General features: G+C 41.2%; 58 protein-coding genes (2 of these 58 only partly in view). 35 read left to right on the top strand and 23 right to left on the bottom strand.

All coding sequences use genetic code 11. The annotated features are described in order from the left end of the window. On the bottom strand, positions 1–43 hold the 5' end (the start) of the coding sequence (locus tag B1202_RS08200; protein WP_078190071.1) for a TonB-dependent receptor. 2,669 nt of this gene lie to the left of the window's left edge; only the first 43 of its 2,712 coding nucleotides appear in the window; its start codon is at positions 41–43; the stop codon falls past the left edge of the window. Between the two features lie 773 nt (positions 44–816). On the opposite strand from B1202_RS08200, the gene B1202_RS08195 reads away from it, so the two are divergent. The 6 genes from B1202_RS08195 (at position 817) to B1202_RS08170 (ending at position 10,263) form a co-directional block, all read left to right on the top strand. Next, positions 817–2,544, top strand: a complete 1,728-nt coding sequence (locus tag B1202_RS08195) for an ABC transporter substrate-binding protein (protein ID WP_078190070.1) — start codon at positions 817–819, stop codon at positions 2,542–2,544. Between the two features lie 67 nt (positions 2,545–2,611). Next, a complete protein-coding gene (locus B1202_RS08190; protein WP_416202515.1) occupies positions 2,612–4,375 on the top strand; it encodes an ABC transporter substrate-binding protein in 1,764 nt (587 codons plus the stop codon). A gap of 23 nt (positions 4,376–4,398) precedes the next feature. After that, complete coding sequence (locus B1202_RS08185) at positions 4,399–6,414, top strand: M3 family metallopeptidase (RefSeq protein ID WP_078190068.1); 2,016 nt, start codon at positions 4,399–4,401, stop codon at positions 6,412–6,414. A gap of 10 nt (positions 6,415–6,424) precedes the next feature. Continuing rightward, positions 6,425–7,363, top strand: a complete 939-nt coding sequence (locus tag B1202_RS08180; RefSeq protein ID WP_078190067.1) for an ABC transporter permease — start codon at positions 6,425–6,427, stop codon at positions 7,361–7,363. A 7-nt stretch (positions 7,364–7,370) separates the two neighbouring features. Next, a complete protein-coding gene (locus B1202_RS08175) occupies positions 7,371–8,510 on the top strand; it encodes an ABC transporter permease (RefSeq protein WP_078190066.1) in 1,140 nt (379 codons plus the stop codon). A gap of 13 nt (positions 8,511–8,523) precedes the next feature. Further along, entirely contained in the window at positions 8,524–10,263 is a 1,740-nt protein-coding gene (locus B1202_RS08170; RefSeq protein WP_078190065.1) for an ABC transporter ATP-binding protein, read from the top strand. A 51-nt stretch (positions 10,264–10,314) separates the two neighbouring features. On the opposite strand, the gene rluB is transcribed toward B1202_RS08170, so the two are convergent. The 3 genes from rluB to B1202_RS08155 are packed head-to-tail and all read right to left on the bottom strand — an operon-like array spanning position 10,315 to position 12,862. Beyond that, a complete protein-coding gene (rluB, locus tag B1202_RS08165; protein WP_078190064.1) occupies positions 10,315–11,433 on the bottom strand; it encodes a 23S rRNA pseudouridine(2605) synthase RluB in 1,119 nt (372 codons plus the stop codon). Between the two features lie 41 nt (positions 11,434–11,474). Then, positions 11,475–12,071 (bottom strand): SMC-Scp complex subunit ScpB, encoded by a 597-nt coding sequence (gene scpB, locus B1202_RS08160; RefSeq protein WP_078190063.1) that lies wholly within the window; start codon positions 12,069–12,071, stop codon positions 11,475–11,477. Beyond that, positions 12,068–12,862, bottom strand: a complete 795-nt coding sequence (locus tag B1202_RS08155; protein WP_078190062.1) for a segregation and condensation protein A — start codon at positions 12,860–12,862, stop codon at positions 12,068–12,070. Before B1202_RS08155 ends, scpB begins: the two co-directional genes overlap by 4 nt. A gap of 340 nt (positions 12,863–13,202) precedes the next feature. On the opposite strand from B1202_RS08155, the gene B1202_RS08150 reads away from it, so the two are divergent. Together B1202_RS08150 and B1202_RS08145 are read left to right on the top strand one after the other, a co-directional pair. Further along, entirely contained in the window at positions 13,203–13,919 is a 717-nt protein-coding gene (locus B1202_RS08150) for a GNAT family N-acetyltransferase (RefSeq protein ID WP_078190061.1), read from the top strand. A gap of 162 nt (positions 13,920–14,081) precedes the next feature. Beyond that, the gene (locus B1202_RS08145; protein ID WP_078190060.1) at positions 14,082–14,888 is read left to right on the top strand and encodes a DUF695 domain-containing protein; all 807 of its coding nucleotides are present in this window, start codon (positions 14,082–14,084) and stop codon (positions 14,886–14,888) included. Positions 14,889–14,916: 28 nt separating this feature from the next. On the opposite strand, the gene B1202_RS08140 is transcribed toward B1202_RS08145, so the two are convergent. Both B1202_RS08140 and B1202_RS08135 read right to left on the bottom strand, forming a co-directional pair. Next, a complete protein-coding gene (locus tag B1202_RS08140) occupies positions 14,917–15,534 on the bottom strand; it encodes an L-threonylcarbamoyladenylate synthase (RefSeq protein ID WP_078190059.1) in 618 nt (205 codons plus the stop codon). 89 nt (positions 15,535–15,623) lie between these two features. Further along, a complete protein-coding gene (locus tag B1202_RS08135; RefSeq protein WP_078190058.1) occupies positions 15,624–16,286 on the bottom strand; it encodes an elongation factor P hydroxylase in 663 nt (220 codons plus the stop codon). A 97-nt stretch (positions 16,287–16,383) separates the two neighbouring features. On the opposite strand from B1202_RS08135, the gene B1202_RS08130 reads away from it, so the two are divergent. From B1202_RS08130 to lysM, 6 genes are all read left to right on the top strand, one after another. Then, entirely contained in the window at positions 16,384–16,941 is a 558-nt protein-coding gene (locus B1202_RS08130; protein ID WP_078190057.1) for a YceD family protein, read from the top strand. A gap of 77 nt (positions 16,942–17,018) precedes the next feature. Continuing rightward, positions 17,019–17,201 carry a 50S ribosomal protein L32 gene (gene rpmF, locus B1202_RS08125; RefSeq protein WP_004279227.1) on the top strand — a complete coding sequence of 61 codons (183 nt, stop codon included), beginning with the start codon at positions 17,019–17,021 and terminating at the stop codon, positions 17,199–17,201. A 205-nt stretch (positions 17,202–17,406) separates the two neighbouring features. Beyond that, complete coding sequence (gene fabD / locus B1202_RS08120; protein ID WP_078190056.1) at positions 17,407–18,387, top strand: ACP S-malonyltransferase; 981 nt, start codon at positions 17,407–17,409, stop codon at positions 18,385–18,387. After that, the gene (fabG, locus tag B1202_RS08115; protein WP_078190055.1) at positions 18,384–19,118 is read left to right on the top strand and encodes a 3-oxoacyl-ACP reductase FabG; all 735 of its coding nucleotides are present in this window, start codon (positions 18,384–18,386) and stop codon (positions 19,116–19,118) included. Before fabD ends, fabG begins: the two co-directional genes overlap by 4 nt. Positions 19,119–19,203: 85 nt before the next feature. After that, positions 19,204–19,440, top strand: a complete 237-nt coding sequence (acpP, locus tag B1202_RS08110; RefSeq protein ID WP_078190054.1) for an acyl carrier protein — start codon at positions 19,204–19,206, stop codon at positions 19,438–19,440. 191 nt (positions 19,441–19,631) lie between these two features. After that, positions 19,632–20,105 (top strand): peptidoglycan-binding protein LysM, encoded by a 474-nt coding sequence (gene lysM / locus B1202_RS08105; protein ID WP_078190053.1) that lies wholly within the window; start codon positions 19,632–19,634, stop codon positions 20,103–20,105. A 312-nt stretch (positions 20,106–20,417) separates the two neighbouring features. Here the strand turns inward: lysM and B1202_RS16695 are convergent, their stop codons facing one another. Both B1202_RS16695 and B1202_RS16690 read right to left on the bottom strand, forming a co-directional pair. Beyond that, positions 20,418–20,666, bottom strand: a complete 249-nt coding sequence (locus tag B1202_RS16695; RefSeq protein ID WP_265733745.1) for a sporulation protein — start codon at positions 20,664–20,666, stop codon at positions 20,418–20,420. Beyond that, a complete protein-coding gene (locus B1202_RS16690; protein ID WP_265733744.1) occupies positions 20,645–20,884 on the bottom strand; it encodes a sporulation protein in 240 nt (79 codons plus the stop codon). Before B1202_RS16690 ends, B1202_RS16695 begins: the two co-directional genes overlap by 22 nt. Before the next feature lie 197 nt (positions 20,885–21,081). On the opposite strand from B1202_RS16690, the gene B1202_RS08095 reads away from it, so the two are divergent. Continuing rightward, positions 21,082–21,453, top strand: a complete 372-nt coding sequence (locus B1202_RS08095; RefSeq protein ID WP_078190052.1) for a lysozyme inhibitor LprI family protein — start codon at positions 21,082–21,084, stop codon at positions 21,451–21,453. 55 nt (positions 21,454–21,508) lie between these two features. Here the strand turns inward: B1202_RS08095 and hemJ are convergent, their stop codons facing one another. Together hemJ and B1202_RS08085 are read right to left on the bottom strand one after the other, a co-directional pair. Then, positions 21,509–21,961, bottom strand: a complete 453-nt coding sequence (gene hemJ, locus B1202_RS08090) for a protoporphyrinogen oxidase HemJ (protein ID WP_078190051.1) — start codon at positions 21,959–21,961, stop codon at positions 21,509–21,511. A 68-nt stretch (positions 21,962–22,029) separates the two neighbouring features. Continuing rightward, the gene (locus B1202_RS08085) at positions 22,030–23,259 is read right to left on the bottom strand and encodes a beta-ketoacyl synthase N-terminal-like domain-containing protein (RefSeq protein WP_078190050.1); all 1,230 of its coding nucleotides are present in this window, start codon (positions 23,257–23,259) and stop codon (positions 22,030–22,032) included. Between the two features lie 273 nt (positions 23,260–23,532). Between B1202_RS08085 and B1202_RS08080 the strand changes: the two genes are divergently transcribed. The 7 genes from B1202_RS08080 to rimI all read left to right on the top strand — a co-directional run bounded on the left by B1202_RS08080 (position 23,533) and on the right by rimI (position 31,396). Continuing rightward, positions 23,533–24,993: an EcsC family protein gene (locus B1202_RS08080; protein ID WP_078190049.1), complete on the top strand. Its 1,461-nt coding sequence runs from the start codon at positions 23,533–23,535 to the stop codon at positions 24,991–24,993. 155 nt (positions 24,994–25,148) lie between these two features. Beyond that, complete coding sequence (gene rpsL, locus B1202_RS08075) at positions 25,149–25,523, top strand: 30S ribosomal protein S12 (protein ID WP_000246374.1); 375 nt, start codon at positions 25,149–25,151, stop codon at positions 25,521–25,523. A 178-nt stretch (positions 25,524–25,701) separates the two neighbouring features. Then, positions 25,702–26,172, top strand: a complete 471-nt coding sequence (gene rpsG / locus B1202_RS08070) for a 30S ribosomal protein S7 (protein WP_005011815.1) — start codon at positions 25,702–25,704, stop codon at positions 26,170–26,172. Between the two features lie 130 nt (positions 26,173–26,302). After that, positions 26,303–28,438, top strand: a complete 2,136-nt coding sequence (gene fusA, locus B1202_RS08065) for an elongation factor G (RefSeq protein ID WP_078190048.1) — start codon at positions 26,303–26,305, stop codon at positions 28,436–28,438. Between the two features lie 93 nt (positions 28,439–28,531). Continuing rightward, on the top strand, positions 28,532–29,722 hold the full coding sequence (tuf, locus tag B1202_RS08060; RefSeq protein WP_078190047.1) for an elongation factor Tu: 1,191 nt from the start codon (positions 28,532–28,534) through the stop codon (positions 29,720–29,722). A gap of 216 nt (positions 29,723–29,938) precedes the next feature. Then, positions 29,939–30,820, top strand: coding sequence for a metal-dependent hydrolase (locus B1202_RS08055; RefSeq protein WP_078190046.1), 882 nt, complete (start codon positions 29,939–29,941; stop codon positions 30,818–30,820). 117 nt (positions 30,821–30,937) lie between these two features. Beyond that, a complete protein-coding gene (gene rimI / locus B1202_RS08050) occupies positions 30,938–31,396 on the top strand; it encodes a ribosomal protein S18-alanine N-acetyltransferase (protein ID WP_078190045.1) in 459 nt (152 codons plus the stop codon). 85 nt (positions 31,397–31,481) lie between these two features. Here rimI and B1202_RS08045 read toward each other — a convergent pair whose 3' ends face one another. The 3 genes from B1202_RS08045 to trxB all read right to left on the bottom strand — a co-directional run bounded on the left by B1202_RS08045 (position 31,482) and on the right by trxB (position 34,114). Next, complete coding sequence (locus B1202_RS08045; RefSeq protein ID WP_078190044.1) at positions 31,482–32,297, bottom strand: arginyltransferase; 816 nt, start codon at positions 32,295–32,297, stop codon at positions 31,482–31,484. 21 nt (positions 32,298–32,318) lie between these two features. Then, on the bottom strand, positions 32,319–33,050 hold the full coding sequence (gene aat / locus B1202_RS08040) for a leucyl/phenylalanyl-tRNA--protein transferase (protein WP_078190043.1): 732 nt from the start codon (positions 33,048–33,050) through the stop codon (positions 32,319–32,321). A gap of 110 nt (positions 33,051–33,160) precedes the next feature. After that, on the bottom strand, positions 33,161–34,114 hold the full coding sequence (gene trxB / locus B1202_RS08035; RefSeq protein WP_078190042.1) for a thioredoxin-disulfide reductase: 954 nt from the start codon (positions 34,112–34,114) through the stop codon (positions 33,161–33,163). 252 nt (positions 34,115–34,366) lie between these two features. Here trxB and B1202_RS08030 point away from each other — a divergent pair, with 252 nt between their 5' ends. Next, positions 34,367–37,477, top strand: coding sequence for a DNA translocase FtsK (locus B1202_RS08030; protein WP_078190041.1), 3,111 nt, complete (start codon positions 34,367–34,369; stop codon positions 37,475–37,477). 42 nt (positions 37,478–37,519) lie between these two features. On the opposite strand, the gene B1202_RS08025 is transcribed toward B1202_RS08030, so the two are convergent. Further along, the gene (locus B1202_RS08025) at positions 37,520–38,416 is read right to left on the bottom strand and encodes a LysR family transcriptional regulator (protein ID WP_078190138.1); all 897 of its coding nucleotides are present in this window, start codon (positions 38,414–38,416) and stop codon (positions 37,520–37,522) included. Positions 38,417–38,520: 104 nt separating this feature from the next. Between B1202_RS08025 and B1202_RS08020 the strand changes: the two genes are divergently transcribed. Further along, positions 38,521–39,423, top strand: a complete 903-nt coding sequence (locus tag B1202_RS08020) for an AEC family transporter (protein ID WP_078190040.1) — start codon at positions 38,521–38,523, stop codon at positions 39,421–39,423. Positions 39,424–39,503: 80 nt separating this feature from the next. Here the strand turns inward: B1202_RS08020 and B1202_RS08015 are convergent, their stop codons facing one another. The 6 genes from B1202_RS08015 to B1202_RS07990 all read right to left on the bottom strand — a co-directional run bounded on the left by B1202_RS08015 (position 39,504) and on the right by B1202_RS07990 (position 43,981). Beyond that, on the bottom strand, positions 39,504–39,791 hold the full coding sequence (locus B1202_RS08015) for a PA4642 family protein (protein WP_067766167.1): 288 nt from the start codon (positions 39,789–39,791) through the stop codon (positions 39,504–39,506). Between the two features lie 188 nt (positions 39,792–39,979). Then, a complete protein-coding gene (gene minE / locus B1202_RS08010; protein ID WP_078190039.1) occupies positions 39,980–40,252 on the bottom strand; it encodes a cell division topological specificity factor MinE in 273 nt (90 codons plus the stop codon). A gap of 2 nt (positions 40,253–40,254) precedes the next feature. After that, on the bottom strand, positions 40,255–41,067 hold the full coding sequence (gene minD / locus B1202_RS08005; protein ID WP_067670152.1) for a septum site-determining protein MinD: 813 nt from the start codon (positions 41,065–41,067) through the stop codon (positions 40,255–40,257). Between the two features lie 65 nt (positions 41,068–41,132). Then, complete coding sequence (minC, locus tag B1202_RS08000; RefSeq protein WP_078190038.1) at positions 41,133–41,852, bottom strand: septum site-determining protein MinC; 720 nt, start codon at positions 41,850–41,852, stop codon at positions 41,133–41,135. Positions 41,853–41,977: 125 nt separating this feature from the next. Beyond that, complete coding sequence (locus tag B1202_RS07995; protein ID WP_409558047.1) at positions 41,978–43,042, bottom strand: preprotein translocase subunit SecA; 1,065 nt, start codon at positions 43,040–43,042, stop codon at positions 41,978–41,980. 15 nt (positions 43,043–43,057) lie between these two features. Further along, the gene (locus B1202_RS07990) at positions 43,058–43,981 is read right to left on the bottom strand and encodes an acyltransferase (RefSeq protein WP_078190037.1); all 924 of its coding nucleotides are present in this window, start codon (positions 43,979–43,981) and stop codon (positions 43,058–43,060) included. Positions 43,982–44,228: 247 nt separating this feature from the next. Here B1202_RS07990 and B1202_RS07985 point away from each other — a divergent pair, with 247 nt between their 5' ends. From B1202_RS07985 to B1202_RS07945, 9 genes are all read left to right on the top strand, one after another. Next, complete coding sequence (locus B1202_RS07985) at positions 44,229–44,861, top strand: OmpA family protein (RefSeq protein ID WP_078190036.1); 633 nt, start codon at positions 44,229–44,231, stop codon at positions 44,859–44,861. Between the two features lie 137 nt (positions 44,862–44,998). Further along, complete coding sequence (locus B1202_RS07980) at positions 44,999–47,038, top strand: UvrD-helicase domain-containing protein (protein ID WP_067766191.1); 2,040 nt, start codon at positions 44,999–45,001, stop codon at positions 47,036–47,038. Positions 47,039–47,102: 64 nt separating this feature from the next. Beyond that, the gene (dut, locus tag B1202_RS07975; protein ID WP_078190035.1) at positions 47,103–47,555 is read left to right on the top strand and encodes a dUTP diphosphatase; all 453 of its coding nucleotides are present in this window, start codon (positions 47,103–47,105) and stop codon (positions 47,553–47,555) included. A gap of 592 nt (positions 47,556–48,147) precedes the next feature. After that, the gene (locus B1202_RS07970; protein WP_078190034.1) at positions 48,148–49,572 is read left to right on the top strand and encodes a phosphomannomutase/phosphoglucomutase; all 1,425 of its coding nucleotides are present in this window, start codon (positions 48,148–48,150) and stop codon (positions 49,570–49,572) included. A 10-nt stretch (positions 49,573–49,582) separates the two neighbouring features. Then, the gene (gene argB, locus B1202_RS07965; protein ID WP_078190033.1) at positions 49,583–50,491 is read left to right on the top strand and encodes an acetylglutamate kinase; all 909 of its coding nucleotides are present in this window, start codon (positions 49,583–49,585) and stop codon (positions 50,489–50,491) included. Between the two features lie 209 nt (positions 50,492–50,700). Then, positions 50,701–51,549, top strand: coding sequence for a class II glutamine amidotransferase (locus B1202_RS07960; RefSeq protein WP_078190136.1), 849 nt, complete (start codon positions 50,701–50,703; stop codon positions 51,547–51,549). Between the two features lie 263 nt (positions 51,550–51,812). Beyond that, a complete protein-coding gene (locus B1202_RS07955) occupies positions 51,813–52,268 on the top strand; it encodes a bacteriohemerythrin (RefSeq protein ID WP_078190032.1) in 456 nt (151 codons plus the stop codon). Positions 52,269–52,409: 141 nt separating this feature from the next. Then, the gene (locus B1202_RS07950; protein WP_078190031.1) at positions 52,410–53,492 is read left to right on the top strand and encodes a hypothetical protein; all 1,083 of its coding nucleotides are present in this window, start codon (positions 52,410–52,412) and stop codon (positions 53,490–53,492) included. Next, entirely contained in the window at positions 53,492–53,818 is a 327-nt protein-coding gene (locus B1202_RS07945; RefSeq protein ID WP_078190030.1) for an RnfH family protein, read from the top strand. Before B1202_RS07950 ends, B1202_RS07945 begins: the two co-directional genes overlap by 1 nt. Positions 53,819–53,861: 43 nt before the next feature. Here the strand turns inward: B1202_RS07945 and B1202_RS07940 are convergent, their stop codons facing one another. Continuing rightward, on the bottom strand, positions 53,862–54,260 hold the full coding sequence (locus B1202_RS07940) for an outer membrane protein assembly factor BamE (protein ID WP_078190029.1): 399 nt from the start codon (positions 54,258–54,260) through the stop codon (positions 53,862–53,864). A gap of 112 nt (positions 54,261–54,372) precedes the next feature. On the opposite strand from B1202_RS07940, the gene fur reads away from it, so the two are divergent. Continuing rightward, positions 54,373–54,810, top strand: a complete 438-nt coding sequence (gene fur, locus B1202_RS07935) for a ferric iron uptake transcriptional regulator (RefSeq protein ID WP_078190028.1) — start codon at positions 54,373–54,375, stop codon at positions 54,808–54,810. A gap of 76 nt (positions 54,811–54,886) precedes the next feature. Here fur and B1202_RS07930 read toward each other — a convergent pair whose 3' ends face one another. Together B1202_RS07930 and B1202_RS07925 are read right to left on the bottom strand one after the other, a co-directional pair. Further along, a complete protein-coding gene (locus tag B1202_RS07930) occupies positions 54,887–56,008 on the bottom strand; it encodes a PilT/PilU family type 4a pilus ATPase (protein WP_078190027.1) in 1,122 nt (373 codons plus the stop codon). A 27-nt stretch (positions 56,009–56,035) separates the two neighbouring features. Beyond that, a complete protein-coding gene (locus B1202_RS07925; RefSeq protein ID WP_078190026.1) occupies positions 56,036–57,073 on the bottom strand; it encodes a type IV pilus twitching motility protein PilT in 1,038 nt (345 codons plus the stop codon). Positions 57,074–57,198: 125 nt separating this feature from the next. Here B1202_RS07925 and B1202_RS07920 point away from each other — a divergent pair, with 125 nt between their 5' ends. Beyond that, positions 57,199–57,671, top strand: partial view of a YggS family pyridoxal phosphate-dependent enzyme gene (locus B1202_RS07920; protein ID WP_078190025.1) — the 5' portion only. 217 nt of this gene lie beyond the right edge of the window; the window shows 473 of its 690 coding nt (coding positions 1–473); its start codon is at positions 57,199–57,201; its stop codon lies off the right edge, out of view.

The raw sequence follows: 57,671 nt of genomic DNA, 5'->3' as shown, positions 1-57,671 counted from the left end.
ATGGTGTGCCCCCCACAGATTTAGCATTTTTTTTCTCTTTCATAGTAAAAGTATTCCTTTTTGTTGTAGTTAGCGATATTGCTTGATTCTTTTTAAGCAATTCAAGTGCCAAATTTATATTTAAATTTTATTTTCAAATATAAAATACTGATAAATATCTACATTATTGGTTTTAAAGTGGAGAACTTTAAGATGAACGGTAAGTATATTTTTTTAAAGTTATCCTTTTAATTAGGTTTTATCAGGAATTTAACTTTTGATCAAAAAAATTTTTAAAAACATGAATCGATGCAAATTAAACCCCAAAAAGTGTGATTTAATTCATATTTATATGTTTGATTTATAAGGCTAATAAGATAAATAAATAAAAAATAAAAACTATAAATTCAGTCGCTTAGTTGCCTGTCGTCTGTCATTTCATCTGAACATGATCCATTATGAATCAGGAATGTATTATATTTGTGCAGGATGTGCATGGATGAGTACACATCCAAGAGTTGAATTTTTGATAAAAACGAGCTTTACTCGGAAAGTCGCTATTAGTATAAATTTATCTTAAAAAATGAATTTAAAAGGATATTTAATTCAGATAACTTTCAACCAAGGAGTGGTGGCATGAATTTCGCTTTATATTAATGAGTGTATTAAGTTCTACGTTTAAAACTTAATTTAAACTGGTTCGTTTTATTTTAGTGAGGGTGGCTTTATTTAAAGTCTGCTTGCGGATTTGTATTATTAAAAAATCATCAGAAAGGAAAAGGTTTGGAAACTAGAAAATTTAAAATAGCGCTCCTTGCATTATTAATTTCAACAGGGATGATGGCCGAGGTTCAAGCTTCTGCACAATCGGATAAAGTTTTAAATATTGCATTTGAAGCACCGGATGATGGTTTTGATATGGTCAAAACCTATAATTATTATAGTGGCAATATTGCGGAAGCGATTTTTGAACCCTTATTGAAATATGACTATCTAGCACGTCCTGTTGTTCTTGTTCCAAATACTATTGAAGCGATGCCAAAGATTGAACAAGAAGGAAAAGTCTATACCTTCAAAATCAAACGAGGCATCCATTTTTCAGATGATCCAGCCTTTAAGGGAAAAAAACGCGAGCTAGTTGCGCAAGATTACATTTACGCGATTCAACGAATTTTAGATCCAGCTAACCGTTCTCCGACCTATTCATTTATTGATGGCAAGATCTTAGGGGGTGATGCGGTCGTTGCGGATGCAAAGAAGTCAGGAAAATTTAATTACAATGCAGCAATTGCAGGCCTAAAAGCGATAGATCCTTATACTTTGCAAATTACTTTGACGCGCCCTGACTATAATTTCCAATATATTTTGGCCTATGTTACGTTTGGTGCAGTTTCAAAAGAAGTTGTTGAATTTTATGGTAATAAAATTGCACAACATCCTGTAGGAACGGGGCCGTATCAGCTCAGTAAATATGTGCCACGTAGCAAGATCGAATTGGTTGCAAACCCGAATTATCGTGGTTTTGTCTGGAGTTTTAAATCGACAGGCACAGCTTGGGACAATCAATTAGTCAAAGAAATGAACGGGAAGAAAATGCCACAAATCGGCAAGGTTTCCGTCAGTATTATTGAAGAAGAACAGTCACGGTGGTTAGCATTTAAAACAGGGCAGCTGAATTTTGATAAATTGACCTCAAATGCAGTACCGCAAGCCTTAGATTCGCAAAATAAACTTAAGCCGGATATACAAAAGCTCGGCATTAAGCATTATCCAAATAAAGATGCTGAAATCACCTACAGCATGTTCAATATGCAAGACCCGCTTGTCGGTGGTCAAAGCCTTGAAAAGATTGCGTTACGCCGTGCTATCAGCATGTCATACAATCAAGCTGAAGCGATTAAACAGTTATATCAAGGGCAGGCCGTAAAGGCTGAAATGTTTTTGCCAGAAGGTGTGAGTGGCTTTAATCCAAAATATCGCAGCAGTTTGGGATATAACCCATTGCTGGCCAATAAATTACTGGATCGATTTGGTTATAAGAAAGGTGCTGATGGTTATCGAACCTTGCCCGATGGTAAAGCGTTGACCTTAAAAATAAATACTGAAAATAGCTCTAAATCGGTGATTCAATCTGAGTTGTGGAAAAAAAATCTCGATGCCATTGGGATACGGGTACAGTTTAAGGTCAGTAACTTTGCTGACAATTTAAAAGAAGCAATGCAATGTAAATATATGATGTGGTCTGGAGCGTGGATTGCAGATTATCCTGAAGGGGAGAACTTTGCTCAATTACTATATGGGCCAAACTCAGGACAAGGGAATTTAAGTTGTTATCAATCTAAAGCTTATGACGCATTATATAAACAAGCAATTGTGTTGAAACCTAAAGATCGTGAACCTTTTTATGAAAAAATGAACCGTCAAATTGAAGCGGATAACCCTTGGATTATCCATTCTACACGGATTCGTAATTGGTTAATTCACCCTGAAATTCAGGGGTATAAAACACATCCAATGATGAACACCAGTTGGCAATATCTCGATATTCAGCCTAGTAAAAAATAATTGAGTCAGGATTACAATGAAGCGAAATTCGAATTTTACGCTAACCAAATTTGCTACAGCGTGTTTGATGGGGGGAGTGTTGTTCAGTGCGATGCCAACATTAGCATTGGCAAAGAATCCAGCAGATCCAAATAAAGTTTTACGTCATATTTTCCCTGTCGCAGAAACAGGTTTTGACCCAGTTGGCGTACATGATCTGTATTCTGCACATGTGAATACCTCAATCTTTGAAACCTTATATACCTATGATTATTTAGCATCGCCGGCAAAGTTGGTTCCTAAAACGGCGGCTGCGATGCCAGAAATCAGCGCTGATGGTTTGACTTATACCATTCGCCTGCAAAAAGGCATTTATTTTGCTGATGATCCTGTATTTAAGGGCAAGAAAAGAGAGTTGAGCTCGGCTGATTATGCATATACCTTTAGACGGTTAGTCGATCCACAACTTCGCTCACCAAACAGTTGGCTACTCGATGGCCGCATTTTAGGCATGGAGAAGGTTTTAGAAAAGGCGAAAAAAACAGGTAAGTTTGATTATGATGCGCCCATTGAAGGCATACAAACCCCTGATCGTTATACCCTTGTCATTCGTTTAAATTCTCCAGATCAAAACTTTCCAATGTTATTGGCTCATCAACCTGCCTCGGCTATGGCACGTGAAGTGGTCGAAAAATATCGAGACAAAGCGGGTTTTGTGATGGGTAAACCGGTGGGCACAGGGCCATATATTTTGACGCGCTGGACACCTGGCTCACGAATTATTTTAAAGGCCAATCCCAACTTTCGTGGCTTTGTTTGGGACTTTAAAGCATCAGATGCCAAAGATGAAAAGATCGTAAAAGCCATGCAAGGCAAAAAAATGCCGCAAATTGGCGTGATTGATATTCAGGTGATGGAAGAATCACAATCACGTTGGTTGACCTTTGCAAAAAATGAAGCGGATTTGTTGGTACTCGATGGAGATTTGTCGGTACAAGCCTTAAAAGATGGAGAGCTAAAGCCTGAGTTGGCTAAAAAAGGCATCCAAATGTCGCGCATTTCTGACCCCTCTATCGACTATCACTATTGGAATATGCAAAACCCTGTGGTTGGTGGTTTTAGTAAAGAAAAAATTGCATTACGTCGTGCAATGGCGATGGCTTATTCAGCAGATAATCAAATCAAAATTTTGATGAATGGTGATGCACAAAAATTACAAAGCCCAATTCCACTCGGCGTTGTCGGCTATGACCCGAATTATAAATCGAGTATTCCATACTCAGTTAAAGCGGCAAATTTATTGCTCGATCGTTATAACTATAAAGTCGGCGCAGATGGCTGGCGTACGCAACCGAATGGTAAACCGCTAACGATTGAAATGACGATAGCGGGCAATAGTAGCCGTAGTCAGCAGTCGGGCGAATTTTGGAAGAAAACTTTAGATAGCATCAAAATTAAAATGACAACAAAATCGATGCCATTTGCAGAAGCTTTAAAAGCCGAAAAACAGTGTAAAACCATGTTTAAAGCATCTGCATGGATCGCAGACTATCCAGATGCAGACAATTTTATGCAATTGTTCTATGGCAAAAATATCAATGTCACCAACAACGGCTGTTCAAAAATACCTGAATACGACCGTTTATATGAACAGACACAGCGTATGAAGCCGGGACCGGAGCGTGATGCAATCTATCGGAAAATGTCACGCATATTAGAAGTGTACATGCCTGTCCAAATTAATTATGCACGTTACCGTAGTGTGTTGTCACAACCACGCGTGATTGGTTATAAAAAGCATCCAATTTTGGCAACAGAATGGATGTACATCGATATTGACCCGAAAAAATAAAATGGAACAAAACTGGAGAAATTATGAAAAATAAAGCTTTGAAACTCACCACACTCAGTATGTTGATGATCGGCGCTAGCCAATTCGTTCAAGCCGAAGATTCAATACGGAGTACTTTGCCAAAGTTCCAAGCCAAAGAAATACCTGCGCTGTGTGATGCCAAAATTCAGCAAGTGAAAACAGATTTAGCGGCATTTGAGCAAAAAAAGATAAAAAATAATGCAAAAGCAGCACCTGTTTTGGCGGAGTGGGATCAAATTTTTGCCAAATTTGAAGATTTTTATGGACCAATCGGACTATATAGCAACGTCGATCCTGATGAGGCTTTACGTAAGGCTGCGGAAGATTGTGAAATTAAAATTATGGAGTTTCAAACTTCGGTTTATCAAAATCCAAAACTTTATGAGCAAATTAAAAAACTCAAAACCAATGACGAAATTGATAAAAAAATGCGTCAAGACATCTTGGATGGTTTTGAAAATACAGGGGTGCAATTTACACCTGAAAAACGTGCTCGTTTGAAAGCTATCTTTGATGAATTAGCAAAAATTGAACAAGAATATGCGCGTAATGTACGAGACAATAAAGAAAAATTGGAGTTTACACCGGCTGAATTGAAAGGCTTGCCAGACAGTTATATTTCGGGCTTAAAGAAAAATGAAAAGGGCAATTATTTGCTTGGTTTTGAGTACCCAGAATACCGTCCATTTATGGAACTTGCAGAAAGCGATGATGCGCGTAAGCGTTACCAAACTGCATTCACGCGTCGTGGTACTGAGAAAAACTTAGTATTGTTAAAGCAAGCAATGGATTTACGTTATGAAATTGCGCAGCTCTTTGGTAAAAAAAGCTATGCTGAATGGGTGTTGCAACACCGTATGGCAAAAGACCCTGAAACAGTAAATAAGTTCTTAGCTGATGTTCATCAAACGGTGGCACCTTTAGAGAAAAAAGAAGTTGAGACTTTACGTGAGTTCAAAGCGAAAAGCCTGAAAATTCCACTCGAAAAAGCCGAAATAAATCGCTGGAGTGAGAGTTACTGGAGTGAAAAACTTCGCAAAGAAAAGTATCAAATCGATCAAGAAAAATTGCGTGACTATTTCCCAACCCAAGCATCTCAAGAATGGATTTTTGCCATTTCATCTGACCTTTATGGCATTGAATTTAAGCCTGCGAAAGTCGATGTTTGGCAGTCAGAAGTTGAATATTATGATGTAAAAGATAAAAAGACCGGTGAGCTGCTTGGTGGTTTATATATCGATAAATACCCACGTGAAGGGAAGTATGGTCATGCAGCTGTTTGGGGCGTAAAAGGTGGTAGTACCTTGACTAAGCGTAAACCGATTTCTGCTTTGGTGACCAACTTTAACCGTAAAGGTTTAAATAGTGATGAACTTGAAACCTTTGTTCATGAGTTTGGTCATGCTTTACACGGTATTTTGTCGAATACCCGTTATGCATCCCAATCGGGGACTTCAGTAGAGCGCGACTTTGTAGAAGCACCTTCACAAATGTATGAAGAATGGGCGCGTCGTAAAGAAACTTTATCTACACTCGCAAATTACTGTAATCCAGCGTGTCCACCTGTAGATGATGCCCTGATTAATAAATTAAAAGCAGTTCATAGCTATGGACGTGGTTTACATTATGCACGTCAAGCCTTGTATGCAAAATATGATATGGCACTTCACTCATCAGATGCTTTGAGTGTTAAACCTCTAGATGTTTGGAAGAAAATGGAAGGCGAGACAGCTTTAGGCTATGTCCCAAGTACTGAATTCCCAGGACAATTCAACCATATCATGGGCGGTTACCAGGTTGGCTATTATGGCTATATGTGGTCTGAAGTGATGGCACTCGATATGTTGTCTGCTTTCGGAGATAACCTAAATAACCCTGAAGTGGGACAACGCTACCGCAAAACGATCTTGTCGCAAGGTGGTCAATATGAAGCAGAAAAATTGGTGCATGATTTCTTAGGTCGTAAACCTGATAACAAAGCGTTCTTTGATGAAATTACTGGACAACGAGTGAAGTAAGGACAACTTTATGCTGGCATATATCATACGGCGTATATGGCAGATGATCCCAACGATGTTGGGGGTTGTTCTGCTCATATTCTTCTTATTTAACTGGGTAGGTGGGGACCCTGCTTATATTCTAGCAGGCAAAATGTCGAACCCAGAGCAAATTGAAAACATTCGACAACAGTTGGGGGTTGATCAACCCTACTATGTCCAATTGTGGATTTTCATTAAGCAGATTTTAACTTTTGATTATGGAATGAGTTGGAGTACAGGTGAGTCGGTGTCAGATATTATTTTGACCCGTCTAGGACCATCACTGACGATTTTAATTCCTTTGACCATTTTGCAAACGATCATTTCAATTGGTTTGGCACTTGCTGTGGCTTCAGTTCGTGGCACATTAACCGATCGTATGATTATGATGCTTTGTACGATTGGTATGTCGATCAGTATTTTGGTTTACATTATTGTTTTCCAATACGTATTTGCATATCAGTTGAGTTGGTTTCCGGTTCAAGGGTGGAGTGATCACTTTAGCGAAAACTTATTTAAATACGGTTTACTGCCTATCTTAATTATGTTGGTGGTGAGTATTGCGCCAACTTTGCGCTTATACCGCAGTTTTGTATTGGATGAAGTCAATCAAGACTATGTTCGAACTGCGCGCGCAAAAGGTGTAGGTGAAAGCCGTATTCTAGGTGTACATGTACTGCGTAACGCCTCAATTCCAATTATTACCGATGTCATGTCGAGTCTACCGGCACTGCTGATAGGCGCTTTCCTGATTGAACGATTCTTTGGTATTCCGGGTATTGGTCGTGAAGTCATTATTGCTGTTGAACGCAGTGACTTCCCTGTCATTAAGGCGATTACAGTCTACGTTGCAGCGGCTACAATGATTTTTAACTTAATCGCGGATTTGATTTATAAACTTGTCGATCCTCGCGTTCAGTTGAAGTAGGTGGCCTATGCTAGGAATATTCAATAAGACCAAAGCAACGGCATCAACACCTGCATCGACTGGCTTGTGGAAGTTGGCGATGCGACGCCTAAAGGCCGATAAATTAGCGATGGTGTCGTTGTTCGTTGTACTGTGCTATTTCGTGGTGTTGCTATTGTCGATGACAGGCGTGGTTGCATCCAATTGGAATAAAGAAGTGGCAGTTAGTTATGCACCTCCAAGTTTTATTGGGGCGGAACTCAATGAAACAGCCAAAACCAAAGCATCAGCAGAAGATATGGCATTGCCTGAAAATCCTGTTGATCCTTTAAAAGATGTAATTGCTGAACTGAATGCAGAGATTGCGACTGAGCAAGGTGGTGCCAATGCAATTGACTACTATGGCGTTGTCGATCCACTAGCAGAAGATATGAAGGCGATTGATCAGCAATTGGGTGGTCATTTGTTAGATCAACAAAGTGAGCTAAAACAAACTTTACCGTTTGGTGCGGATAAATGGGGGCAGGATGTCCTGCAAAAAACCATTAAGGGTGCTGAAACATCTATTATTGTTGGCGTGGTAGCTGCATTACTTGCTGTCGTGATTGGGACAATTTTAGGGGCAATTTCTGGCTACTTCGGTGGTTGGGTTGATGATATTTTAAACTGGTTCTATAACATTTTTACCTCGATTCCGTATTTGCTCTTGGTTCTTGCGATTGCTGCTGTACTACAGCAAAAGGGGATCTTATCAATTGTCCTTATTCTGGGACTTACTGGATGGACGGGGGTATATCGTCTGATTCGTGCAGAGTACATGAAACATACTTCGCGTGAATATGTGCTCGCTGCCAAAGCGATAGGGGTGAGTCATTTCCGACGCATCTTTGTGCATATCTTTCCGAACGTCAGTCATATTGCATTGGTGCAAATTTCAATTTTAGTGGTGGCCTTTATTAAGTCAGAAGTGATTTTGAGCTTCTTGGGATTTGGCGTTCCTGTTGGGGTTGTGTCATGGGGAAGTATGCTTAATGAAGCACAAAGTGAATTGATTTTAGGTAAATGGTGGCAACTTATCGCAGCATCTGTAGCGATGGCGGTTTTGGTTACGGCATTTTCGATGTTTACTGATGCACTGCGTGATGCATTAGATCCAAAATTGAAATAAGGAGGAGTAAAGGATGACGGAACAAAATCAAACTGTTAAACCAACGCTCCTCAGTGTTCAAAACCTGAAAGTGAGCTTTAAAGCCGAAGATAAAAGTTATATCGAAACGGTCAAAGGAATATCTTTTGACATTCCTGCCAATACAACTGTGGCGCTTGTGGGAGAATCTGGTAGTGGCAAGTCGGTGACCTCGTTGGCAACCATGGGGCTGTTACCACGTGACCAAAGCCGTATAGATGCAAGCAGTAAAATCATTTTTGAAGGGCAGGATTTACTGAGTCTGTCTCCAAGAGAAATGCGTAATATCTGCGGTAAAGATATTGCGATGATTTTTCAGGAACCGATGTCGTCACTCAATCCTGTCTTTACGGTGGGCGATCAAATTGCCGAAGTATTACGACTTCATCTAGGTATGGGACGGAAGCAGGCAAGAGCACGGACTTTGGAGTTATTGAAGGAAGTGGGTATTCCTTCTCCTGACACGAAAATCGATGCCTATCCCAGCCAAATGTCAGGTGGTCAACAGCAACGTGTCATGATTGCTATGGCAATTGCATGTGAGCCGAAGTTATTGATTGCAGATGAGCCAACCACAGCACTTGATGTGACGATTCAAAAGCAAATTTTAGATTTACTTGAAGCCTTGCAAAAGAAACGTGAGATGTCGATGCTGTTCATTACACATGATTTAGCATTGGTAAGTGAAATTGCCGATCAGGTGATTGTCATGCGTCATGGAGAAATCCGTGAACAAGGCTTGGTCAATGAAGTGCTGGACCATCCTAAAGATATTTACACACGCGCTTTGCTCAAGTGCCGTCCTCAGATGTCTGAGCGTCCTTATAAATTGCCAATGATCAGTGATTTTATGCGTCAAAATGGTGATGAGCTGATTGAGGATGTGCATTTATCTGAGGAAACCCGTAGACAACGAACGCGTGGTCTTACGGGTAACGAACAGATTATCTTAGATGTCAAAGACCTGAAAAAATCGTTTTATAGCCGCAAGGGTTTATTTGGTAAGGATGAGTATCAGGCGGTCAAAGGTGTCTCGTTTCAACTGGCGAAAGGTAAAACGCTAGGATTGGTTGGAGAATCAGGCTCAGGTAAAACCACAATCGGTCTTTTACTGATGCGTCTACAGGAAGCGACAGGTGGTCAGGCGCTGTTTGAAGGTCATGATATTTTGGCGATGAGCGACAAAGAATTTACCCAATATCAGCGCAAAATACAGATTATTTTCCAAAACCCATATGCTTCACTTAATCCACGTTTTACTGTGGGGCAAATTCTAATGGAGCCGATGCAAGTGCATCAGATTGGGAAGGATGATGCAGAACGAGAGCAAATGGCGTTTGATTTACTAGAGCGAGTCAGTTTGCCTGCCCAAGCGTTTTATCGATATCCACATGAGTTTTCTGGTGGTCAGCGTCAACGTATTGCCATTGCACGATGCTTGACCTTAAAGCCAGAAATATTAATCTGTGATGAGTCTGTCTCTGCACTAGATGTTTCTGTTCAAGCCCAAGTTCTGAATTTATTGCAAGATTTACAAGATGAATTTGGTTTGAGCTATATCTTTATTTCACATGATTTATCTGTGGTGAAATATATTTCTGACCAAATCATGGTGATGAACCATGGTGATATCGTTGAAATTGCAAACTCGGATGAGTTGTATCGATCACCTCGGCATGAATATACCAAGCGTTTGCTGAATGCGATTCCACAAACCACTGAACAATTTGTTTAGTGTTGGTATAAAAAAACCGCTCAAATGAGCGGTTTTTTTGTGCTTAAGAAATTAAAATTTCTTAAAGCCTTTGTTGTTTCCGCTAAATGCGCGACTTGGCACAGAGTCATTACGACGCTCACGATTGCCAAAATTGTCGTTACGACGTTCACGGTTACCGAAGTTTTCATTGTTGCGATCATTACGGTTATTGTTGAACCCTTCGTTGCGACGCTCTGAACGGTTAAATCCATTGCCTTGGAAACCACCTTCAGTACGACCAGTACGACGTTCGCCACGGTTGTCTTGATAACCATTGCTTTGTTGGGGCTGGTTTTCGTCACTGTCACGACGTTGTTGGCGTAAGTAACCACCACGACGTGCCGCCATTGGTTTGTCTTGCATACGTTCAGTACGACGTTTCGCCATACCAAACAGGCCAGTACCTTGGCGTGGTTTAAGCTCAACAGACTTGGTTAAGTTGTCGATATCTTGTTTATCTAGTTCGATCCAACGACCAGTACGTAGTTCGCGTGGCAGAATTACTGAACCATAACGTGTACGTAAAAGACGGCTCACTTTTAAGCCTTGAGATTCGAAAATACGACGAACTTCGCGGTTACGACCTTCTTTTACGACCACTTGATACCAACGGTTAATACCGTCACCACCAATTTCAGAGAATGACTCAAATTTTGCAGGGCCATCATCTAAAACAACGCCTTGTAACATGTTGTTTTTTAACTGAGGAGTGACTTCACCCATGACACGAACAGCATATTCACGCTCGATTTCGCTAGAAGGGTGCATTAAACGGTTCGCCAGTTCACCGTCATTCGTGAACAGCAATAGACCTGTAGAGTTGATATCTAGACGACCCACCATCACCCAACGATCACCTGTAATTTGAGGTAATTGTTCAAATACCGTTGGACGGTTTTCAGGGTCATTGCGTGAGCAAATTTCGCCTTCTGGTTTGTAGTAAATCAACACACGGCGACGAATTTCGTCTTCAATTTGGAACTGAACTTTACGACCATCGATGCGAAGCTCATCACCCGGTTCAATACGTTCACCCACTTGGGCAACTTGCCCATTTACGCTTACACGACCAGCGGCAATGACTTCTTCCATATAACGGCGAGAACCCAAACCAACGCGTGCGAGCACCTTTTGCAATTTTTCACTCATGACAGCATAACCTTAGAAATTATCATCAACAGTTCACCTATTTATGACTTCGGTGCATTCGCATCGAGGGCCATAAAAGCTTCCTTGGCATCCTGCAGGGGAGGCAATTGGCCCAAAGAGGTTAGACCAAAAGCATTTAAAAATTGAGGCGTTGTAACTAACAACGCGGGTCGTCCTGGGAGTTCACGAAAACCAGATTCTTTAATCCAGTTCCAGTCAAATAACGTACGTAAAATTTGACTATTGTTGGTCACCCCACGGATTTGCTCAATATCTGCGCGGGTTACCGGTTGATGGTAAGCAATGACAGAAAGAGTTTCGAGCAAGGATGGCGATAAACGAGTTGGTCGTTCAGGCCAGGTCTGTGCAATAATATTACGATATTTTGCACGTACTTGAAAACGGAAACCTTGAGCGGTTTCAACAAGTTCAATTGATCTGCCGTGTTGCAGCATTGAAAGCTGCTGCAAATATTGGCGTAATTCGGTTTTACTGAAACGGTCTTGGAAAGCCTCTTTTAAACGGGCAATACTCACTGCCGCTTCACTGGCAAAAATAATGGCTTCAAGCTGCATCAAAATTTCATGCAGATTATCTTCTGAAGACACCGCAGTCATTTGTTTAAGTTCAGTGTTCATGCACGTGCTCCCTGAATTGCAAGCGGTGCTTCTACACCTGATGCGACAATTTGGACTTTTTGTTGGCGTGTCAGTTCCAACACGGCCATAAATGTCACGACAACACCCATGCGGCCTTGGCTTGGTTTGAGTAAGTCCGCAAAGTCTAATACTTCACCTGACTCTAGCTTAGTTTCAATATAAGCAATACGTTCTTCGAGTAAGACAGGTTCTTGTAGAATTTGGTGGGTAACCGGTTCTGGTCGATTAAAGACACAGAGTATGGCATCACGAAGTAATTGAATGTCATAGCCATCATTGGTTTCGACAATCGTTCCTAAACTGACATTGGTATCGAAAGTATCCCGATCCAATACTGACATTTGACCTAATCTTTCCGCAGCTTGTTTGATGCGCAAATACGTTTCTAAACGGTCAATTAATTCTTGTTTAGGATCTTGTTCATGTGCAGCCGTCGATTTAGGTTTTGGCAATAATAGACGCGATTTTAAATCGGCCAATAGGGCTGCCATCACCATATAGTCTGCAGTTAATTCAATATCTAGAGATTTCATTGCATCCATATAGGACAAATATTGGGATGCAATCGGGGCAATATCGACTTGTAATAAGTCGAAGCCATTTTTTTGAATCAGGTAAATCAGAAAGTCGAGTGGTCCTTCGAAATGCTCTAATAGAATTTCAAATGCAGCGGGTGGAATGTACAAATCTTCTGGAATAGCTTCTTGCCACTCATCCAAAACGCGAATGTGTGGAGCATCTTCCATAGAATTATGGACAGTTTGGTTCATTGCAATTATAGGCCACGCGAATTTTCAAAGGCATGCAGACAGCTTTTCGCTTCGATCTCACATCGAAAGTAAAAGCACAAAAGTTATAGGGAATAGTGTAATGGAAAAATGCGTTTAAAGAAATTACTGAACGGTTGAATTGGGTAAAAAACTTAAAATTTATAGGGAATAGGCTTTATTTATACACATGTAAAATTTTAAAGCTGTGATATCGATCACATCTTGTGTTAATTATAAAAAATACACGCATCAAACCGTGAACACATTTAAGCTGTGATGTCTGGATGATGGGCGTCCATTATGAAATGATTTGAATGAATTGACTAAAAGAATATTAGCTATGCCACAACAATATAATCAATGGGGTCAGTCTGTAGGGATGACGTTGACGCAGTTTGAACCTTGCCAGTTCAGATGTAAAACCGAAGTGGGGCAATCTGTTCGGCTTATTCCGATGTTGCCCGATCAGCTTGATGATAGTCTTTTACAGCGGCTATGGCAGACAGTACAACAAGAACCCGATGAACGTTGTTGGACGTATTTGCCTTATTCTCAAATTCAAAGCATGCAGCAATTGCGTGATTATTTTCAGCAATCCTTTCATTTTGCGGGTTCGATGCATTATGTCATTGAGGTTGGTGAAGCCGTTGTGGGGTGGATTGGTTTGCTCAATGTACGCCCAGCACATGCCGTCATCGAAATTGGTAATGTCTATTTTTCAAGTTTAATGAAGCAATCAACCGCAGCAACAGAAACTATTTATCTGTTGTTAAAAGCATGCTTTGCAGTGGGATATCGACGGGTGGAGTGGAAGTGTGATGACTTGAACACGCCTTCGAAAAACGCTGCTTTGCGTTTTGGCTTTCAATTTGAAGGGCTGTTTCGGCAACATGTTGTTGTGAAAGGTCGTAACCGTGATACTGCTTGGTTTGCGATTTTGGATGAAGAATGGGATGCACTCGATCAAGCATATAGTGCTTGGTTAAAGGCAGATAATTTTGATCATGATGGTCAGCAGAAGATCAGTTTGGGGGATTTTGTGAAGGTGTATGGGTAAGAACATTTACTCATATTAATTTGTCCTCATGTTTTGAGGCTGTATCTTATTATTGCTTGAGTGAATATTGTGCATTTAAAGTGATTGTATTTAAAGTGGATTGATATTTTTGATTTTAAGTAGTTGATGTAATATTTAATTAAATTGATAAGAGAAATAAAAATGGGATTTTGGGATAAATTTTTTAAGAAAAAAAGTGAAGAGATTGAAAAAATAGATATTCCAGAAAGTTGGGATTTTTATATATGTAGCATTGAGGATCGTCCAGCAAGTTATTATCTAAATTTAGCTCTGCGACAAGTTGCACCCATTGCAGATAAAAACAAAATTTTATGGATTGAAGTAAAATTAAATCAACCTACTGAGGATGGAATGTCATCACCAGAGGAATATGATGGTCTAATTGAATTAGAGGATCGACTTATCCCTCAGGTTGAGCAAGCTTTACATGCAATATATGTTGGTCGACTGACGCATAATGGTTTAAGAGAGTTTTATTTTTATGTTAATGAAAATCAGTACAGTGAGTCGAATATTCAAAAAATAATTCAGCAAGAAGAAAATTACCAAATCAATTTTGGTGCAAAGGTAGATCCTGAGTGGAGTATTTATTGTGATTCAATTTATCCGAATGCTTTTGCAATGCAGAGTATAGCAAATATTCATATATTGGAGAGTTTAGAACAGTATGGTGATGTTTTGACTGTGAAGCGTCCAGTTGAGCATTGGTGTTATTTTAAAACAAGCGAAGATCGAGATCATTTTCTTCAAAAAATACAAGAACGTGGATTTGAAATTGTAGAACAGTCTAAAAATGATGAAAATGAAAATCCATACAGTATCCAAATTGGTCGAATAGACAGTGTGGATTTACCTAGTATTAATCAAGTGACTTGGGAGCTACTTGAGTTATGTATTGAAAATAATGGGGAATATGATGGGTGGGAAACACCCGTGATTCGAAATTGATGAAATACTGATTTATGAAAATAAGCGCTTACTCAAAAGCGCTTACATCACCGACACCACGGCGAATCACTTCAGGGTATTCACCTGCAAGGTTTACAACGCTAGTGGTATTTAAAGTACCTAAACCGCCATCAATTAATACATCTATTCGTTTGCCGATTTGCAGTTCAATTTCGTAAGGATCATCAATCGGTTCTTTTTGGCCCGGTAAAATTAAGGTCGATGTTAATAAAGGCTCACCGAGTTCTTTGAGTAATAATTGGCAAATCGGGTTGCTCGGAATACGCAGTCCAATGGTTTTCTTTTTAGGATGCATTAAACGGCGAGGAACTTCACTGGTCGCAGGCAAAATAAAGGTAGTGACCGCAGGGGTGTTATTTTTCAATAAACGATACATGGCATTGTCGACTTTGGCATACGTGGCAATGTCAGATAAATCTGCACAAATAATCGCATATTGATGTTTAGCATCGAGCTGACGAATTTGGGCAATGCGTTCCATGGCATTTTTGTTCCCAATTTGGCAGCCGATGGCATAGGCGGCATCTGTAGGATAAACCACCACATCGCCGGCACGAATCCGTTCAACGGCTTGCGTAATTAAACGGGGCTGAGGATTTTCCGGATGTATTCTTAAATGCAACATGTCGTTTTCCTCTTATTATTAAAAGCTCTAGACATTATGTCGCGGTCTATTTGCTTTGTGCAATGTGAAATGCAGTCAAATTGTATAATTTAATCAAGCATTTCACGTTGAAATTCATTCGCCTGTAACATTTTGCCAGCACGTGTACAGTGGCAAATGCATTGGATAAAGCGCCAAGCATCGCGTGGAAGTTTGGCTTCGCCCTTAAAATAAGCCTGTAATTGTGTATAGACATTATCTTTAAAGCTGCTGCCATCACCACCTTCACCAGTGAGGTTATCAAGTGATACACGAAACTTACGTCCAAAGGCTTTGGCAAATAACCATTCGATCGCTTGGGGCTTAATCTCCACCTGTTCAAAGAGGGCTTGTTGCTCTTTACTACGACCATCTGGTGCATACCAATAACCTAAATCGGGAAGTAAACGGCGTTGATCACCAGCAATGGTCCAATGACTAATTTCATGCAAGGCGCTATTGAAATAACCATGGGCAAATTGAATACGGGCAGGGCCGTTTAAATCTGCAGGAAAGTACTCGGGCTCAAAGTCACCTTTCACTAAGCTCACATTCAGGTGGGAAAACCAATGATTAAAGTGTAAGATGAGCCAATCGACGTGTTCTGTTTCTGTGGAAAGTTTCTCCCAAGCCGAGAGTTGCACTTGGTCGGTTGAAATGTCAGAATCAAGCGTTGAAATTGTGCTCATAAGTGATGAAACATTCACTTCTGTTTGCGGCTGCAACAGATGCATAACTTAAGTTACCCAAATGGTCTGTCTAAATAAGTACAAAATTGTATCTTAATCTTTGACAGAGTACTGATGAATTTGTAGAATTGCCGCCTTAATTATGTCAGCAAATACCTTTCCGGCACAGATTGAGCCGTTTAAATGGGCTGAACAGGGCTTTAAATGGTCAGGAACACTGCCATTATCTCGCTTTGTTCGTATTGCTCGTGAAGCTGTTGGATCAATTGATGATCAATTGATTAACATAGACTGTAAGCTATCAATGGATGCTTATCATCGCATTGTATGGCTGGATGGTCATGTTGAAACAAATGTTCCAATGGAATGCCAGCGTTGTCTGGATACTGTTGAGATCCCACTTGTTTTAAGTTTTCATCTAGCTCTTGTAGATGACGAGTCACTGATAGAGCGCTTGGATGAGGATGCTGATTTCATCGTTTTAGGTGAAAGTGAAGCAACAACCAAAGGTTCATATGATGCACCTGCGACTGCTGATTTACTCTCACTGATAGAGGATGAATTGTTATTGTTGATGCCTTTGTCACCTAAGCACGACGCTTGTGAACATAAGCATCAACCTGCCGCTGAAGAGCTTGTTGAAGAAAAACGGGACAACCCGTTTGATGTTTTGGCAGGTTTGAAGGGTAAACTTAACTAATTTTTGTGTTATACTCTTGAGTATAAGACAATCGAATTTGTTCTGATCCATTTTTTCGATCTTTGTAAGGAGCCATCATGGCCGTTCAGCAAAACCGTAAAAGTCGCTCTCGCCGTGACATGCGCCGTTCACATGACGCTTTAACCGAGAATGCATTAACTGTAGACCAAGCTACTGGCGAGACTCACCGTCGTCACCACGTATCTAAAGATGGTATCTACCGTGGTCGTCAATTATTCGCTAAAGCATCTGCTGAATAATTGGTGATGTATTAAGCGTCAAGCTTAGTAGAAAAAATGGGAGCGTTAAGCTCCCTTTTTTTGTACCGATTTTTTGTTGCATTTGGCAATTACCAAGACAAAAATTAAGTGTTAAATTTCCGTCCCTGAAACAAGCTTACATGGGATTGTGTTGAATAAATGTCCAAATAGCATAAATTCACCAGTCTTGATAAAGGATTTTTTTATGTCTGCTAAACAACTCGAGCAAGCAGCTCAAGCTACTAAAACTGCATTCGTGTTCCCAGGTCAAGGGTCACAGAAAGTCGGCATGCTCGCTGAACTTGCAGAACAGTTTAGTAGTGTGCAAGCAACATTTGCAGAAGCATCAGAAGCAGTTGGCTTTGATCTTTGGCAAATTGCGCAAAGTGGTGAAGGGTTAAACCAAACAGAATTTACTCAACCTGTACTACTGACTGCCAGTATTGCTTTATGGCGTGTGTGGTTAGAGTTAGGTGGTGTTGCACCGAAATACCTTGCAGGTCACTCATTAGGTGAATACAGCGCCTTGGTTGCTGCAGGTGCGATGAGCCTAGGTGATGCCGTTAAACTGGTGAACCTACGTGGTCAGTTAATGCAAAGTGCTGTACCTGAAGGTCAAGGTGCAATGGCGGCAATTTTGGGTCTAGATGATGCTAAAGTGATTGAACTTTGTGCTCAAGCAGAAGGCCCAGGTTCAGTAGATGCTGCAAACTACAATGCACAAGGTCAAGTTGTCATTGCGGGCGATAAAGCCATGGTTGAAGCGGTTATGGTTGCTGCTAAAGAAAATGGCGGTAAGGCAATCGCACTTCCGGTTTCTGTGCCATCGCATTGTGCATTGATGAAACCTGCTGCTGAACAGTTTGCGACAGCATTGGAACAAACTGCCATTGAGCTGCCTACTATACCTGTAATACAAAATGTAGGCGCTGAAATCGCGACTGATGTAGCGCAATTACGTCAGGCGTTAACTGCACAGTTATACCAATCTGTACAGTGGACAAAGACCATGCAGTATTTGCAAGACCAAGGTATTCAGTACATTGCTGAATGTGGTCCGGGTAATGTCCTTGCGAATCTCGCAAAACGTTTGCCAAATATTGAAAAAGCATTCCCACTCGACACGAAAGGTCGTATGGAAGATGCACTGAATGCCATTTTAGTGGCAGAAGGGAAAATTGCATGACACAAGAACGCAAAGTTGCTTTAGTAACAGGTGCGAGCCGAGGGATTGGAGCAGCAATTGCTCAGCAATTGATTCAAGACGGTTATTTTGTTGTAGGTACTGCAACTTCAGAAGCGGGTGCAGAAAAATTATCTGCTGCTTTTGCTGAAAATGGTGCGGGTAAAGTTTTAGATGTACGTGATGCAACTGCAATTGATGCATTGGTATCAGACATTGAGCAAAACTTTGGTTCTGTATTGGTTTTGGTGAACAATGCGGGTATTACCAAAGATAATTTGTTACTTCGTATGTCAGAAGATGATTGGGATGACATTCTCAACATTCATTTGAAAGCCGTTTATCGACTTTCTAAACGTGTTTTAAAGGGCATGACCAAAGCACGTTTTGGCCGAATTATTAATATTAGTTCTGTGGTTGCACATTTTGCTAACCCAGGACAAGCAAACTATTCTGCTGCAAAAGCAGGGATTGAGGCCTTTGGTCGCAGCCTTGCAAAAGAGATGGGAAGCCGCCAAATCACTGTAAATGCAGTGGCTCCGGGCTTTATTGCAACAGAAATGACAGAACAGTTAAGCGAAGAAATTCGTAAAAAGATGAGTGATCAAGTGGCTTTGAACCGTTTAGGTGAGCCGCAAGATATCGCAAATGCCGTAAGTTTTCTTGCTTCTGAAAAGGCAAGTTACATTACCGGAACTGTATTACATGTAAATGGTGGTTTATACATGAGCTAAGCGCTCAAGTATAAACTTTCAAAACGATTTAGATTCAATTAAACTAACGGCATTAAAAACGCCACAAGCAATGAGGAGAATTCCTGTGAGCGATATCGAACAACGCGTAAAACAAGCAGTAGCTGAACAACTTGGTCTTAAAGCAGACGAGATCAAAAACGAAGCTTCTTTCATGGATGACTTAGGTGCAGATTCTCTAGACCTAGTTGAATTAGTTATGTCTTTCGAAAACGATTTCGACATCACTATTCCTGATGAAGATTCAAACGAAATCACTACTGTACAATCTGCAATTGACTACGTTTCTAAGAAACTAGGTTAATTTTAGATTTCAGCGATGCTGATTTAAAAAGCCACCATTCGGTGGCTTTTTTTATGCCGAATATTTTGTTTTTACATTAGCTTACGTTTCTGTCACCAACAACAACTCAAAAGCGGTTATTTTTTAGCTATAAAAATAGAGTTTGAACAATAGTTAAATTATTTAAAACAGTAAAAACAACGGAGAAAAACATGGGTCTTTTTGATTTTGTAAAAGGTATTGGTAAAAAAAATACAGCGCCTGCAGAACCTCAGGCAGCGCCAGCAACACCTTCTGAACCATCTGCACAAGAAATTGCCAATAAGTTATTGGGTCATATTAAAGCACTGGGCTTGCCTGTAACTGGTTTGTCTGTGAGTTATAACGGTACTTCAGATCTAGCAACAGTGAAAGGTCAGGTGCAAAGCCAAGCAGATCGTGAAAAGATTATCTTGGCAGTAGGGAATATTGATCATGTGGCGCAAGTGGATGATCAGTTAACAGTGACGAGTCCTGAGCCTGAAAGTAAATTCTATACTGTTAAGTCGGGGGATAACCTGTCTAAAATCTCTAAAGAATTTTATGGTGATGCAAATCAATACAATAAAATTTTTGAAGCGAACCGTCCTTTGTTAAAAAATGCCGATGACATTTTCCCAGGGCAGGTGCTTCGTATTCCTGCCTAATTTGTGAAAATATAAAAGCCGTCAATTTAGACGGCTTTTTTTGTTTTGCTTTTTTAAAGTTAACGCAGTAAGCGCTGTATTTCACTAAGTAAGAATGCAGGGTTGATTTGCTGGTGCGTTAAGCTCAGTGTACGGTAATCGTCTTTGCGCATTTTAAGGTCTATTTCAAATAGAATGTGTGTTTGCTGTGCTTCAGTGACAAAAGAAATCTCAATTTCATTAATTCCAGCCTCCTATTGCTGTGGGCGGAACTCTAACTCTTGGTAGCAACTTAGAGTGGAGCGAAAATGCCCGCCATTCATTTGTCCGTGTTCAACATCTGCTGAGCAGAGAATATAACTGCATTGCCTGAATAATGCCTTGCATCAGAGCTGTTGGATAGGTTTGGATATAATCACGATCGGTGGCATTTAAGCCCCAATCGACATCTAGGTGTGTATGCAGCCAAACATGTATGCTGTTTTGTGCGCACTGCAGCTGCGTGACGGGTGTTTCAAAGGGTAGCTGGATGTTGAATGGCAATTGATGTGACTGGCCTGCTAGGAGTTGAAAAGGTGCCACTTAGATGCCATTGTGCAATAAAAGCTCTTGCTTATGTTATGGTCACCAGATTCGACTTCTGCTTGCGTCATCAGCTGCTGGTAAATGCCATTAATGTTTTTATTACTGTATGTGCCTTGGAAATTAATTTGGCCTTGCAGGCTTTGACCGGTGTAAAGTTGTGATGTGTAGAGATGAGTGTGAATTTTAATGCCTTGCAGGCCAAGATTGGATAACACTTTATTGAGTATGAAATTTAAAGATATAAGAGTCTAGGGAATTCTGTAATTATATAAAAGAGAATGTTACGGTAAGGTGTTGTTTTGGCGTTTATTTTAGGCTTTGATGTGAAGAAATTTGCTTTGTCATGGCTTAAGTGGCTTAAGATGCAAGCCTATTAAAAGAATAATAAGAACTGAATTAAGCGGAGAGGCTTATGCGATTATTAATTAGTATTTTCTGGTGTTTTTCTGCTTTGGGTATTTTGTCTTGCTGCATTGTTTATGCGGGTGAATATCAAACTAAATGTATTTCAGATAGTACACAGCATAACGAGATATTGGCTTGTTATATGGAGGAGTTTGAGCAGGCGGATCAAAAACTGAATCAGATTTATCAGGTAAAAATCTATTCATTATCTGCGATTAAGGCAAATGCTTTGCGAGAGTCACAGCGTCATTGGCTGCATTTAAAAGAGCAAGCGTGTATTGCAGATGAACAGAACTATGGAAGAGAAAGTCATTTTGATGCAATGCAATGTGAGATTGATTGGGTAAGCGAGAGGATTTTATTTCTCGAGAAGCAATAATGATGAACGGTGACTAAATAAAAGCCCCGAATTTTCGGGGCTTTGTATGTTTAGTTTAAAAGCTTGGTTTGACCACGACTAATATAATCACCGCAAATAAAATCAAAGTTGGCATTTCATTAAAATAACGCCAGAACTTATGCGACTTATAATGTGCATTTTCGATAAGCTTTTTACGGTAATAACCACATACAAAATGATAAATCACCAATAGTCCAACCAATCCTACTTTTAGGTAGAACCAAAGCGCTTCATGGTAGTGTCGAGTTGCATCACCCCAATCGACGAGGAAGTGCGCCGTGATCAGTGTAGCAATCATTGCAGGCCACATAATGCCACGGTATAGCTTGCGTTCCATGATTTGAAAACGCTGATGACTCGTAGCATCATCACTCATGGCATGGTAGACATAAAGGCGAGGGAGATAAAATAGCGCTGCGAACCAGCAAACAACTGCGATGATATGTAATGCTTTGACCCAGAGGAAAGCATCTGATGGAGCATCCATATATTGACCCTTAAAAGGGCGGTGGGTGTGTGCTTTGGCACCGAAGCGCCAAAGCAGCAAACTTTATATTAAGCTTCCCATTTTTTGAAAACGAGGCAAGCGTTTACACCGCCAAAACCAAAACTGTTACTCATCACAGTATTCAATTTTGCATCACGTTTTTCAAGTACGATATCAAAAGGTTTTGCACCTTCGTCAAGTTCAGTCACGTTGATGTTTGGTGCAATAAAGTCATTTTGCATCATCAAAATAGAGTAAATCGCTTCTTGTACACCTGCAGCACCAAGGCTGTGACCTGTCATTGATTTAGTCGAGCTGAGCGGAGGAACTTGTCCTTCACCGAAAGCACGCTCCATCGCTTTAAGTTCAGTGACATCACCTGCCGGAGTGGATGTGCCGTGTGTATTCACATAGTCAATTTTGTCTACGCCGTGCTGTTTAGCTTCTTCAAGCGCCATCAGGACACAACGAGTCGCACCTTCACCAGATGGTGCAACCATGTCTGCGCCATCAGAGTTTGCTGCATAGCCGACAACTTCAGCCAAAATGTTTGCGCCACGTGCTTGAGCATGTTCAAGAGATTCTAGTACAACGAAGCCACCGCCACCTGCGATCACGAAACCGTCACGGTCAGCAGAGTAAGGGCGTGAAGCAGTCTCTGGAGTGTCATTATATTTTGAACAAAGTGCGCCCATTGCATCAAATAAAAGACTTTGTGACCAATGGTCTTCTTCACCACCACCGGCAAGCATTAAGTCTTGTTTGCCCAATTGAATCAGGTTGTATGCATAACCAATGGCATCTGCAGATGTTGCACATGCGCTAGTAATCGTATGTGCAATACCTTGCATTTTAAATGCCACGCCCACGTTTGCAGTAATGGTGTTGGTCATGTTACGAGGTACAAAGAATGGACCAACTTTACGTGCACCTTTGGTGTCTAAAAGTTCTTTCATTTCAACAACAGATGCAGTTGAACCACCACCTGAACCACCCGCAATACCGTAGCGTGGATTACCGCCAATTTGTTCTGCTGTTAAGCCTGCATTTTCTACCGCAGCCAAAGCTGAGTTGTATGCATACATTGCGCATACGCCCATAAAGCGTTTTAAGCGACGGTCAATACCGTCAAAGTTTTGTTCTGCAGCCGCACTGACATGACTTTTGAAATTTAGTTCAGCATAACTTGGGTTGAAACGTGTTCCAGAAATCCCGTTTTGCAAAGAATGAGTGACATCTTCTAATGTATTACCAATGCATGAGTTGATGCCCATACCAGTGATTACAACACGTTTCATCTACAGATCCTTTATAGGTAGTGTGTGAGCAAGCTATTGAAAGTATACGAAGGAAACTTTCTAAATAGACGAACTCATATAATTTGATTGGAATAATGATAGCAGAAAGCTTTTTGAATTCTTATGGCAAATCCTATGCCTATTTTTGACTGAGCTAATTTGCAACGATGCAGCAAAAAACTTAACTTAAAGATACATATTCAAGTTGTGATAAAGTTTGACTACACCTAGTATTTATCAAGAATTTCAAGAATAGTCTGAATGGGGTAGGGAATGGCGAAAACGAATAATAAACCAACGGCTGGTCTGCTCTCAAACGCCTTTGGAGTGGCTAAAAAGCTCAGTTCTACTGGGGTGTCTATTATCAATCATGTTGCACCCGAATCTGTAACTAAGGTCATTCAACCACAAAAAAATGGTCAAACCTTGGAAGGTCAGTCACGTCAGACGCGCGTATTTGATGTGAAAAAATATGATAATCCGCAGCAAATTCTGCGTGAACACGTTCCGAATGTTTCTAGACAATTATTCGGTCGACACTTTAATACCGTAAATAATGTAGCCAATTTTATTGCCCCTCAATTTAGCGACAAGATTTCTGACTATCTTTTTGATCGACTGAATCATTTTAGTTCGGATATTTCATCTGTAGATGCGGTGCTTGATGAAGCTGGGGTGCGTGATTTAGAAGAGTTGACACAAGATGTCGATCGTTCACGTCGCATTAGTCAGGCCTTGGGCGAGCAAAATAAATGGATTGCTTCGATTCAAGGGGCTTTAACAGGTGCGACAGGTGTCATCGGTTCAAGTATTGATATTCCTGCTTCACTGATTATGACTTTGCGAGTGATTTATCAAGTTGGACGTTCTTATGGTTTCGACTTAAGTAAAGAAAGTGATCAAGATATCGTTCAGTTTATTTTTAAACAGGTCGACCTGAGTTTAATTGCAGAAAAACAAACCTTGCTTATGGCGATTAAAGCCCTGAGTAGCACGCTGCAAAATAGTGATTTGCATCAGTTGCAGCAATTGGTGGGTTCAGACACCGATGCAGCAGCATTGAAAAAATATGTATTGGATGAAAATGGTCAGTTCAAGTGGGCATGGCTCAATCAAATGCCAAAAGTTTCACTTTTAAATCAGCTATCACGGTTATCTCCTGTGGCGAGTGCTGGTGTAAGTGTAGTGTATAGTCGCCGTTTGGTGGATGAAGTGAATCAGAAGGCACAGCAAGTCTTTTCCAATGCACGCCAATATATTTTGCAGCATCAAGATATCACCTTGTCACCTTTACATGCCTATGAGCGCTCTCTTGAGTTGCTTGCTCAAGCGACACCTAAATTACTAGAAGGCATTAAGGCGAAAGATCTTGATTTGGCTGAGCCAGTATTGGATCAAACCATAGATGTTGCAGGTCATGAGAGTATTCGTGCAGTAAAAGTCACCAAAAAAGCACAAGCTAAAACCGCTGATGCAGCCGAAGTGGCAGTAGAGCAGGAACAAAAAGTCTCAGAAGGTTTGGAGGCACTTGCAGAAAAAGTTGTTGAGCCTCATGCACCCGTGGCTGCGCAAAAACCTGCTTTAGCTGAAACGGATGAGTTTGGTGCGTTGGACGCTGTACAGGAAGATAATGTCCCTGTGGATAAAGCTGCACCTAAAGCTAAGTCGCGTAAAGCCAAAACAGCAGCCGTAGATAAAGTTACAAAAAAATCAGCAGATTCCTCTGAAAAATAACCTATTTATTTGTGGGTGAAAATTTGCGCAACTCACGATGAATAAATGTTTTCGATGATCGTATATTGTTGACCAATTTTAAGTCTTCGCTTACAATTGCATGCCCTCAAAAAGTAGTATTTTTTGGGGCTTTTTATTAACGGGAGAATTGCCAAATGGCAACAACAAATCAGTTGATCCGTAAGGGTCGTACAACTTTAGTTGAAAAATCTAAAGTTCCTGCGTTGAAGGCTTGTCCACAACGTCGTGGTGTTTGTACACGTGTTTACACAACTACACCTAAAAAACCTAACTCAGCAATGCGTAAAGTTTGCCGTGTTCGCTTAACTTCAGGTTTCGAAGTTTCTAGCTACATCGGTGGTGAAGGCCATAACCTACAAGAGCACAGTGTTGTTCTTATCCGTGGTGGTCGTGTTAAAGATTTACCAGGTGTACGTTACCATACCGTTCGTGGTTCTTTAGACTGTGCTGGTGTTAAAGATCGTAACCAGTCTCGTTCTAAATACGGTGCTAAACGTCCTAAGAAATAATCTGAAAAGATTGGCTTCTTAGTTCGTTAGAACTGCAATCCTTTATCGTCTCGCTTGTCTGATTTCTGCATTTTTTGTGAAAATTCCAAGCGACGTATAGTAAGGCCAGCGAAAGCACATGACACTTTGTGCACCTGCTGGAATAACCTGAAGTGTCATATTTATTAGGTGTATTAAAATGCCAAGACGTCGCGTAGTTGCTGCCCGTGAAATCCTTCCGGATCCTAAGTTCAGCAGCCAAACAATCGCTAAATTCATGAACCACGTAATGCAAGATGGTAAAAAATCTATTGCTGAAAGTATCGTTTACGGTGCTTTAGACCGCGTTCAAGAAAAATCTAAAGTAGACCCAGTTGAATTTTTCGAGACTACTCTTGAAAAAGTTCGTCCTATGGTCGAAGTAAAAGCACGCCGTGTTGGTGGTGCTACATACCAAGTTCCTATGGAAGTACGCCCATCCCGTCGTACTGCCTTGGCTATGCGTTGGTTAGTAGATGCTGCTGCTAAGCGTTCTGAAAAAACTATGGCTTTACGTCTTGCTGGCGAGTTGCTTGATGCAGCTGAAGGTAAAGGCGCAGCGATCAAAAAACGTGAAGATGTGCATCGTATGGCTGAAGCCAACAAAGCCTTCTCTCACTACCGTTTCTAAGCGGATAAAACAGCCCCTATTCAGGAGGGTGGTTGAGCGGTTGTCACTGTTCTGTCATCGAATCGCTTTAAGTTGCTATGCAGCTTAAAGCGTCCTGTTTTAACAACAAAATTTAGGAATGCTAGAAATCATGGCTCGTAAAACCCCAATTTCTCAGTACCGTAACATTGGTATTTCAGCGCACATTGACGCTGGTAAAACTACAACTTCAGAACGTATTTTGTTCTACACAGGTGTATCTCACAAAATCGGTGAAGTACACGACGGTGCAGCAACAATGGACTGGATGGAGCAAGAGCAAGAACGTGGTATTACCATTACTTCTGCTGCGACAACTACATTCTGGTCTGGCATGAGCCAACAGTTTAAAGAACACCGCATCAACGTAATTGACACCCCGGGACACGTTGACTTCACAGTTGAAGTTGAACGTTCTATGCGTGTTCTTGATGGTGCGTGCATGGTTTACTGTGCTGTAGGTGGTGTACAACCTCAGTCAGAAACTGTATGGCGTCAAGCAAACAAATATAAAGTGCCTCGTTTAGCATTCGTGAACAAGATGGACCGTACAGGTGCAAACTTCTTCCGTGTTGTTGAACAAATGAAAACACGTCTTGGTGCGCACCCTGTACCAGTTGTGATTCCAGTTGGCGCTGAAGATAACTTCCAAGGTGTTGTTGACTTAATCGAAATGAAGTCAATCATCTGGGACGAAGCTTCTCAAGGTATGAAATTTGAATACGGCGACATTCCAGCTGATCTAGTTGAAACAGCTCAAGAATGGCGTACTAACCTTGTAGAAGCAGCTGCTGAAGCTTCTGAAGAGTTAATGGACAAATACCTAGAAGAAGGTGATCTTTCTAAAGAAGACATCGTTGCTGGTATCCGTGCTCAAACTTTGGCTTGCGAAATCCAGCCAATGCTTTGTGGTTCAGCGTTCAAAAACAAAGGTGTTCAACGTATGTTGGATGCTGTAATTGAATTCTTACCTGCGCCGACTGACGTTGAAGCGATCAAGGGTATCCTTGACGACAAAGACGAAACTGAAGGCTCACGTGAATCTTCTGACGAAGCTCCGTTCTCTGCGCTTGCGTTCAAAATCATGAACGACAAATTCGTAGGTAACTTGACTTTCGTACGTGTTTACTCAGGTGTTCTTAAGCAAGGTGACTCGGTTTATAACCCAGTTAAATCTAAGCGTGAACGTATCGGTCGTATCGTGCAAATGCACGCAAACGAACGTCAAGACGTTGAAGAAATCCGTGCTGGTGACATCGCTGCGTGTGTAGGTCTTAAAGACGTTACTACTGGTGATACTCTTTGTGATGAGAAAAATGTCATCACTCTAGAACGTATGGAATTCCCAGAGCCAGTAATCGCACTTGCTGTTGAACCTAAAACTAAAGCTGACCAAGAGAAAATGTCTATCGCTCTTGGCCGTTTAGCGAAAGAAGATCCATCATTCCGCGTACGTACTGACGAAGAATCTGGTCAAACGATCATTTCTGGTATGGGTGAGCTTCACCTTGACATCATCGTTGACCGTATGAAACGTGAATTCAACGTTGAAGCAAACATTGGTAAACCAATGGTTGCTTACCGTGAAACGATCAAAAAATCAGTTGAACAAGAAGGTAAATTTGTTCGTCAAACTGGTGGTAAAGGTAAATTCGGTCACGTATATGTTCGCTTAGAACCGCTTGATGCAGATTCTGAGAAAGAATACGAATTCGTTGAAGAAGTTGTTGGTGGTGTAGTACCTAAAGAATTCTTCGGCGCGGTTGACAAAGGTATCCAAGAACGTATGAAGAATGGTGTCCTAGCTGGTTACCCAGTTGTTGGCATCAAAGCTACATTGTTCGACGGTTCTTACCATGATGTCGATTCTGACGAATTATCGTTCAAAATGGCGGGTTCTTACGCATTCCGTGATGGTTTCATGAAAGCAGATCCTATCTTGCTTGAACCTATCATGAAAGTTGAAGTAGAAACTCCAGAAGACTACATGGGCGATATCATGGGTGACTTAAACCGTCGTCGTGGTATGGTTCAAGGTATGGACGATCTGCCTGGCGGTACTAAAGCAATTAAAGCTGAAGTTCCTCTTGCTGAGATGTTTGGTTACGCGACTCAAATGCGTTCTATGTCTCAAGGTCGTGCGACTTATTCTATGGAATTCGCTAAATACGCTGAAACACCACGTAACGTGGCTGAAGGCATCATCGCTAAGTTCCAATCTGGCGGTAAAAAAGGTGACGACGAGTAATCTTTCGATTACTATAAGCCCAAACTAATTCATAGTTAAAAACCAAATGCTCATGCAGTATCCCTGCATGAGTAGTTTAAAAAGGAAGATCTCATGGCTAAGGCTAAGTTCGAACGTAATAAGCCACACGTTAACGTGGGTACAATTGGTCACGTCGACCACGGTAAAACTACTTTAACAGCTGCAATTGCAACTGTATGTGCAAAAAAATTCGGTGGTGAAGCGAAAGATTACGCTGCAATCGACTCTGCACCAGAAGAAAAAGCACGTGGTATTACAATTAATACTTCACACGTAGAATACGATTCTCCAATCCGTCACTACGCTCACGTAGACTGCCCAGGTCACGCCGATTATGTTAAAAACATGATTACTGGTGCTGCGCAAATGGATGGTGCGATCCTTGTATGTGCTGCGACTGATGGTCCAATGCCACAAACTCGTGAACACATCCTTCTTTCTCGTCAGGTAGGTGTGCCTTACATCGTTGTATTCTTAAACAAATGCGACCTTGTTGAYGACGAAGAGCTTCTTGAATTAGTAGAAATGGAAGTTCGTGAACTTCTTTCTACTTATGACTTCCCAGGCGATGACACTCCAGTAATCCGTGGTTCTGCTCTTGCAGCGCTTAATGGTGAAGCTGGTCAATATGGCGAAGACGCTGTAGTTGCTCTTGTTGAAGCTCTTGACTCTTACATCCCAGAGCCAGAACGTGCTATCGACCTTGCATTCCTTATGCCAATCGAAGACGTATTCTCAATTTCAGGTCGTGGTACAGTAGTAACTGGCCGTGTTGAAACTGGTATCGTGAAAGTAGGCGAAGAAGTTGAAATCGTTGGTATTAAAGATACAGTTAAAACAACTGTAACTGGCGTAGAAATGTTCCGTAAACTTCTTGACGAAGGTCGTGCGGGCGAGAACTGTGGTGTTCTTCTACGTGGTACTAAACGTGAAGACGTTCAACGTGGTCAAGTACTTGCTAAACCAGGTACAATCAAACCGCATACTAAATTCGACGCAGAAGTATACGTACTTTCTAAAGACGAAGGTGGTCGTCACACTCCATTCCTTAACGGTTACCGTCCACAGTTCTACTTCCGTACAACTGACGTAACTGGTGCGATCGCGCTTAAAGAAGGCGTAGAAATGGTTATGCCTGGTGACAACGTAGAAATGTCAGTAGAATTAATCCACCCAATCGCAATGGACGCTGGCTTACGCTTCGCGATCCGTGAAGGTGGTCGTACAGTTGGTGCTGGTGTAGTTTCTAAAGTAACTGCATAATCACTAAATGTGTGAAAAAAGCGCCTCTTTGAGGCGCTTTTTTTATGCTTATTCAATATGATAAGTAAATTGTCAGACAATATTTTTGAAAGCTGTCCTTTAGTGATAATTCACTGTCCTTAACTGAAATAATAACAATTCAATAAAACCGTAATATGAACTCAAGAAAACCAATAAAAAGTTTGAGTATTTAATAACTCAAAAAAGGAGTTAGGCATGAACGCTAAAGTAAAGATTACTAATCGAGCAGGTGCAAGTTTCCCTGTACGTCGCATGAATTTTGAATTTGATGCAGTACCAGAGTATTGGATGAACGGCTCAGCTGGTTTGACACATTTTATGACCGCATTATCTGCTTTATTTCCAGCGGGTGAAATGTTCTTTATTGATAGTGTGCGTGCCGTACGTAAACACCCAGCAATCGCAAATAATGAAGCCCTACAAAAAGAAATTAGTGCTTTCATTGGTCAAGAAGCGATGCATACGCAAGAGCATGAGGGTTTTAATGCTTCTGCACAAAAATACGGTCATGATGTCGAAACGCTTGATAAGGCAACGGGTCGTGTTATCCAAGGTGTGCGCAAAGTCTTTGCACGTATTGGTAAACCTGTCGGTATTACACAAGAAATGGTGGATCTAACCGCAACCACGGCACTTGAGCATTTCACTGCAACCATCGCTTCACAGTTATTGGTTAATCCACATATTCAAGCGTTAATGACAGATGAAACCATGAAAAATATGTGGTTGTGGCATGCGATTGAAGAAAATGAACATAAAGCCGTGGCTTATGATGTTTTTGAAGGTGTTTTTGGACAGGGGGTTAAGGCCTACGCACTCCGTACAGGTTCATTGATTGGCGCAATGGTGACTTTATTCTTCGTACAAAGTTATTTTGTCGCTCGTTTATTAAAAGAAGATAACAAGCTTAATTTTGAAGCATTAAAAGATATTTATACCTATGGTTATAGCCCTTCAAAAGGCATCATCACTGGGATGGGTAAAGAAATGCTGATGTATTTTAAACCAGGTTTTCACCCGAATGATTTGGATACTTCAGGTTTATTAAAAACGTGGAAAGCATATTTGGGTCTCTAATCACAGCGCTGTGGTGACTTTTTGAGAAGGGCGATGTAAATCGCTCTTTTTTTTATTCAACTTTAGAAGCAAACTTTTTATAATGCGCATACCCTAGCTATAGAAAGATAAACGAAGATGATTCGTTTGATGCAAGACGCTGATGTACAGCAGGTTTACGATATCGAGCGCCGCGTACAAAGCCATCCTTGGACCTTAAAACAATTTCAAGAATCGATTGCTGCCTATCAAAGTACGGTGATTGAGCGACAAGGAAAAGTTGTAGGTTTTTGCATTTTACAACCCGTTTTAGATGAAGCAAATTTATTGTTAATGGCGATCGATCCGAGCCAGCAAGGCAAAGGATTAGGTTTTCAATTACTCGATGAATCTATGGCCTTACTCAAAAATAACCCCATTCAAATCTTCTTGGAAGTTCGTGAAGGTAATCAACCTGCAATCCGTTTATATGAAAAAGCTGATTTTCACCAAATCGATTTGCGAAAGAATTATTATCCAAATGCCGATGGAACTCGTGAGCACGCCATTATTATGGTGAAGGCTTGTAGTGATGATTTTGCAGCTTTATTTAAATAAAAGCGGTGAAGCGTAATCAGATTTAAAGTAAGCATTCGTGAATAAACGGATGCTTTTTTATTGAATATCTTTGGTTTGATCCCGTTTATTTAATAATAGGATTGTTCCAACCGGAAGGTAGGGTGGTCATCAGGGAATCCCCCAGTTGGCTGATTTCTTCTTGAGTTAGTGGTCGATTAAGTCGACGCCATTGTCCATCAAGCAGAAGTTCCAGTGGAATGTACTGAGATTTATAATTCATTTTTTGCGAATCTGGCACCCAATAGCCCAAGTAGACATATTGCAGTCCAAGCTTTTGTGCATGCTCAATTTGTTTCAAAATGGCAAAAGTACCTAATGAGCGACGGCTTTCATCAGGATCAAAAAAGGTATATACCGCTGAAATACCATCATCGAGTGGATCACAGGTAGATACACTGATCAGTTGTTCATCCAACCATAGCTCTAAAAAGAAACTGTCAGTGCAGCTATTGATTAAAAATTTTTCAAATTGATCTTGGCTAGGTGGGTACATATCACCATCAGCATGTCGTTCATTGATGTAGCGTTCATACAAGGCATAATGCTTTGCATCAGCATCTTGAGGGCGGCTAATTTTAACGGTTAAATCTTGATTCCGTTTCCACGCTTTTTTTTGCACGCTGTTCATTTGAAATTCATGAACAGGAACGCGAGAGGATAGACATTGACGACAAAGATGACATTCAGGGCGATAGACAAAATCACCACTACGTCGAAAACCCATGCGGGAAAGTTCAGATAACGTGACCACATCAATACGATGGACAGGATCAAGAAAGACCATCCGAGCAGATTTATTTTCTAAGTAGCTACAATCATGCGGAGGCGTGATGTAGTACTGTAATTCGTTCAACAGGGACTTCGGTTGATAGGAATTCATCGTAATATCCCTCTTTTATTGTCATGCGCTGAGACTTGCCCATTGCGCTATTGTTTTACTTGAAAATACACTGTCCTGATACTTTTTCCAATCGATAGAGGGTTGTTTAACAACATCTTGTAACGAATTAAGGTATTGTTGGCGAGAAAGTGTACTCGCACCTAAGCTTAAGAGGTGATCGTTGACCAATTGGCAGTCGATCCAGGGCAACTGATTCTCTTGCCCGATGAGCATTAAGGTGTAAAACGCCATTTTAGAGACATCTGTTCGTGTACTAAACATAGACTCGCCAAAGCAGCCATGACCAATATTGACCCCATAGAGGCCCCCGACAACGGTCTCGTTTTCCCAAACTTCAATGCTATAAGCATAGCCTGCGTCAAATAGTGCAGAATATCCCTGAATAATATCTTCTGAAATCCATGTTTCATTGGCATAACTACGCGGCAATGAACATGAGCGAATTACAGTATCAAATGCATGATTAATGGTGATCTTATAGTCCATTTTTTTCATGCTGCGTAATAAGGATTTGCTCGGATGATAGTCTTGCGGTCGAATAATGCAGCGGGGTTCAGGACACCACCAACAAATCGGATCACCTTCACTGAACCATGGGAAAAGACCGTGACTATAGGCTTCAAACAGTGTGGAAGGGGAGAGGTCAGCACCGATGCAAATTAAGCCTTCACCTTCGGGATCGCATTCAACAGGATCGGGGAAAGTAAATTCAGAAGGAGGGAGGATCGGCATGCCAAGCTTCTTATTGAGGTATACGGATTTTTATCATACATAAAAAAGCCGACCATCAGGTCGGCTAATTTTTAAAACTGTTTAGCTAAGCAAATGACTTAAGCAAAAGATTATTCACCGAGTGCATCAAGGTATTTTTCAGCATCGAGTGCAGCCATACAGCCTGAACCTGCAGAAGTAATCGCTTGACGGTAAATGCTGTCGGCAATATCGCCTGCAGCAAATACACCCGGAATCGACGTTTGTGTTGCATTACCTGCAGTACCGCTTTGAACTTGGATATAGCCATCACGTAGGTTCAATTGACCATCAAAAATACCGCTGTTTGGTTTGTGACCAATCGCCACAAACATACCAGTGACATCAACGTTTTGAGTTGAATCATCTTGCGTAGATTTAATACGTACAGAAGTCACACCTGTGTTATCGCCAATGACTTCATCCACTTGGTGATTCCAAATAATACTGATTTTACCTTCTTTTTCTTTTGCAAAAAGATGATCTTGCAGAATTTTCTCTGAACGTAAAGTATCACGACGGTGAACTAGAGTCACATGAGAGGCAATGTTCGATAGATACAGCGCTTCTTCGACAGCAGTATTACCACCACCGACAACCATGACTTTTTGGTTTTTGTAGAAGAAGCCGTCACATGTAGCACATGCGCTCACACCTTGACCCATAAATGCAGCTTCAGATTCGAGACCTAAATATTGCGCAGTTGCACCTGTACAAATAATCAATGCATCACAAGTGAACTCATCCATATCGCCTTTAAGTACGAATGGACGAACATTGAGGTCAACTTCATTGATATGGTCATACACGATTTCTGTGCCAAAACGCTCAGCATGTGCTTGCATTTGTTCCATTAGGGCAGGGCCAGTTAAGCCTTCTGCACCACCTGGCCAGTTGTCTACTTCTGTCGTTGTAGTCAATTGACCGCCTAATTGAATACCTGCGATGAGTGTCGGTTTCAGGTTCGCACGAGCAGCGTATACCGCAGCGCTATAACCTGCAGGACCAGAACCTAAAATAATTAGACGTGAGTGACGAGCGCTCATCCGTAGAATCCTTTTTTTATATGATAATTTGTGGAATTATACGTCAAAGTTTGAAACGATTGTGTGAGATTAAAGTCGATATTATTGATCATCGAAATCGTTTTGAGCTATATAGAAGAAAGTTAACAACTATACTTAAATTATCTTGCATCTTTTTTATTGAACAGGTGCATAATAACAGGTTTAGATTCAGCCCATTTTGTTGTGGGTAATGACAAAAACATTCATGAAGAATTGGTTACAGGAACGTATATGACAGCGGTGTCGGGTGCATATGCACAGCGCTTAATAATGACTTTATTCCTTGTTTCATTTGGGATATATCTGTTCCTTGCAACAGTCACATATACGCCATTTGATCCGGGATGGATGCATTTATCCAGTGATACTCAGCAAGTTTCAAATGCCAGCGGCGTCGCAGGTGCATGGATCGCTGATTTACTCTATGGATTTTTAGGTTGGGCAAGTCTGCTGATACCTGTCTATTTATTTCTAGAAGCAATTCAAGTGTGGTGGCCACGTAGTTTTCTAAACCGTCCATTTCGCTATGCCGCTCAGTTCTTTATTTTACTGGCAACTTCAAGTTTACTTTTCCTATTTTGGAACGTCCCTGAAGATACCTTAGAAAATGCATCGGGCGGGATCATTGGCTATGAACTGGGGCAAAGTCTTGAACAAATTTTAACGGTCTATGGTGCAGCAATATTTCTTATTGCATTTTGGATCATGTTGTTTACTTTGGCCTTTGGTATTAAGTGGAATAAGACATGGGCAACCATGAAATCCACACCAGCTTATCTGCAAGATTTGTTCTATCGCAATGTGCCTGAAGGCGATACCGCTTTTGACCGTACAGTGCCAACGACTAAAAAAGATAGTGCTACTGCGCAGGCATCAAAAGTGGTTGCACCAGTAACACCAGCCGATGAACATCATGCGGTCGATGTCGATCCTGTGGTACGTGATCGCGTCGCTGAACGTTTATTTGATGATATTGCCGATAAAGAATGGGCAGACAAAGAATGGAACGCACAGCATTCATCTGAGGTAGATTTGGCAGAGACTGCTACGCCATCTGATGAAGATTTTGAGCGTACTTTGACGAAAGTGCATCAGCTTGAACAAGATCAACAACGTGTTGTTGCAACAGGTGAAGTTTGGCGTGCATTACATTCCAATGATGACCAACGGCATAAACAAGATATTGATGCTTTACTGAAAGCTGCAGAAGAAGTGCAGCCTGCCAATCAAACTGAATATTTCAACAAAACAGCAGATGTGCATTCGACTTCTCCGACAGAAGCGGTGACAGCGGCTAAAAAATCAGTGGATTGGGATGATGATGAAATCTTCGATGAGCTGTTAGCGGCTGTCCCGAATAGTAAAACAGCGACGGATGTGCATAGCCCATTTAATACAGCGCAAAATGAAAGTCCAGCAACGCATTCAAATGAATTTGCTACAGGTGCAGCCACAGTTGCAGGTTTAGGTGTAGCTGCTGCACAGATTACACCGCTGACCACACCGAAAAATATCAGTGCTGAAACCGAATTTAATGATCTCGATGATTTGCTGGTTGAAGAAGCAGAGCGAGCGATAGAACAGGCACAGCCGGTTCGTACAACCAGTAGTTATGCGCAATCTACGCCTTTGGTTCGTGCTGAAATCAATACGCAGCCGCAGACTTTCGTATCTGATGATGAAAAAGCCTTAATCAGCTCGAATAAAGATGCCTTCCGTGAAGTGTGGCAAGAAACGGCGGGCAAACCTGAAGACATCGATTTAGATCTCGAAGATGATTTTGACTTTGATGCTCCTTTAACCGATGCCTCTGGTCGTCCAATGTCACGTGCAATGCAAGTGGCACAAAAACGCTTGGATTTACCGACTTTGCCGGGCTTGGAAATCTTAGATCCTGTAGATCCGAACAAGAAAGTCAATTTCACTGCAGAGCAATTGTCTCGCTTGTCTGAACTTTTAGAAATTAAACTGCAAGAGTTTAATGTCAAAGCCAAAGTTGTAGAGGCACAGCCGGGACCAGTCGTAACACGTTTTGAACTGGACTTGGCACCCGGTGTCAAAGCGTCGAAAGTGACCAATATTTCACGTGACTTGGCACGTTCGATGTCTATGGCCTCTGTACGTGTGGTGGAAGTCATTCCGGGTAAACCGTATATCGGGATTGAAGTCCCAAATAGTTCACGTGAAATGGTTCGTCTTATTGAGCTGTTAGAAACGCCGGCATACCGTGATCCAAATGCCTTACTTAGTATGGCGATGGGTAAAGATATTTCCGGTAATCCTGTCTTGGCCGATTTGGCGAAAGCGCCGCATATGTTGGTGGCAGGTACCACAGGTTCTGGTAAGTCAGTCGCAGTTAATGCCATGTTGCTATCGATGTTGTTGAAATACACACCAGAGCAACTGCGACTCATCATGATTGACCCGAAACAGTTGGAACTTGCCAACTATAACGATATTCCACATTTATTAACGCCTGTTGTAACTGACATGAAAGATGCGGTGAGTGCATTGAACTGGTGTGTGAATGAAATGGAGCGTCGTTATAAGCTGATGTCTTTGATGAAAGTACGTAAGCTGACTGACTTTAACCGCAAAATTGAAGAAGCAATGGCTAATGGTGAAGATCTCATTGATCCAACTTGGAAGCCAGATGACTCTGCAACCCAAAGTCGCGCGCCACGTTTACAGCCGATGCCGTTGATCGTAATTGTTGCCGACGAATTTGCCGACATGATCATGCAAGTGGGTAAAAAAGCTGAAGAAATGATTACCCGTCTTGCACAAAAATCACGTGCAGCAGGGATTCATTTGCTGTTGGCGACGCAGCGTCCAACTGTAGATGTGGTGACGGGTTTGATCAAAGCCAACATTCCAACCCGTGCTGCGTTACGTGTGAACAGTAAGCTAGATTCACGTACTATCTTAGATGCTGGTGGTGCGGAAGACTTACTGGGCCATGGTGATATGTTGTTCCTCGGACCGGGTAAAATTGAACCTGAACGTGTACATGGCGCGTTTATTTCAGACGATGAAGTGAACCGTATTTGTGATGCATGGCGTGAGCGCGGTGAACCGAATTATGTCGATGAAATCCTCACGCCTTATGATGAAGAGCCGACATCTCGAGGTTTTGAAGATGGTGATGGTGGATCAGACCGTGATGCGCTGTATGATCAATGTGTTAGTTTCGTTTTGGAAACGCGTAAAGCATCGACGTCATCTTTACAGCGTAAATTCAGTCTCGGCTATAACCGTGCTGCACGGATTATTGATCAGATGGAAGAAAATGGCATCGTCAGTGGGATGGGGCCAAATGGTAAACGAGATATTTTGGTCTAAGTCCTAAAACAAAAAACCTGCTTCGGCAGGTTTTTTTTATTTTTAGATTGAGAACTCTTCTTGGTAGAACATGGACTGGGCCAGTTCGATAAAGGCTTTGCAGGCAGGGCTCATGAGTTTTTGATTTTTTACGGCGAGTCCAATCTGCCGTTGGGTATTTGGAAAGAGTGGACGTTTAACCACATGTGGATGTAGCGCCAACAGCTCAGCAGGCATCGCCATATCCGCAACAATAGCAATCCCTTCCTGTAAATTCACCATATTTAAAATAGTTAACAGTTGCGACATTTGATAGGTAATTTTAGGTTGTATGTGGTGTTGTTTAAGCAGTTTTTCCACATGGGACTGGCTGCCTGCACGGGTCATAATAAAGGGGTAGTTTTGTAGGTCTTGGATATTTAAATGGCTGTGTTTGGAAACTGAATAACTATCTGGAATCAAGGCAATGAAAATGTCTTGGATTAAAGGGAAAGTGAACAGCTGCGGCTTAGGGAGTACGGCAAAACCAACATCAATCTGACGTTCAGAAATCCAACGAGACACTTCTGCATCGGTACCTTCTTCGACATAGATCTCAATATGCGGATAGCGCTCTCGATACGCTTTGAGCAGCTCTGGAAGCAGATGAATCGAACTAGAAGAACCAAAAGAGCCAATTCTCAGCGTTCCTTGTTGAATACCATGTGCGGCATGCACTTCTTGCTGCATGATTTGTGCGGTATTGATGACTTCTTTGGCATGCAGCAATAACTGCTGACCGATATGAGTCAGGCTAATTTCGCCTTGCTCACGGCTAAATAAACTGACATTCCAATGTTGCTCTAAACACTTTAAGGCATGAGAGACAGCCGACTGAGTAATTCCCAGTTGCCGAGCAGCGAGAGTAAAGCTTTGTTGTTCTGCGACTTTAATAAAAATTTCAAGCTGAGAAAATGTCATTGCCATGAGTAATTGCTCATTTTGTTATGAGTCTAGATGAGGATTATATTGTGCTACATAAATGGTTAAAGATGAAATAGCTTGTTTATTTCAAGGCGTACAGCATGAATATCGTCGTCGCATTGTTTCCCCTCGTTGCATTAATCGCGATGGGCTATGTGCTTAAATATACACAGTTTGTTCAGGATGAATTTTGGGCAAATTCAGAAAAACTCAATTACTACGTTTTATTTCCTGTGCTGCTTTTTTTGAATGTATCAGCCGTGCAATTGGATATGAACACTGTTTCACGAATGTTGACAGTACTGGTTGCGGGCACCTGTTTGATCAGCATGGTGTTGTGGGGGATTAAGCAGTTTATGCATATCCCCGTGCAGCGTTTTGGTGTGTATATCCAAAGTCATATCCGATTTAATACCTATATTGGTTTGTCGCTCATGGGCGCTTTATTTGGCTCTACAGGCATGCAGATGTTTGCCATGTTAATTGCCGTTGCGGTGCCTTTAGTCAATATTATTTCAGTATTGGCCTTTTCAAATTTAAGTGTGAAGCAACTGGGGCAGACCTGTCAGTCCATCGCAAAAAATCCCTTAATTTTAGGCTGTGTGGCAGGGGTATTGTTTAATTTATCAGGCTTGAGTCTGTTTAAAGGCTTGCCTGAATTATTAAAAATATTGGCAGCCATGAGTTTACCGCTCGGATTACTTTCCGTTGGGGCAGCATTACAGTTTAAGCAAATGCGCGCCGATCTACGTCGTTTAAGTTTAAATACGATAGGGCGCCTCATGTTAATGCCATGTATTGCTTATCTATTGAGTACTTGGATGGGTTTGACTGATTTTGAGCGAATGATTTTAGTGGTCTTTTTTGCTTTGCCGACGGCATCATCGTCCTATATTTTGACACGCTATTATCAGGGCGATTCACAACTGATGGCGGCGATTATTAGTGTACAAACCATTGGTTTTGGTTTGATGTTTCCATTGCTCATGTTGATTGTGCATTAATCATGCTGAAATACAATAACACTAATTTTAAATAAGATAAAAAAAGCCCGCATCATGCGGGCTTTTTTTGTTACTCGAAATTAAGCAAATTTTGCCAATACTTCGAGGAAGCCTGCGCTTTGACGTGGGTATTGAGCAATCACGTCATGAATACGCTGACCTTCAGGATTAGTTGCGTTCACATCACGGCCATCGGCAACGAATTGAGTCAAAAGACGCTCATAGTCATTTGGACGCATATGTTTGAAAGCATGGTAAAGCACGTGAAAGTCGCCATTCACTCCTTCAGGAGGAAGCTGAGTAAGGTAGGCAAATACACGCTCATCTGACCATTCTTCGTTGAACGTTGCTGGCTGAGATAATGCCATCGCAATCTCCTTGCTGGTTTAAAAATACAAAAAGGCAAAATATGAGAGACTAGATGAGCAAAGCACTGCTTTGACTAGTCGCAAGACTTGAAGCTGTGCTTCAAGTGGGCGGAATATAGCTAAAATCCTATTTCTGCCACTCTCACATTTTGCCTTGATTCAATTTACTTGGCTAATCAGAATTCAGATTAACGTTCTTCAGGCAAATTGATATTCATTTCAAGCATTTCAATATTCGCTTCAGAACGAACAGACATTTGAATATGTTGCTCATCTACACCACGAACATAGCGGTTTACCACTTGCATGATTTCTTTTTTCATCATGTCGATCTTGTCTTGGCTGAGGCGTTTACCTAGACCATTTTCAGATGCCACGATGACTTTTAAACGATCTTTTGCCGTTTGTGCGCTTGACGGTTTCTCGTCGCTGCTAAAAAGTTTGCTCCAGAATCCTGCCATGATTACGCTCCAAATAGACGTGCTAACCAACCCTTAGGTTTTACCGTAATATGACGGTAAGGGCGCTCTTCACCAAGGAAACGTGCAACAAGGTCATCATACGCTTGGCCAGCCGCTTCTTCTGTAAACAGAATCACTGGTTTACCTTCGTTTGATGCTTGTAGAACGCTTTTACATTCAGGAATAACACCTAAAGTCGGTACGCGTAAAATATCTTTTGAAATGTCATCAATCGTCAACATCTCTTGTTTATCCGCACGTTCTGGATTGAAACGTGTAATACATAGATGCTTACGGATACGACCTTCGTTTTGTTCGACTTTTTTGGTTTTGCTGTCGAGCATACCAATAATACGGTCAGAGTCACGTACCGAAGAAATTTCTGGGTTTGTCACAATGATCGCTTCATCAGCATGATACATTGCTAAAATTGCACCACGTTCGATACCCGCAGGTGAGTCACAAATAATGTAATCAAACTCTTGAGAAAGTTCGTCCATCACACGTGCTACACCTTCATCTGTTAACGCGTCTTTATCACGTGTTTGAGATGCTGGCAGAATGTAGAGATTTTCAATATCTTTATCGCGAATAAGCGCTTGTTGTAATCGAGCTTCGTTATTCAATACGTTTACAAAGTCATATACAACGCGGCGTTCACAGCCCATGATCAAGTCAAGGTTACGTAAACCCACATCAAAGTCGATCACAACAGTTTTGTGGCCGCGAAGGGCTAAACCTGTTGCAAAAGATGCGCTTGTAGTTGTTTTACCTACGCCACCTTTACCTGATGTTACGACAACAATTTTCGCCACCGAATCCACTCCTGTTATGGTTTAAATCCCCTTTTTTAATTAGGGGTTTGGTGATTATTTATACATTAAAATTGCAAAGCTTCAAATACTAGCTCTTGCTGGTCATTCAAATAAATATGTACTGGCTGTTTGACCACATGAGGTGGAATGTCATCAGCGACACAGTAAGTCCCTGCTATTGAAACCAATTCAGCTTCTAATGAATGGCAGAAAATACGTGCAGCTGTGTTCCCACCAGCTCCGGCAATGACTCTACCACGAGCACTACCATAAATATGTATATTTCCTGAAGCAATTACTTCTGAACCACTATTGATCCCAGCATTAATAATGATATCGCCATGGTCTTGGACTAAACATTGACCTGTACGCAAGATTTCATTGTGATACGACGTAGCATGACGAATGGTCGGTACTTCGACTGCAGCAATTTTATCTTCGGTTTTTTCTTCTGCAGGCGCGGGCTCTTCAACCACTTGTTCGCGTGTCGGTTTAACTTGTTGTAGTTTGCGATCCGCAGGAACTACGGGAAATTGGATAGCACGTGCTTGGTCCGATAGCGGACCTTCAGTGACACCAATCGGTTGAATTTCAATACTAATAAGTAGTTGAATCAGTGCAATTAGTTCTTGACTAACCGTACTTTCAATCACGGCTAATGTTCCGGGTGGAAAAGCCTTTTGGAACATTGGAGTAAGTTGCTGGCGGATCGCATCATGATCATTGGTATCGAGGTGAATGCGAATCGCATTGACCATTTTGCCTTTTATCCGTATATCAGCCATATTGAATCCTTGAGACTTCTAACTATTACTTTTGTGCCGAAGTAGTTATGTTGTAAATAGAGCAAATCCTAGAACAATTTTCATGAATACTCTAGCGGAGTTCGCAATTATTTTTGACTGAGTGTTTATTCTGTAGCTTGGTCCTGTTCCTGCATAATCTGCTGCCACTGTTTTACTTTCACTTGCTTACGAATGGCTTCTAGACTTTCAAAAACCGCAGAGCGAACCAACTCATCCAGCTGGGCATTATTTTCGATTTCAATACGGCTAATACGTTGTGATATGTCTAAATATAGATTGGGTTTCTGAGCCGTCGATGTATTGGGATAGGCCAATGGGGAAATTAAACCTTGGGTAATATTTTCACCCAAACGTTGCCCGATACTTTGAATCTGCTGTTCAATACGGCTGCCAACGATCGGCACTAAGCGCAATAGCTGCGTGAGCTCAGGGGTATCTTCGATGGCCTGACTGACAATCTGTCCGACATTTTTGGCGATCAATTCACGTTCAGCACGTAGCTCTTTGCTTAAATTTTCTTGCAAAATTTCGGCCAAGACTTGGGTAAATAACTCTCTGTGATGCTGAACGACATTGCTAATCAAATCTTTATGTGTGGTACTGGTATTTAACTCATGTCTAACCCCATCGAGTACGGTGAGTACCACTCGATCAGACAATTCTTCCATCACCACACGATAATAAAACAAAGCTTTCTTTTGCCATGCCGATGGTACGATCTGATAACCCATTTCATAAAGTCTATACGCAATCACGCCTGCGCGAAATAAACGTAGGAAACGTAAATGCGGCACAATGGCTAAAATTTCGTACCAATGTATAAACGGGAAGAAGAACCAGCGCTGATGGTGCTTGTTGATGATAGCTATCGCCCAACGTACCAACAGTTCGACTATCAAAAAGATAATGAACCACGCTTCGGTGGTAATCACCCACGGATGCAAATGTTCACGGTAAAAACTCAGCACATCGGGCAGGTGGATACTGTTAAAGAACCAACTGCCAAGATTGCTCATGAGGAAAAAGTTCATGCACAGGCAGAACAAGTTAAAAACAATAATAAACACCATGAAAATGTCATAAATCAAAAACAGTTTGAATGACCAACTGTTTGGATTGACATGATGATATTTAGATTTCTTGTTTTGCGGCATGCTGTTCTGCGACATAAAACTTCTTCTTAATTATTCAGTAACTGAGTATTTAGCTTTCATACGAGTAATGAGTTGGTCTTTCTCTGTCCATAGCTCATCCACCCAATGCTGAAATTTTTCACGGAACGCTGCGTCATCTTCATAGTTGCCGCCATGCACCCATGTTGGAATTTCAATTTTACGCAAATCCACGGCTATGCGTGGAACTTCACCGAGCCAAAATTCGCCATAACCTGGTGCACCATTTGGATAGACGATGGTCATATCTACGAGAGCATCAACTTGATCCCCTAAAATATTGAGTGCCAGTGCTAAACCACCCGCTTTCGGCTTTAGAAGGTTTTGATACGGCGACTGCTGCTGCGCATGTTTTTCAGGGGTAAAGCGAGTGCCTTCCAAATAGTTCAGCAGGGTAAAAGGCTGGCTCAATAACTGTTCACAAGATTTACGCGCTTCTTCCATATCTCGATATTTAAGTTCAGGATTTTTCGCGATTTGTTCTTTGCTATGACGTTTCATCATTGGGAAGCCTAAAATTTTAAAAGCTTGTCCCACAAATGGAATGAAAATGAGTTCCCATTTGGTAAAGAAACGCGTCAGAGGCATACGGGTTAAACCAAAATATTGGTTGACTGTCGTATCGACCCAACTTTGATGATTACAGGTCATGAGATAACGACCCTGCAAATTTAAGTCGAGGTCTTCATCGATAGTGATGTCCCATTCAGTATTAGGTAGCACATGGTCAATCAGCCAATTATTGACGGTGAGCCAACTGTTGGTGATTTTAATGTTGGTTTCATCAACCTTTTTTGATTTTTTAAAGAGTTTGGTCAGACCAAGGGCTAAAACAGGAGGACCATGGAAAAAAGTACTGCCTGTCATAACAGAACCGACGGTAAGTCCTTTGCTAATTTTTTTTAGTGTCGGTTGCTTATTTGTTTGAGATGACATATAAAAAGTCCTAGCGGAAATTGTCCAAATAATGATTGATTCTAGTAAATATAGTTCGAGTTGATTAAATAAAAAAGGGCATCTGCTGAACTGTGAAGAAATTGTGATGGAATTAACAAATAAATCTCGTATTCATATTACAAATTGTAACTAAACGTTTTATTATTAACAAAAAATCAATGGTTCAGCCATTTGTTTTACTTCATCATTTCAACCATACAACAAAACACAAAGAAGGAGGCATGCAATGCGTGCACTAGTAATTTCGGCAGTAGTTGGGGCAATGGCACTTACTGGTTGTCAAAACATGGAATATGACAAAGCAGCAATCGGTACTGGTTTAGGTGCTCTTTTAGGCGCTGGTATTGCTTATTCTAATGCTGATAAAGACAAAATGGGTCAAGCAGCAGCAATTGGTGCTGTAGTTGGCGCGGGTGCTGGTCTTCTTCTTGATAAGAAAGAACAACGTCTTAAACAAGAATTGGCTGGTACTGGTGTTGACGTAGGTCGTAATCCAGATGGTTCGATCAACCTTGTTATGCCATCAGTAACTTTCGCAACTAACTCTTCAACTATTCAATCTCAGTTCCAATCTGCGTTGAATGACGTTGCTAAAGTATTGCGTGAAGACGGTACTGCAAACAAACTTGCAATCGTTGTACATGGTCACACAGACAACACAGGTTCTGATGCGATCAACAACCCACTGTCTCAAAACCGTGCAAACTCAGTTAAAAACTACCTAGCGTCTCAAGGTATTTCTTCAACTCGTATTACTGCACGTGGTTATGGTTCAACTTCTCCAGTAGCGGATAACTCAACTGCTGCAGGTCGTGAACAAAACCGTCGCGTAGAAATCTCAGTTTACGAAACTAAATAAGTTTTAGTTCGAAACGAAAGGCCACCCTCGGGTGGCTTTTTTTATGGCATTTTTAATGACCGATAAAATACATTTTGCATTAGGCAAGATCGTTTCAGATGACTATAATCATCCTCGAATTAAAAAGAGGAAAGACTATGTCACTGGCAAGTCAGTTGAACGACAAGCAACTTGAAGCAATGAAATACACTCAAGGACCCTTGTTAGTACTTGCAGGGGCAGGTTCAGGCAAAACATCGGTAATTACCCGTAAAATTGCCTATTTGGTGAAGCATTGTGGTATTCCTGCGCACCGTATCACCGCGATGACCTTTACCAATAAGGCCGCGCGAGAAATGAAAGAGCGTGTGACAAAGCTGATGAGCCGTGAAGAGGCAAAAGGGCTGTCGGTTTCTACCTTCCATAACTTCGGGCTGAATATGCTCCGTTTGGAATTAAAAAATACACCGCTAAAAAATAACTTTTCAATTTTAGATGCAGATGACTGCAAACGCATTTTGATGGACTTAATGCATCGCGACAATTTATCCGGTGCAGAAAGTAAAGAGCTGATTGCCAAAGCCATGAAAATGATTTCAGATTGGAAAAACGATCTGATTCCACCAGAGCAAGCGCATACCACCTGTGAAACAGCAGAAGACGTTCAATTTGCACATCTGTATCAACTGTATGAGCGTAATTTACGTGCCTACAATGCTGTGGATTTTGATGATTTGATTGTCATGCCGACGCGCTTATTACAAGAAAATGCAGAAGTGCGTGATCGTTGGCAAAATCGAATCCGCTATTTATTGGTCGACGAATATCAAGATACCAACACCGCGCAATATATTTTGGTGAAATTGCTCGTGGGTGTCATGGGGCAGTTCACCGCGGTAGGTGATGATGACCAATCGATTTATGCTTGGCGTGGTGCTAAGCCGGAGAACATGGCTTTATTGAACGAAGATTTCCGTAATCTGAAAGTCATTAAGCTTGAGCAAAACTATCGCTCGACCAGTCGGATCTTAAAAGCCGCCAATACCGTTATTGGCAATAACCCACATATTTTCGATAAAAAGCTCTGGTCAGATAAAGGCCACGGTGAAGTGATCCGCGTGATTACTTGTCGTAATGACGATGATGAATCAGAACGCGTCGTAAAAGACTTGATCACGCATAAGCTGATGAACGGTAAAAACTGGAAAGACTATGCCATTTTATACCGTGGTAATTTCCAAGCGCGCGCTTTGGAGACACAGCTCCGCCAAATGCAGATCCCATATAAATTATCGGGTGGTCAGTCTTTCTTCGCTCGTGCTGAAATTAAGGACTTGATGAGCTACTTACGTTTGATTATCAACCCTGAAGATGACAGTGCATTTTTACGAATTATCAATACGCCAAAACGTGCAATTGGCCCTGTAACTTTGGAAAAGCTTGGCTTATTTGCGCAGGAAAGTAATTTATCTCTGCTCAGTGCAGCAGGGGATCAACGTTTGAGCATGGCGATTCCGAAAAAAGCCACAACCCAATTGGCCGAATTTGCGGACTTTATTTCGACCTTTACCCGTGAATTATTAGAAGATGATGAGCCTGTTCCTATTATTCGTCGCATGATGATTGAAGCAGGTTATATCGACTATGTGAAAGAGTCTGCAGCGACACCTGCGCAGGAAAAAACCAAGCTGGATAATATTGAAGTGCTATATAGCAGTATTCAAAGTTTGATTAACCGTGCAGAAGATGTGGATGAAAAGAACATTGAAAGTGTGATTCGTAAAATGGTGCTGCTCGATATGTTAGAACAGCAACAAGAAGAAGAAGACACCGATAAAGTCAATTTGTTAACACTCCATGCGTCGAAAGGTCTGGAATTTCCATTCGTCTATTTGATTGGTCTGGAAGAAGAAATTCTGCCGCATAAAAACTCCATTGCTGCCGACACGGTCGAGGAAGAACGACGTTTGATGTACGTGGGGATTACTCGTGCACGTCAAGGCTTAACCATGACTCTAGCAGAGCAACGTAAAGCCGGTGGTCAAATGCGACAAATGACACCAAGCCGTTTCTTGGACGAACTGCCACAAGATGAATTGGAGTGGTTAGGGCGCAAGAAAAAGCTGGCAGGGGATATCGATCCTAAACAGCAAGCACAGCATTATTTAGAAAATTTACGTGCGCTGATTAAGCGTTAAAGCTTAAAGCGTAGAATATATTATTTATTTTTTGAAATTCGTTTTATTGAAACAGGAATGAACCATGAAAGTTCAAGTTAAAGTTCTCGACACACGTTTAGGTACGGAATGGCCAATGCCAACTTATGCAACAGCAGGTTCGGCAGGTCTTGATCTACGTGCATGTGTAGAAGAAACCACCGTGATTGAACCGGGTCAAACTGTTCTGGTAAAAACAGGCCTATCGATTTATATCGAAGATACGCAATATGCAGGTTTAATTCTGCCACGTTCAGGCTTAGGCCATAAACACGGAATTGTGTTGGGTAACTTGGTCGGTTTGATTGATTCTGACTACCAAGGTGAATTGATGGTATCTGTTTGGAACCGTAGCCAAACGGCATTCAGCCTAGAGCCGGGTGAGCGTTTAGCACAATATGTTTTAGTGCCAGTTGTACAAGCTCAGTTTGATATTGTGAATGAGTTTGAAGCCACTGAACGTGGTGCAGGCGGTTTTGGTCATACAGGTAAAAACTAATCAGCGCTAGACTTTTGATCCAGTGCGTTGATAAGTAAAATGCCTATAATCAAGTAGCCAATAAAAAACCATCCTCGTGATGGTTTTTTATTTATATCATTTTATTTGAATTTTTAATTTATTCAAAATCAAATCTATATTTAGAGTATTTAGGCTTTTATAAAGATCGTTTATAGGGTTATCTCGAAAACTTTAATTCTGATTAAATTACTCGGATTATATTTTAATAGAGAAGAATAAATGGCACCTTGTTGTTGATTTAAAATTGATCAATTTACTATATTTGTACAGAGTGGAATAGGGATTTAAAAATAATTGAAAAGTAAAATAAATATAGATGAACGGGTGGTTTGATATCTAATAAAATGTAAAGTAATGATTTATTTATAAAAATAATTTGGAGAAAATAGGTGGTTTTGGGTTGATTGTAATTTTTTGATCAGTGTTTAAATATTATTAATTGATTATTAACTAAAATTGTTATAAAAAAGCTACACTTTTTTTCAAGATTTTATCCTTTAATTAAAAGCTTAAATTCTCATTAGAATTTTAGATTTTTTAATTAATAAAGATGTAATTAGAAGAACATAGTATGGGTTCACTGTTTAATCACTTTCCGCAACATATTTTTCGTGCATATGACATTCGCGGGAAAATATCGCTCTTAAATGCTGATTTAGTTCAGTCAATTGCTTGTGGCTTAGTCAAACAATATTTAGATGCAGGGCAAAAGAGCCTTGCCATTGGCTATGATGCGCGTTTAACCAGTCCAACCTATGCAAAAATAATTCAAAAAGTCTGCCATGAGGCTGGCCTTGAAGCGGAAATTATTGGCTGCTGCTCAAGCCCGATGTTGTATTTTATTGCGGGACAATTTCAAGGCAATGGCATTATGGTGACGGCGAGCCATAATCCTAAATCAGATAATGGTATCAAGTGGATTATCAAAGGTGAGCCACCTTGCCCGGAGATGATTCAACACGTTGCCGTCGAAGCACGAAATTGTTTCTCATCGGAACGTGTGCATTTAATGACTGAACTTGAGCCACACGAAATCAAGCCTGAATATTGTTTGGCCTATCAAAAATTTATTTTAGATGACATTCATCTACAGCAGCCGCTTAAAGTTGTGATCGATGGCATGCATGGTTCAGCTGGGCATTGTGCAGCATTATTATTAAATAAATTAGGCTGTGAAGTTTTGGCACTACGTTGCCAAGCTGATGGCCATTTCCCTGATCATGCACCAGATCCATCACAGCTCAAACATTTAACTCACCTTCGCCAAGCCTTACAGCTACAAAAAGCCGATATTGGCATTGCTTTAGATGGTGATGGTGATCGTTTAGTGCTGATTGATGAAACTGGCAAAGTGGTTTCTGCAGATCGATTATTATGTTTATTTGCTGAAATTTGTTTGACTCAAAAACCACATGCAGAAGTGGTATTTGATGTGAAATGTTCAACGATGATTCGCGATACTGTGTGTGATCTAGAAGCACAGCCTGTCATGATTCGAACAGGTAGTAGTTTCTTGCGAAAATATATTTCCCAATCTAAAGGCAAAGCGGTTTTTGGTGGTGAATACGCAGGGCATTATGTATTTAATGACGGTCGTGGTGGCGGCTATGACGACGGCCTATACGCAGCCTTAAGAGTCTTAGAATATATTCAAGCTCAGGGACTGACATTGTCACAAGCTTTGGCGAAATATCCAGAGCGCTTTAGTACCGAAGATTTATATGTCAGTACGCATCAGCATGATCCAGCGGAAGTTTTAAAGCTGGTTGAAGCCAATTCTGCGCGAATTCCGGCACAAATCAGTAAAATTGATGGAATACGCCTTGATTTTGATGATGGATTTGGCATCATTCGAGCATCGAATACAGGTGAGTATTTCACTTTACGCTTTGATGCCAACTCATCAGCACGCTTAAAAGAAATACGAGATCTGTTTGTTTCCATGTTAGTTGAGCACTATCCAGACATTGCTCATGACATTCCAGATGCTCAATAAGGAGAGGCAAATGCCACATCAACATACTGGCATCGACAAAGCACAAATCCTGACGGAAGCTTTGCCGTATATTCAACGTTTTGCGGGTAAGACGCTGGTAGTGAAGTATGGTGGTAATGCCATGACCGATCCTGAGCTTGAGAGCTCATTTGCACGTGATATCGTATTGCTGAAAACGGTTGGTCTAAACCCGATTGTGGTACATGGCGGTGGTCCACAAGTGGATTCATTCCTTAAACAATTAGGACGTGAATCAGATCGTATTGACGGTATGCGCGTGACAGACCCTGCAACCATGGAAGTTGTTGAGATGGTCTTGGGCGGCAGCGTGAACAAATCGATTGTGAACTTAATCAATAAACACGGTGGCCGTGCGATTGGTTTAACGGGTAAAGATGGTAATTTGATCCGTGCGCAAAAATTGCTAATGGAAAAAACTGCCGAAGACGGTTCAGTAAAACAGATTGATTTAGGTCTAGTCGGCGAAGTGGTTGGTGTGAAAACTGACGTACTTGAGATGTTTACCCAAAGCGATTTTATTCCTGTGATTGCACCATTAGGTGTAGACGAAGACGGCAATACTTACAACATCAATGCTGACTTAGTTGCAGGTAAAGTGGCTGAAGCATTGGGTGCGGAAAAGCTAATTCTTTTGACCAATATCACGGGCGTTTTAGACGAAAATAAAAATCTGCTGACTGGGTTAACCACCCAAGAAGTCGATCGTTTGATTGAAACTGGCGTGATCTATGGCGGCATGATTCCGAAAGTTGGCTGTGCATTAGATGCAGTGAAAGGTGGCGTAATCAGCGCGCATATTGTTGATGGTCGTGTACCTCATGCAACATTACTTGAAATCTTTACGGATCATGGTGTGGGGACTTTAATCACCAATCGAACCAATGTGAAAAAAGCTTAAGATACTTAGCATTTTTTGATATAAAAAAGCCTCTTTTGAGGCTTTTTTATTATTTATCAGTTGGCTAAGTGGCGTTTGAAAAGATCAAATAAAGTATTTGTCCTGTTGGATTATAAAAACTCTTACAATGGCGCCGATTTTAGATTTACAACAACTAAAACTGTCATGCACAATAGAGAAATCATAGATTTACTGCTGAAATGATCGATATGTGCCAGCTGCTCGGAATGAATTGTGCGACTCCTACCGATATTACTTTTTCGTTTCGGGGATTTTCGCAGCGAGCAGGAATTACCTCAGATCATTGTGATGGCTTTGGTATCGCTTTTTTTGAAGATAAAGCATGCCGTTTGTTTGTCGACAATCAATCTGCTGTAGAGTCACCAATTGCTGAGCTGATCCGAAACTATCCGATTAAATCTCGCAATGTGATTGCACACATTCGTAAAGCGACACAAGGCAAAATTAATCTTGAAAACTCACATCCATTTAGTCGTGAATTGTGGGGCAGACAGTGGATTTTTGCGCATAATGGCGACCTGCATGGCTTTCAGCCCGAGCTCACGGGGCGCTTCACTCCCGTCGGCAATACCGACAGTGAATTGGCCTTTTGCTATTTGCTCGAGCAAATGGTGAAACATTTTGGTTATACCGAACCAACACTCGATCAGGTGTTTGATCTGCTATTAGAAATTTCTCCGAAAATTGCAGAACATGGCACCTTTAATTTTTGTTTGTCGAATGGGCAGGCGCTATTTAGTTATGCGATTACCAACCTGCATTGGCTGGTTCGAGAGTATCCATTTCAGCCTGCACAGTTGATTGATATTGATGTTGAAGTGGATTTTAGTGAAGTCACCACGCCAGAAGACCGTGTTGCCGTGATTACCACTGAACCCTTGACACAAAACGAAGTTTGGACAGCATTTGAGCCGGGTGAAATGATTTTATTTAAACATGGCCGTCCGATACGTGCTGCAAAGACGGTTGTTGAACGTTTAGAACGTGAGCGTCTGGATCCATCTTTAAAACGCGTCACGCGTGCAGATCAGTATTAATTTTGAATGAAAGATATTCATTATAAAAATGAATATCTTACACTTTATTGAATTAGGCGTATTTTATAAGATATTGAATTGATTAAAAAATATCTTAGCTTTATGCTCGGGATTAAATAAATTAACATAATAAAAACAATTGATTACATTATAAATGGCAGTATTTCAATTAAAACCAACCTTTTTACTTCATTTTTATTTAAGTCCTTTAATTATATGATGAAATTTACGTGATAAGTCCTTCATATTTATAGGTGGTCGTAATGAAAATGAAATGGGTTCCAGAATACAATACTGGTATCGATGTGATTGACGATCAACACAAACGGATTCTTGACTACATCAATGAAATTGATGGCATTGACGCAAATACAGATCGTGATCGTGTAAAACAAATTCTGGAAAACATTATTGATTACACCCAATCACATTTTACCTTCGAAGAATCTTTACAAGAAGAAGCGGGTTATAAATATCGTGTGCCACATAAACGCGTACATGATTTATTTATTAAAAAAATTGAATCTTACCGAGACCGTTTTGAAATGGGACATGCGATTGAAAATGAATTACATGAAGTGCTTTCAAAATGGCTGATTAACCATATTCAGCACGATGATGCTGATTATGTCGGTGCTGTTAAAGAAAATATGATGGGTATCATCAAAGAAAAAGAAAAGAAAAAAGGCAAAAATTGGTTTGCTCGTTTCTTTTCATAAGCCCAAAAATGAAATAAAAACAATTAAATTCTTATAATATCATTTGCGCAGCAAATCACCTTTAAGGTGGTTTGCTTTTTGTTTTTGATTTTCAAGGCACGGCAAGGCAAAATAGCGCTAGAATTTTCAAAGGAATTTGTCATGCAGGACAATGCGATGTCGAAATGGTTATCGCCACTGATGGCGTTCTGTTTATCTTTTATCATTATTGCAACTTTAGCACCGGTAACAGGTATTCAAATTGAACGTCAGCTAGATTTCTGGCTGTTGTGGCTAGGTACAATGCTTATTTTAGCTTTACCGCTATGTTATTTGGAGATTGCGTTAGCAAAACGTTCAAAAACCACAGCAGTCCAAGCGCTGTCTTCGCTGACACGTGATGCAGATGCTTCGCCAAAATGGCGTTTGGTGGGGTGGCTTGCCGTAGTATTTATTCCATTTCTAGCAGGTGCCATGCTTTCAGCCGCGTCGCAATATGTGGCAACTTTTACAGCCAATGGTTTTGCATATAGCATGATTTTGGCTGTCCTTGCGGTGATTGCATTTGCATTGTCATTTGTACCACGCCAATTTTTAGTGATCTTGACCACTATAGGTGTGATCGCTGCAGTGGTTTTGGCCAATGTTATGGGAACGGCATTGCCAGAATGGAAAATGACTGCACTCGAATTTAGTGAGTGGGGCAATGCAACCGTCTTGGCGCTCGTAGCAAGTGGTTTGGGGATGGGCTTGTACTGGCAGTCAAGTTTGCCAGCCGTGAAGCAACAAGAGATTGCAAGCAAAACGGTATTTCCAATTTGGATCGCTCAACTTTTGGCAGTGGTTGCTTTTGCCTTTTTCGCAGCAAAAGCACAAGTACCTGCTTTAGCACTGGTTGTGGGTTTAGTCGCAGCTTCTGCATTACTGATTCAAATGGCACGTGAACAATTACAACAACGCCAATTGGCCGTAGTAGTGCAATGGGCGATTTTATTGGTTGCCGTTTTTGCATGGGCACTGAGCACGGTTGTACCAGTCTTTAATATTGCCTTGTTGGTTTGGGGCTTAATCATTTGTCTGATTTATGCGATTTTTGCAGGTTGGATCATGAAGATTAGTCATCTCCGTAAGTCAATGAACTTCAGTCATGAAGCTTTCTATAATATCTGGCGTATTGCCGTACGTATCGTCTTACCCTTGTCGATAGTCTTGGCATTAGTAGCTGTAATTGGGCAGTTATTCTAATGACAGCTCAGTTACAAGTGTGGGTGGCTTATGCAGGTGTTGAACAGCAGATATTAATTCCGCTGAGCTTTAACCCCGGGATGACTGCTGAAGATGCCATTATGCAAAGTGGCATTCGACAGCAAGTTGAATTACCCGAAGAATTAACCCTAGGAATCTTTGGGGCGCGTTTAAGCGATGCTTCTCAGTTACTTGAAGCAGGTGATCGCGTTGAAATCTATCGTGCATTAACCATTAATCCGAAAGATATTCGTCGTAATCGTGCCAAGAAAAACCCCGTTGGGCGTTATTGTCGAGGCAATCGTTTCAAGCAATTGTACTTATAAAAAAAACCCCTAAATTTAGGGGTTTATTTTTATCTTAAAGCGACTATAGTGGTGGCGCAGTTAAAATCGCTTCTTTAGAACCCGGTAAGCCAGGTTGAGACTCTGGAATGGTTTCTAAGCCTTCAATTTTTTGAACGATACCATTTTGGTCAAAGAAGATTTTTAAGTGTTGACCATGTGCAGCAGGAATCTTGGCTTTTTTAGCATATGTTCCTGGGGTATACTTATAAATGTAGTCCCAACGTAACGGATTCATTGGATCGGCAACAGTTGGACTACCTAGCAAAAAGCGAACTTGTTGGTGGCTCATTCCCACTTGAATTTTAGACGCTTGTGCTTGAGTTAAAGGTGTACCTTGTGGAATATCAACTTTATAAACGCCCAAGGTTGAACAGCCTACGAGCAATGAAGTGACGAATAACGTCAGCATGATTTTTTGCATTTTGCTAAACTATCCCAAATTAATTATGATGCATTTGATCCAAGGATAGATCATACTGCATCTAAACTTTGTTGCATATTCCAACTTTAATTTTGTTGAGAGACCTTTTTTCATGCCTATTTCAAATCAAGATTTACGTAAAGCTGGACTTAAAGTTACACTTCCACGAATTAAAATATTGGAATTGCTTGAAAATTCAAGACAACATCACTTAAGCGCAGAAGATATTTATAAGACTTTACTTGAACAGGGTGAAGATGTGGGTTTAGCAACTGTGTATCGCGTGTTAACACAGTTTGAAGCTGCAGGTATTATTCAACGCCATCATTTTGAAAACAATCATTCTGTTTTTGAGATTATGCAAGAAGATCACCATGACCATATTGTGTGTCAAAACTGCAATAAAGTGGTGGAATTTACCAATGATGTAATTGAACACGAGCAGCATGAAGTGGCAGAAAAGTTTGGTTTCCAACTGACAGGTCACTCATTAAACCTCTATGGTTACTGCGATGCGCCTGAATGCCAAGAAGCTTATCGTAAAAAATAATGCGATCCGGATGAGAATGAAAAAAACAGACTTCATATGAAGTCTGTTTTTTTATGTCCGAAAGCATTACGCAAATTTAATGTTGACCATCAAAGGTAATATTTGAATTTGCACGTAGTAAATGCTCACCGCCTTCTTCAGACAATTTAATTTGTAGACGCAGGTCGTTCGGTGAATCGGCATGTTTGAGCGCATCTTTGTAGCTAATTTGCTTGGCTTTATATAGGTCATATAAAGCTTGGTCAAAGGTTTGCATACCCAGTTCACGAGAACGCTTCATCAGGTCTTTAATTTCATGCACTTCACCCTTACGGATTAAGTCTGAAATTAAAGGTGAGTTGATCAAAATCTCAATGGCAGCACGACGTGAATTACCATCAATGGTTGGAATCAATTGCTGCGCAACCATGGCTTTTAGGTTCAAAGACAAGTCCATGAACAGCTGACTATGACGATCCGCTTCAAAGAAGTGAATGATACGGTCGATGGCCTGGTTGGCGTTGTTGGCATGCAGAGTGGCAAAAACCAAGTGACCCGTTTCAGCAAAGGCAATCGCATAGTCCATGGTTTCACGTGAACGAATCTCACCAATCAGAATCACGTCAGGCGCCTGACGTAGCGTGTTCTTTAAGGCAACTTCGAAAGAGTCAGTATCAATACCCACTTCACGTTGAGTAATGATACAACCTCGGTGCTGATGCACAAATTCAATCGGGTCTTCGATGGTAATGATATGACCTTTGGTATTTTCATTACGATAGCCAATCAAAGACGCCAAAGAGGTTGATTTACCCGTACCTGTTGCACCTACGAAAATGATAATGCCACGTTTGGTCATCGCCAATTCTTTTAAAATCGGCGGTAATTTCAACTCATCCATCGTTGGAATGACAGTTTCGATACGACGCAGCACCATACCTGGCTGGTCACGTTGTTGAAATGCACTGACACGAAAACGAGCAGATTTACTGGTATTGCTAATGGCAAAGTTACATTCACGCGTATCGGCAAATTCCTTACGCTGCTTTTCAGACATTATCGAATGTAAAATTTGACCGACAGTCGGGCCCGGTAATTTTGTCGAGCCAATTGGCAAAATTTGCCCATTGATTTTAATCGAGGGTTCAACATCGGCTGTAATGAACAAATCCGATGCTTTTTTCTCCACCATATAATCAAGTAAGCCGTTAAAATCCATAACGATCGCCCCAAAAAAATAAAAAAATTACAAGAAAGATTCGGGTTGCTTCGCTGCAGTCCGTGCAGTCTGCGTACTAATAATGCCTTTTGCGACAAGATTTTTTAGGCTTTGATCGAGTGTGGTCATACCGTAGTTGGCACCCGTTTGAATCGCAGAATACATTTGCGCGACTTTGTTTTCACGAATCAAGTTACGGATCGCAGGTATACCGATCATGATTTCATGCGCAGCCACACGACCGCCGCCATTTTTCTTGAGTAGGGTTTGTGAAATTACGGCTTGAAGTGATTCAGATAACATGGCACGAACCATGTCTTTTTCTTCAGCAGGGAATACGTCAATCACACGGTCAATGGTTTTTGCCGCAGAGGTCGTATGTAGAGTACCGAAGACCAAGTGACCGGTTTCAGCAGCTGTCAGTGCCAAACGAATGGTTTCAAGGTCACGCATCTCACCGACTAAGATAATATCCGGGTCTTCACGCAGTGCGGAACGAAGTGCTTCGTTAAAGCCGTGGGTATCACGGTGGACTTCACGTTGGTTGACCAAGCATTTTTTAGATTCGTGTACAAATTCGATCGGGTCTTCGACCGTTAGAATATGGTCATAACGGTTGTCGTTAATGTAATCAACCATCGCAGCAAGCGTAGTTGATTTACCCGAACCCGTTGGACCAGTCACCAGTACGATGCCACGTGGATATTCACAAATATCTTTAAAGATTTGGCCCATGCCAAGATCTTCAATGGTCAATACTTTTGAAGGAATGGTACGGAAAACGGCACCAGCACCACGGTTTTGGTTAAATGCGTTCACACGGAAACGAGCCACACCAGGTACTTCAAATGAAAAGTCAGTTTCTAATTTTTCTTCGTAATCACGACGCTGTTTATCATTCATGATGTCGTAAACCAATTTGTGCACTTCTTTGTGTTCAAGAGCAGGTAGGTTAATACGACGAACTTCACCATCCACACGAATCATCGGTGGCATACCAGAAGATAAATGTAAATCCGAAGCGTTATTTTTGGCAGCAAAGGCCAATAGTTCTGTAATGTCCATAAAATCCCCGAGATAAAAATTAAATCTTAATTATTTTGATAGAATAATAAGGCTTTCCCACAGCTTAACCAACACTTAGTTGCAGGGCAATGCAAAAAAAGATGAATGAAATGAGAACCCCGTCAATGAATATACTTCAAGAAGCACGAAATCAAGTTTTGCAGCAAATTGAGCAGGCTTGCCAACTTGCGGGTCGACCACAGCAGTCAGTTGAATTGTTGGCTGTATCTAAGACGCATCCTGCTGAAATGCTAAGAGAAATGTATACAACGGGGCAACGATCATTTGGTGAAAACTATCTGCAAGAAGCGCTTGAAAAAATTGAGGCTTTGGCGGATTTAGAGATTGAATGGCATTTTATAGGTCATGTACAGCGTAATAAAACCAAACATTTGGCTTCAAGCTTTGCGTGGGTGCATGGGGTAGACCGTTTGATTATTGCGGAGCGTTTATCGAGCCAGCGAGAAGCAAGCCAAGCACCTTTGAATATTTGCCTACAAGTTAATATTGATGCGCAAGATACCAAAGATGGCTGTCAGCCGAATGAAGTTGCAGATTTGGTCGCTCAGATTTCTGCACTACCGAATTTACGCTTACG

The sequence above is a fragment of the Acinetobacter amyesii genome, assembly GCF_002018365.1.
Taxonomy (GTDB): Bacteria; Pseudomonadota; Gammaproteobacteria; order Pseudomonadales; family Moraxellaceae; genus Acinetobacter; species Acinetobacter amyesii.
This window is presented reverse-complemented; position numbering and strand designations above follow the sequence as displayed.

Bases quoted from the DNA above. Each gene is read 5' to 3' on its own strand.
- B1202_RS08195 (WP_078190070.1), top strand. From the start codon at position 817: ATGATGGCCGAGGTTCAAGCTTCTGCACAATCGGATAAAGTTTTAAAT.
- B1202_RS08190 (WP_416202515.1), top strand. From the start codon at position 2,612: ATGGGGGGAGTGTTGTTCAGTGCGATGCCAACATTAGCATTGGCAAAG.
- B1202_RS08185 (WP_078190068.1), top strand. From the start codon at position 4,399: ATGAAAAATAAAGCTTTGAAACTCACCACACTCAGTATGTTGATGATC.
- B1202_RS08180 (WP_078190067.1), top strand. From the start codon at position 6,425: ATGCTGGCATATATCATACGGCGTATATGGCAGATGATCCCAACGATG.
- B1202_RS08175 (WP_078190066.1), top strand. From the start codon at position 7,371: ATGCTAGGAATATTCAATAAGACCAAAGCAACGGCATCAACACCTGCA.
- B1202_RS08170 (WP_078190065.1), top strand. From the start codon at position 8,524: ATGACGGAACAAAATCAAACTGTTAAACCAACGCTCCTCAGTGTTCAA.
- rluB (WP_078190064.1), bottom strand. From the start codon at position 11,433: ATGAGTGAAAAATTGCAAAAGGTGCTCGCACGCGTTGGTTTGGGTTCT.
- scpB (WP_078190063.1), bottom strand. From the start codon at position 12,071: ATGAACACTGAACTTAAACAAATGACTGCGGTGTCTTCAGAAGATAAT.
- B1202_RS08155 (WP_078190062.1), bottom strand. From the start codon at position 12,862: ATGAACCAAACTGTCCATAATTCTATGGAAGATGCTCCACACATTCGC.
- B1202_RS08150 (WP_078190061.1), top strand. From the start codon at position 13,203: ATGCCACAACAATATAATCAATGGGGTCAGTCTGTAGGGATGACGTTG.
- B1202_RS08145 (WP_078190060.1), top strand. From the start codon at position 14,082: ATGGGATTTTGGGATAAATTTTTTAAGAAAAAAAGTGAAGAGATTGAA.
- B1202_RS08140 (WP_078190059.1), bottom strand. From the start codon at position 15,534: ATGTTGCATTTAAGAATACATCCGGAAAATCCTCAGCCCCGTTTAATT.
- B1202_RS08135 (WP_078190058.1), bottom strand. From the start codon at position 16,286: ATGCATCTGTTGCAGCCGCAAACAGAAGTGAATGTTTCATCACTTATG.
- B1202_RS08130 (WP_078190057.1), top strand. From the start codon at position 16,384: ATGTCAGCAAATACCTTTCCGGCACAGATTGAGCCGTTTAAATGGGCT.
- rpmF (WP_004279227.1), top strand. From the start codon at position 17,019: ATGGCCGTTCAGCAAAACCGTAAAAGTCGCTCTCGCCGTGACATGCGC.
- fabD (WP_078190056.1), top strand. From the start codon at position 17,407: ATGTCTGCTAAACAACTCGAGCAAGCAGCTCAAGCTACTAAAACTGCA.
- fabG (WP_078190055.1), top strand. From the start codon at position 18,384: ATGACACAAGAACGCAAAGTTGCTTTAGTAACAGGTGCGAGCCGAGGG.
- lysM (WP_078190053.1), top strand. From the start codon at position 19,632: ATGGGTCTTTTTGATTTTGTAAAAGGTATTGGTAAAAAAAATACAGCG.
- B1202_RS08095 (WP_078190052.1), top strand. From the start codon at position 21,082: ATGCGATTATTAATTAGTATTTTCTGGTGTTTTTCTGCTTTGGGTATT.
- hemJ (WP_078190051.1), bottom strand. From the start codon at position 21,961: ATGGATGCTCCATCAGATGCTTTCCTCTGGGTCAAAGCATTACATATC.
- B1202_RS08085 (WP_078190050.1), bottom strand. From the start codon at position 23,259: ATGAAACGTGTTGTAATCACTGGTATGGGCATCAACTCATGCATTGGT.
- B1202_RS08080 (WP_078190049.1), top strand. From the start codon at position 23,533: ATGGCGAAAACGAATAATAAACCAACGGCTGGTCTGCTCTCAAACGCC.
- rpsL (WP_000246374.1), top strand. From the start codon at position 25,149: ATGGCAACAACAAATCAGTTGATCCGTAAGGGTCGTACAACTTTAGTT.
- rpsG (WP_005011815.1), top strand. From the start codon at position 25,702: ATGCCAAGACGTCGCGTAGTTGCTGCCCGTGAAATCCTTCCGGATCCT.
- fusA (WP_078190048.1), top strand. From the start codon at position 26,303: ATGGCTCGTAAAACCCCAATTTCTCAGTACCGTAACATTGGTATTTCA.
- B1202_RS08055 (WP_078190046.1), top strand. From the start codon at position 29,939: ATGAACGCTAAAGTAAAGATTACTAATCGAGCAGGTGCAAGTTTCCCT.
- rimI (WP_078190045.1), top strand. From the start codon at position 30,938: ATGATTCGTTTGATGCAAGACGCTGATGTACAGCAGGTTTACGATATC.
- B1202_RS08045 (WP_078190044.1), bottom strand. From the start codon at position 32,297: ATGAATTCCTATCAACCGAAGTCCCTGTTGAACGAATTACAGTACTAC.
- aat (WP_078190043.1), bottom strand. From the start codon at position 33,050: ATGCCGATCCTCCCTCCTTCTGAATTTACTTTCCCCGATCCTGTTGAA.
- trxB (WP_078190042.1), bottom strand. From the start codon at position 34,114: ATGAGCGCTCGTCACTCACGTCTAATTATTTTAGGTTCTGGTCCTGCA.
- B1202_RS08030 (WP_078190041.1), top strand. From the start codon at position 34,367: ATGACAGCGGTGTCGGGTGCATATGCACAGCGCTTAATAATGACTTTA.
- B1202_RS08025 (WP_078190138.1), bottom strand. From the start codon at position 38,416: ATGACATTTTCTCAGCTTGAAATTTTTATTAAAGTCGCAGAACAACAA.
- B1202_RS08020 (WP_078190040.1), top strand. From the start codon at position 38,521: ATGAATATCGTCGTCGCATTGTTTCCCCTCGTTGCATTAATCGCGATG.
- B1202_RS08015 (WP_067766167.1), bottom strand. From the start codon at position 39,791: ATGGCATTATCTCAGCCAGCAACGTTCAACGAAGAATGGTCAGATGAG.
- minE (WP_078190039.1), bottom strand. From the start codon at position 40,252: ATGGCAGGATTCTGGAGCAAACTTTTTAGCAGCGACGAGAAACCGTCA.
- minC (WP_078190038.1), bottom strand. From the start codon at position 41,852: ATGGCTGATATACGGATAAAAGGCAAAATGGTCAATGCGATTCGCATT.
- B1202_RS07995 (WP_409558047.1), bottom strand. From the start codon at position 43,042: ATGTCGCAGAACAGCATGCCGCAAAACAAGAAATCTAAATATCATCAT.
- B1202_RS07990 (WP_078190037.1), bottom strand. From the start codon at position 43,981: ATGTCATCTCAAACAAATAAGCAACCGACACTAAAAAAAATTAGCAAA.
- B1202_RS07985 (WP_078190036.1), top strand. From the start codon at position 44,229: ATGCGTGCACTAGTAATTTCGGCAGTAGTTGGGGCAATGGCACTTACT.
- B1202_RS07980 (WP_067766191.1), top strand. From the start codon at position 44,999: ATGTCACTGGCAAGTCAGTTGAACGACAAGCAACTTGAAGCAATGAAA.
- dut (WP_078190035.1), top strand. From the start codon at position 47,103: ATGAAAGTTCAAGTTAAAGTTCTCGACACACGTTTAGGTACGGAATGG.
- B1202_RS07970 (WP_078190034.1), top strand. From the start codon at position 48,148: ATGGGTTCACTGTTTAATCACTTTCCGCAACATATTTTTCGTGCATAT.
- argB (WP_078190033.1), top strand. From the start codon at position 49,583: ATGCCACATCAACATACTGGCATCGACAAAGCACAAATCCTGACGGAA.
- B1202_RS07960 (WP_078190136.1), top strand. From the start codon at position 50,701: ATGTGCCAGCTGCTCGGAATGAATTGTGCGACTCCTACCGATATTACT.
- B1202_RS07955 (WP_078190032.1), top strand. From the start codon at position 51,813: ATGAAAATGAAATGGGTTCCAGAATACAATACTGGTATCGATGTGATT.
- B1202_RS07950 (WP_078190031.1), top strand. From the start codon at position 52,410: ATGCAGGACAATGCGATGTCGAAATGGTTATCGCCACTGATGGCGTTC.
- B1202_RS07945 (WP_078190030.1), top strand. From the start codon at position 53,492: ATGACAGCTCAGTTACAAGTGTGGGTGGCTTATGCAGGTGTTGAACAG.
- B1202_RS07940 (WP_078190029.1), bottom strand. From the start codon at position 54,260: ATGCAAAAAATCATGCTGACGTTATTCGTCACTTCATTGCTCGTAGGC.
- fur (WP_078190028.1), top strand. From the start codon at position 54,373: ATGCCTATTTCAAATCAAGATTTACGTAAAGCTGGACTTAAAGTTACA.
- B1202_RS07930 (WP_078190027.1), bottom strand. From the start codon at position 56,008: ATGGATTTTAACGGCTTACTTGATTATATGGTGGAGAAAAAAGCATCG.
- B1202_RS07925 (WP_078190026.1), bottom strand. From the start codon at position 57,073: ATGGACATTACAGAACTATTGGCCTTTGCTGCCAAAAATAACGCTTCG.